61 protein-coding genes and 1 tRNA gene (2 of these 62 running past the window's edge) are annotated in these 54617 nt (G+C 55.4%); 23 read left to right on the top strand and 39 right to left on the bottom strand.

The genetic code is table 11. The features are described from left to right. Window positions 1-1014: the 3' portion of a M48 family metalloprotease gene (locus tag EAW52_RS07950; protein WP_122042034.1), read on the top strand. 420 nt of this gene lie to the left of the window's left edge; 1014 of the gene's 1434 nt are visible here — the last part of the coding sequence; its start codon lies beyond the left edge, outside the window; its stop codon occupies window positions 1012-1014. A 25-nt stretch (window positions 1015-1039) separates the two neighbouring features. On the opposite strand, the gene nadA is transcribed toward EAW52_RS07950, so the two are convergent. From nadA to aspS, 16 genes are all read right to left on the bottom strand, one after another. Further along, window positions 1040-2098: a quinolinate synthase NadA gene (gene nadA / locus EAW52_RS07945; protein ID WP_122042033.1), complete on the bottom strand. Its 1059-nt coding sequence runs from the start codon at window positions 2096-2098 to the stop codon at window positions 1040-1042. 84 nt (window positions 2099-2182) lie between these two features. Further along, window positions 2183-2258, bottom strand: a tRNA-Lys gene (locus EAW52_RS07940). A 61-nt stretch (window positions 2259-2319) separates the two neighbouring features. After that, window positions 2320-2994: a 7-cyano-7-deazaguanine synthase QueC gene (gene queC / locus EAW52_RS07935; protein WP_122042032.1), complete on the bottom strand. Its 675-nt coding sequence runs from the start codon at window positions 2992-2994 to the stop codon at window positions 2320-2322. A gap of 1 nt (window position 2995) precedes the next feature. Next, window positions 2996-3646 carry a 7-carboxy-7-deazaguanine synthase QueE gene (queE, locus tag EAW52_RS07930; RefSeq protein ID WP_122044748.1) on the bottom strand — a complete coding sequence of 217 codons (651 nt, stop codon included), beginning with the start codon at window positions 3644-3646 and terminating at the stop codon, window positions 2996-2998. Between the two features lie 84 nt (window positions 3647-3730). Beyond that, the gene (gene ybgF / locus EAW52_RS07925) at window positions 3731-4552 is read right to left on the bottom strand and encodes a tol-pal system protein YbgF (RefSeq protein WP_122042031.1); all 822 of its coding nucleotides are present in this window, start codon (window positions 4550-4552) and stop codon (window positions 3731-3733) included. A gap of 5 nt (window positions 4553-4557) precedes the next feature. Continuing rightward, the gene (gene pal, locus EAW52_RS07920) at window positions 4558-5073 is read right to left on the bottom strand and encodes a peptidoglycan-associated lipoprotein Pal (protein ID WP_010795178.1); all 516 of its coding nucleotides are present in this window, start codon (window positions 5071-5073) and stop codon (window positions 4558-4560) included. A 54-nt stretch (window positions 5074-5127) separates the two neighbouring features. Beyond that, the gene (tolB, locus tag EAW52_RS07915) at window positions 5128-6426 is read right to left on the bottom strand and encodes a Tol-Pal system beta propeller repeat protein TolB (protein WP_019366311.1); all 1299 of its coding nucleotides are present in this window, start codon (window positions 6424-6426) and stop codon (window positions 5128-5130) included. Then, complete coding sequence (gene tolA / locus EAW52_RS07910) at window positions 6423-7529, bottom strand: cell envelope integrity protein TolA (RefSeq protein WP_122042030.1); 1107 nt, start codon at window positions 7527-7529, stop codon at window positions 6423-6425. Before tolA ends, tolB begins: the two co-directional genes overlap by 4 nt. Further along, a complete protein-coding gene (tolR, locus tag EAW52_RS07905; RefSeq protein WP_010795181.1) occupies window positions 7526-7975 on the bottom strand; it encodes a protein TolR in 450 nt (149 codons plus the stop codon). Before tolR ends, tolA begins: the two co-directional genes overlap by 4 nt. 12 nt (window positions 7976-7987) lie before the next feature. Then, a complete protein-coding gene (gene tolQ / locus EAW52_RS07900; protein ID WP_162997605.1) occupies window positions 7988-8680 on the bottom strand; it encodes a protein TolQ in 693 nt (230 codons plus the stop codon). A gap of 14 nt (window positions 8681-8694) precedes the next feature. Beyond that, window positions 8695-9129, bottom strand: a complete 435-nt coding sequence (ybgC, locus tag EAW52_RS07895; RefSeq protein WP_010795183.1) for a tol-pal system-associated acyl-CoA thioesterase — start codon at window positions 9127-9129, stop codon at window positions 8695-8697. 51 nt (window positions 9130-9180) lie between these two features. Continuing rightward, window positions 9181-10233: a Holliday junction branch migration DNA helicase RuvB gene (ruvB, locus tag EAW52_RS07890; RefSeq protein ID WP_122042029.1), complete on the bottom strand. Its 1053-nt coding sequence runs from the start codon at window positions 10231-10233 to the stop codon at window positions 9181-9183. Window positions 10234-10235: 2 nt separating this feature from the next. Continuing rightward, window positions 10236-10841, bottom strand: coding sequence for a Holliday junction branch migration protein RuvA (ruvA, locus tag EAW52_RS07885; protein ID WP_122042028.1), 606 nt, complete (start codon window positions 10839-10841; stop codon window positions 10236-10238). Between the two features lie 11 nt (window positions 10842-10852). After that, window positions 10853-11377, bottom strand: a complete 525-nt coding sequence (ruvC, locus tag EAW52_RS07880) for a crossover junction endodeoxyribonuclease RuvC (RefSeq protein WP_010795186.1) — start codon at window positions 11375-11377, stop codon at window positions 10853-10855. 114 nt (window positions 11378-11491) lie between these two features. Next, a complete protein-coding gene (locus tag EAW52_RS07875; RefSeq protein WP_122042027.1) occupies window positions 11492-12238 on the bottom strand; it encodes a YebC/PmpR family DNA-binding transcriptional regulator in 747 nt (248 codons plus the stop codon). Between the two features lie 57 nt (window positions 12239-12295). Then, a complete protein-coding gene (gene aspS, locus EAW52_RS07870; RefSeq protein ID WP_122042026.1) occupies window positions 12296-14071 on the bottom strand; it encodes an aspartate--tRNA ligase in 1776 nt (591 codons plus the stop codon). A 328-nt stretch (window positions 14072-14399) separates the two neighbouring features. Between aspS and EAW52_RS07865 the strand changes: the two genes are divergently transcribed. After that, on the top strand, window positions 14400-14870 hold the full coding sequence (locus tag EAW52_RS07865; protein WP_010795189.1) for a Dps family protein: 471 nt from the start codon (window positions 14400-14402) through the stop codon (window positions 14868-14870). Between the two features lie 193 nt (window positions 14871-15063). Beyond that, window positions 15064-15690, top strand: coding sequence for a cold shock domain-containing protein (locus tag EAW52_RS26785; protein ID WP_122042025.1), 627 nt, complete (start codon window positions 15064-15066; stop codon window positions 15688-15690). A gap of 42 nt (window positions 15691-15732) precedes the next feature. On the opposite strand, the gene EAW52_RS07855 is transcribed toward EAW52_RS26785, so the two are convergent. Together EAW52_RS07855 and EAW52_RS07850 are read right to left on the bottom strand one after the other, a co-directional pair. Beyond that, a complete protein-coding gene (locus EAW52_RS07855) occupies window positions 15733-15939 on the bottom strand; it encodes a SlyX family protein (protein ID WP_122042024.1) in 207 nt (68 codons plus the stop codon). Beyond that, window positions 15929-16360 carry an HIT domain-containing protein gene (locus tag EAW52_RS07850; RefSeq protein WP_122042023.1) on the bottom strand — a complete coding sequence of 144 codons (432 nt, stop codon included), beginning with the start codon at window positions 16358-16360 and terminating at the stop codon, window positions 15929-15931. The genes EAW52_RS07855 and EAW52_RS07850 overlap by 11 nt, the downstream gene beginning before the upstream one ends. A 382-nt stretch (window positions 16361-16742) precedes the next feature. Between EAW52_RS07850 and EAW52_RS07845 the strand changes: the two genes are divergently transcribed. The 3 genes from EAW52_RS07845 to EAW52_RS07835 all read left to right on the top strand — a co-directional run bounded on the left by EAW52_RS07845 (window position 16743) and on the right by EAW52_RS07835 (window position 20874). Beyond that, complete coding sequence (locus tag EAW52_RS07845) at window positions 16743-18044, top strand: OprD family porin (RefSeq protein WP_122042022.1); 1302 nt, start codon at window positions 16743-16745, stop codon at window positions 18042-18044. Window positions 18045-18202: 158 nt separating this feature from the next. Beyond that, the gene (locus EAW52_RS07840; protein ID WP_122042021.1) at window positions 18203-19918 is read left to right on the top strand and encodes a proline--tRNA ligase; all 1716 of its coding nucleotides are present in this window, start codon (window positions 18203-18205) and stop codon (window positions 19916-19918) included. Between the two features lie 8 nt (window positions 19919-19926). Next, complete coding sequence (locus tag EAW52_RS07835) at window positions 19927-20874, top strand: hypothetical protein (protein ID WP_122042020.1); 948 nt, start codon at window positions 19927-19929, stop codon at window positions 20872-20874. 13 nt (window positions 20875-20887) lie between these two features. On the opposite strand, the gene EAW52_RS07830 is transcribed toward EAW52_RS07835, so the two are convergent. The 3 genes from EAW52_RS07830 to EAW52_RS07820 are packed head-to-tail and all read right to left on the bottom strand — an operon-like array spanning window position 20888 to window position 22871. Then, entirely contained in the window at window positions 20888-21163 is a 276-nt protein-coding gene (locus EAW52_RS07830; protein WP_019366325.1) for an acylphosphatase, read from the bottom strand. Next, on the bottom strand, window positions 21160-21624 hold the full coding sequence (locus tag EAW52_RS07825) for a TlpA disulfide reductase family protein (protein WP_122042019.1): 465 nt from the start codon (window positions 21622-21624) through the stop codon (window positions 21160-21162). The genes EAW52_RS07830 and EAW52_RS07825 overlap by 4 nt, the downstream gene beginning before the upstream one ends. Continuing rightward, complete coding sequence (locus EAW52_RS07820) at window positions 21621-22871, bottom strand: YihY family inner membrane protein (RefSeq protein ID WP_122042018.1); 1251 nt, start codon at window positions 22869-22871, stop codon at window positions 21621-21623. The genes EAW52_RS07825 and EAW52_RS07820 overlap by 4 nt, the downstream gene beginning before the upstream one ends. 118 nt (window positions 22872-22989) lie before the next feature. Between EAW52_RS07820 and arsC the strand changes: the two genes are divergently transcribed. Both arsC and wrbA read left to right on the top strand, forming a co-directional pair. Further along, window positions 22990-23343, top strand: a complete 354-nt coding sequence (gene arsC, locus EAW52_RS07815; RefSeq protein WP_122042017.1) for an arsenate reductase (glutaredoxin) — start codon at window positions 22990-22992, stop codon at window positions 23341-23343. Continuing rightward, complete coding sequence (wrbA, locus tag EAW52_RS07810; RefSeq protein ID WP_122042016.1) at window positions 23340-23942, top strand: NAD(P)H:quinone oxidoreductase; 603 nt, start codon at window positions 23340-23342, stop codon at window positions 23940-23942. Before arsC ends, wrbA begins: the two co-directional genes overlap by 4 nt. Window positions 23943-23977: 35 nt before the next feature. On the opposite strand, the gene hda is transcribed toward wrbA, so the two are convergent. The 3 genes from hda to EAW52_RS07795 all read right to left on the bottom strand — a co-directional run bounded on the left by hda (window position 23978) and on the right by EAW52_RS07795 (window position 26948). Further along, window positions 23978-24682 (bottom strand): DnaA regulatory inactivator Hda, encoded by a 705-nt coding sequence (gene hda / locus EAW52_RS07805; RefSeq protein ID WP_010795201.1) that lies wholly within the window; start codon window positions 24680-24682, stop codon window positions 23978-23980. Next, window positions 24679-25770: an AI-2E family transporter gene (locus EAW52_RS07800; RefSeq protein ID WP_122042015.1), complete on the bottom strand. Its 1092-nt coding sequence runs from the start codon at window positions 25768-25770 to the stop codon at window positions 24679-24681. The genes hda and EAW52_RS07800 overlap by 4 nt, the downstream gene beginning before the upstream one ends. 113 nt (window positions 25771-25883) lie before the next feature. Further along, complete coding sequence (locus EAW52_RS07795; protein ID WP_122042014.1) at window positions 25884-26948, bottom strand: DUF2066 domain-containing protein; 1065 nt, start codon at window positions 26946-26948, stop codon at window positions 25884-25886. 293 nt (window positions 26949-27241) lie between these two features. On the opposite strand from EAW52_RS07795, the gene purM reads away from it, so the two are divergent. From purM to EAW52_RS25880, 4 genes are all read left to right on the top strand, one after another. Next, window positions 27242-28300, top strand: coding sequence for a phosphoribosylformylglycinamidine cyclo-ligase (gene purM, locus EAW52_RS07790; protein WP_122042013.1), 1059 nt, complete (start codon window positions 27242-27244; stop codon window positions 28298-28300). After that, on the top strand, window positions 28300-28950 hold the full coding sequence (gene purN / locus EAW52_RS07785) for a phosphoribosylglycinamide formyltransferase (RefSeq protein WP_122042012.1): 651 nt from the start codon (window positions 28300-28302) through the stop codon (window positions 28948-28950). Before purM ends, purN begins: the two co-directional genes overlap by 1 nt. Window positions 28951-28962: 12 nt before the next feature. Then, window positions 28963-29679, top strand: a complete 717-nt coding sequence (locus tag EAW52_RS07780) for a DUF3108 domain-containing protein (RefSeq protein ID WP_122042011.1) — start codon at window positions 28963-28965, stop codon at window positions 29677-29679. A 219-nt stretch (window positions 29680-29898) separates the two neighbouring features. Beyond that, window positions 29899-30069, top strand: a complete 171-nt coding sequence (locus EAW52_RS25880; protein WP_162997604.1) for a hypothetical protein — start codon at window positions 29899-29901, stop codon at window positions 30067-30069. Window positions 30070-30130: 61 nt separating this feature from the next. Here EAW52_RS25880 and EAW52_RS07775 read toward each other — a convergent pair whose 3' ends face one another. The 3 genes from EAW52_RS07775 to EAW52_RS07765 are packed head-to-tail and all read right to left on the bottom strand — an operon-like array spanning window position 30131 to window position 33848. Then, complete coding sequence (locus tag EAW52_RS07775; RefSeq protein WP_122042010.1) at window positions 30131-32338, bottom strand: xanthine dehydrogenase family protein molybdopterin-binding subunit; 2208 nt, start codon at window positions 32336-32338, stop codon at window positions 30131-30133. After that, window positions 32335-33324, bottom strand: a complete 990-nt coding sequence (locus EAW52_RS07770; protein WP_122042009.1) for a xanthine dehydrogenase family protein subunit M — start codon at window positions 33322-33324, stop codon at window positions 32335-32337. Before EAW52_RS07770 ends, EAW52_RS07775 begins: the two co-directional genes overlap by 4 nt. Further along, on the bottom strand, window positions 33321-33848 hold the full coding sequence (locus EAW52_RS07765) for a (2Fe-2S)-binding protein (RefSeq protein WP_010795210.1): 528 nt from the start codon (window positions 33846-33848) through the stop codon (window positions 33321-33323). Before EAW52_RS07765 ends, EAW52_RS07770 begins: the two co-directional genes overlap by 4 nt. Before the next feature lie 270 nt (window positions 33849-34118). Between EAW52_RS07765 and EAW52_RS07760 the strand changes: the two genes are divergently transcribed. Continuing rightward, window positions 34119-34439 carry a DUF3509 domain-containing protein gene (locus EAW52_RS07760; RefSeq protein ID WP_010795211.1) on the top strand — a complete coding sequence of 107 codons (321 nt, stop codon included), beginning with the start codon at window positions 34119-34121 and terminating at the stop codon, window positions 34437-34439. Between the two features lie 38 nt (window positions 34440-34477). Here the strand turns inward: EAW52_RS07760 and EAW52_RS07755 are convergent, their stop codons facing one another. Continuing rightward, on the bottom strand, window positions 34478-35032 hold the full coding sequence (locus EAW52_RS07755) for a DJ-1 family glyoxalase III (protein WP_019366336.1): 555 nt from the start codon (window positions 35030-35032) through the stop codon (window positions 34478-34480). Between the two features lie 389 nt (window positions 35033-35421). Next, entirely contained in the window at window positions 35422-35655 is a 234-nt protein-coding gene (locus tag EAW52_RS07750; protein ID WP_010795213.1) for a hypothetical protein, read from the bottom strand. A 338-nt stretch (window positions 35656-35993) separates the two neighbouring features. Here EAW52_RS07750 and EAW52_RS07745 point away from each other — a divergent pair, with 338 nt between their 5' ends. From EAW52_RS07745 to trmA, 3 genes are all read left to right on the top strand, one after another. Continuing rightward, the gene (locus tag EAW52_RS07745; RefSeq protein ID WP_122042008.1) at window positions 35994-37400 is read left to right on the top strand and encodes a DHA2 family efflux MFS transporter permease subunit; all 1407 of its coding nucleotides are present in this window, start codon (window positions 35994-35996) and stop codon (window positions 37398-37400) included. Window positions 37401-37542: 142 nt separating this feature from the next. Beyond that, the gene (locus tag EAW52_RS07740) at window positions 37543-38838 is read left to right on the top strand and encodes an NCS2 family permease (RefSeq protein ID WP_122044747.1); all 1296 of its coding nucleotides are present in this window, start codon (window positions 37543-37545) and stop codon (window positions 38836-38838) included. Between the two features lie 217 nt (window positions 38839-39055). Further along, complete coding sequence (gene trmA / locus EAW52_RS07735) at window positions 39056-40144, top strand: tRNA (uridine(54)-C5)-methyltransferase TrmA (RefSeq protein ID WP_122042007.1); 1089 nt, start codon at window positions 39056-39058, stop codon at window positions 40142-40144. A 34-nt stretch (window positions 40145-40178) separates the two neighbouring features. On the opposite strand, the gene EAW52_RS07730 is transcribed toward trmA, so the two are convergent. Further along, window positions 40179-41108 (bottom strand): Gfo/Idh/MocA family protein, encoded by a 930-nt coding sequence (locus EAW52_RS07730; RefSeq protein ID WP_122042006.1) that lies wholly within the window; start codon window positions 41106-41108, stop codon window positions 40179-40181. A gap of 93 nt (window positions 41109-41201) precedes the next feature. Beyond that, complete coding sequence (locus tag EAW52_RS07725; RefSeq protein ID WP_122042005.1) at window positions 41202-42086, bottom strand: LysR family transcriptional regulator; 885 nt, start codon at window positions 42084-42086, stop codon at window positions 41202-41204. A 107-nt stretch (window positions 42087-42193) separates the two neighbouring features. Between EAW52_RS07725 and EAW52_RS07720 the strand changes: the two genes are divergently transcribed. Beyond that, window positions 42194-43339 (top strand): YbfB/YjiJ family MFS transporter, encoded by a 1146-nt coding sequence (locus tag EAW52_RS07720; RefSeq protein ID WP_122042004.1) that lies wholly within the window; start codon window positions 42194-42196, stop codon window positions 43337-43339. Window positions 43340-43342: 3 nt separating this feature from the next. On the opposite strand, the gene EAW52_RS07715 is transcribed toward EAW52_RS07720, so the two are convergent. Beyond that, window positions 43343-43780, bottom strand: coding sequence for a DUF4345 family protein (locus EAW52_RS07715; protein ID WP_010795223.1), 438 nt, complete (start codon window positions 43778-43780; stop codon window positions 43343-43345). Window positions 43781-43975: 195 nt separating this feature from the next. Between EAW52_RS07715 and EAW52_RS07710 the strand changes: the two genes are divergently transcribed. Both EAW52_RS07710 and pdxY read left to right on the top strand, forming a co-directional pair. Beyond that, window positions 43976-44401, top strand: coding sequence for a DUF411 domain-containing protein (locus tag EAW52_RS07710; protein ID WP_122042003.1), 426 nt, complete (start codon window positions 43976-43978; stop codon window positions 44399-44401). Window positions 44402-44464: 63 nt separating this feature from the next. After that, the gene (gene pdxY / locus EAW52_RS07705) at window positions 44465-45361 is read left to right on the top strand and encodes a pyridoxal kinase PdxY (RefSeq protein ID WP_122042002.1); all 897 of its coding nucleotides are present in this window, start codon (window positions 44465-44467) and stop codon (window positions 45359-45361) included. A 54-nt stretch (window positions 45362-45415) separates the two neighbouring features. Here pdxY and EAW52_RS07700 read toward each other — a convergent pair whose 3' ends face one another. Then, window positions 45416-45799 carry a hypothetical protein gene (locus EAW52_RS07700; protein WP_122042001.1) on the bottom strand — a complete coding sequence of 128 codons (384 nt, stop codon included), beginning with the start codon at window positions 45797-45799 and terminating at the stop codon, window positions 45416-45418. Window positions 45800-45881: 82 nt separating this feature from the next. Continuing rightward, window positions 45882-46940, bottom strand: a complete 1059-nt coding sequence (locus EAW52_RS07695) for an SDR family oxidoreductase (RefSeq protein WP_218567942.1) — start codon at window positions 46938-46940, stop codon at window positions 45882-45884. A 133-nt stretch (window positions 46941-47073) separates the two neighbouring features. Here EAW52_RS07695 and EAW52_RS07690 point away from each other — a divergent pair, with 133 nt between their 5' ends. Together EAW52_RS07690 and EAW52_RS07685 are read left to right on the top strand one after the other, a co-directional pair. Beyond that, complete coding sequence (locus tag EAW52_RS07690) at window positions 47074-47979, top strand: PhzF family phenazine biosynthesis protein (protein WP_122041999.1); 906 nt, start codon at window positions 47074-47076, stop codon at window positions 47977-47979. A gap of 65 nt (window positions 47980-48044) precedes the next feature. After that, entirely contained in the window at window positions 48045-48911 is an 867-nt protein-coding gene (locus EAW52_RS07685) for a neutral zinc metallopeptidase (protein WP_122041998.1), read from the top strand. Between the two features lie 45 nt (window positions 48912-48956). Here the strand turns inward: EAW52_RS07685 and EAW52_RS07680 are convergent, their stop codons facing one another. Then, window positions 48957-49553, bottom strand: a complete 597-nt coding sequence (locus EAW52_RS07680) for an HAD family hydrolase (protein ID WP_122041997.1) — start codon at window positions 49551-49553, stop codon at window positions 48957-48959. 88 nt (window positions 49554-49641) lie between these two features. Between EAW52_RS07680 and EAW52_RS07675 the strand changes: the two genes are divergently transcribed. Beyond that, a complete protein-coding gene (locus EAW52_RS07675) occupies window positions 49642-50379 on the top strand; it encodes a haloacid dehalogenase type II (RefSeq protein ID WP_122041996.1) in 738 nt (245 codons plus the stop codon). Next, entirely contained in the window at window positions 50376-51215 is an 840-nt protein-coding gene (locus tag EAW52_RS07670; protein WP_122041995.1) for an NAD(P)-dependent oxidoreductase, read from the top strand. Before EAW52_RS07675 ends, EAW52_RS07670 begins: the two co-directional genes overlap by 4 nt. 31 nt (window positions 51216-51246) lie before the next feature. On the opposite strand, the gene EAW52_RS07665 is transcribed toward EAW52_RS07670, so the two are convergent. The 4 genes from EAW52_RS07665 to EAW52_RS07650 all read right to left on the bottom strand — a co-directional run. Further along, window positions 51247-51684, bottom strand: a complete 438-nt coding sequence (locus EAW52_RS07665) for a S24 family peptidase (RefSeq protein WP_122041994.1) — start codon at window positions 51682-51684, stop codon at window positions 51247-51249. 68 nt (window positions 51685-51752) lie between these two features. Further along, window positions 51753-53483, bottom strand: coding sequence for an ABC transporter ATP-binding protein (locus tag EAW52_RS07660; RefSeq protein WP_122041993.1), 1731 nt, complete (start codon window positions 53481-53483; stop codon window positions 51753-51755). Between the two features lie 9 nt (window positions 53484-53492). Beyond that, entirely contained in the window at window positions 53493-54440 is a 948-nt protein-coding gene (locus EAW52_RS07655; protein WP_122041992.1) for an acetamidase/formamidase family protein, read from the bottom strand. Beyond that, window positions 54441-54617, bottom strand: the final stretch of a protein-coding gene (locus EAW52_RS07650; RefSeq protein WP_122041991.1) for an ABC transporter substrate-binding protein. It continues 1431 nt past the right edge of the window; the window shows 177 of its 1608 coding nt (coding positions 1432-1608); its start codon lies beyond the right edge, outside the window; the stop codon is at window positions 54441-54443. It lies immediately after the preceding gene.

Genomic DNA, 54617 nt, shown 5'->3' with positions numbered 1-54617 from the left:
GGCGTCGAAAATCAGAAGCGCATGCAACTACCGTTGATGGCAGCCATGCTGGCCGGCATTGTAGCCGCTGCTGCTGGCGGTGGTGATGCCGGTATCGCAGCGATTGCCTCTACACAGGCAGCCGCCATACAAAGTCAGCTCCGCTTCTCTCGTCAGAACGAGCAGGAAGCGGACCGGGTAGGCCTGATCAACTTGGCTAAGGCTGGCTATGACCCACGAGGCATGCCCAATATGTTTAGCCGATTGGCTAGGCAATACCGTTACGATCAGCGACCACCCGAATTTCTCCTTACCCACCCGGTAACAGAGGATCGCGTTGCAGATACTCGTAACCGTGCAGATCAGTATCCCGCAGGAGGACGAGAAGACAGCCTGCAGTATCAACTGATGCGCGCAAGGGTTCAGCTGCTTTTCGAGGAAACTCCAGGCATAGCCGTCAAGCGCTTTCGTGCCATGTTGGATGAAAACCCAAAGTTGGAAGCAGCACGTTACGGCCTTGCTGTTGGCTTGACTCGCCTCGGCCAGCTCAATGAAGCACGCGAAACGCTTAAGCCTTTGCTGGATGCTTCTCCAAACGATGTCACGTACAACCTGGCCCAGATCGAGCTTGACATTACCAATAACCGGCTGCCCGACGCACAAAAGCGCGTAGCGAGAATGATGGAAATGTACCCCGATAACTTCGCGGTCAACATGCTACAAGCCGATCTACTGGTTAAGCTCGATAAGCCCAAGGATGCCAGCGCTTTACTGGACAAGGTAATCAAAGCGCGCCCACTGGACCCTGATGTATGGTACCGGGCTGCAGAGGTGCGCGGCCAAGCGGGACAGCTGATAGAGGTCCATCAGGCCCGTGCCGAATACTTTGCCCTGACAGGTGATTATGATCAGGCCATACAGCAGCTGGGATTTGCAAAACAGCGTGCTTCAAATAATTTTCAGTTAGCGGCGCGGATAGATGCACGTCAGCAGGAAATGATTACGCAAAAGCGAACTGCTGAAGAAATCATGTGATAGGAAACAGGACAGGAAACGCCCATCAGGCGTTTCCTGTCTGCCTTAATCTTGCTGCCTGGGTAAAGTCCAGCATGCGCTTGAGTGGTTTTACTGCCCTAGGTATCAGGGAAGGATCAACCAGAACTTCACCGCTACCCTCCTGCAAACAGGCCAGCGTACGCTCCAAGGTATTCATGGCCATCCAAGGGCAATGCGCACAACTACGACAAGCAGCACCATTACCCGCCGTAGGCGCCTCAATGAATACTTTGTCAGGACACAACTGCTGCATTTTGTAAAAGATGCCTTTATCCGTTGCGACAATAAACGTCGAGTTGGGCATCGTCTGTGCAGCCTTGATCATTTGACTGGTTGAACCAACCATGTCTGCCAGCTCGATCACAGCCTCAGGAGATTCGGGATGCACCAGAACCGCAGCATCAGGATAGAGCGATTTGATATCAGTCAGCTGAGAAGACTTGAACTCCTCATGAACGATGCAGGCGCCATCCCAAAGCAGCATATCGGCACCTGTTTCCCGCTGAATGTAGCGGCCTAGATGACGGTCCGGTGCCCAAAGAATAGGCTCGCCGTTATCCATCAGGTGCTCAACGATATCCAGGGCACAGCCAGAGGTTACAACCCAATCTGCCCTGGCTTTTACGGCAGCTGAAGTATTGGCATAAACTACTACCGTCCGCTCGGGATGCTTATCGCAGAACGCAGCGAACTCCTGAGCTCCGCACCCGATATCCAGCGAACAAGTAGCCTCCAGCGTAGGCATGAGCACTCGCTTCTCGGGATTGAGAATCTTGGCAGTTTCTCCCATGAAACGCACCCCAGCCACCACGACTGTAGAGGCCTTATGCAGGTTACCAAAGCGTGCCATTTCGAGCGAGTCTGCCACGCACCCGCCCGTTTCCTCGGCAAGCGCTTGCAGAATGGGATCGGTATAGTAATGCGCAAGTAGAACAGCGTTATGCGCTTTGAGCTCAGCCGCAATGGCATGGCTAAAATGCTCTCTTTCAGCTGTACTTAAAATTTTAGGCTGCTTAGCCGCGAGATGGGCTTGAACCAGAAGTCGTTCCGAGATTTGCGACATGCTCGCTACACCCAAACGCTAAAGGGACAGAAGGAGTGTATCGCCAGGAAGCGGCGATCTAACGAAACAACAAGGTGAGGAAAATGGTGGGTCGTGTAGGATTCGAACCTACGACCAATTGGTTAAAAGCCAACTGCTCTACCGACTGAGCTAACGACCCCGAAAGCGAGTGCTATAATAATGATTTCTTCTGGATAATCAATACCCTAGCGCAACTTTTTTTAAAAATATCGCGTTGGATCTTTAAGGTGTGCCGCACGGAATCCTTCTGCACGCAAGCGGCAACTGTCACATCGCCCACAGGCACGCCCTTCGTCGTCAGCCTTGTAGCAGGAGACGGTTAGGGAGTAGTCCACCCCATTCGCGACGCCCCACTGGATAATCTCAGCCTTCGACATGAACTGGAGCGGTGCAATGATTTTAAAGCCATTGCCCTCAACGCCCGCCTTGGTGGCAAGATTAGCCATACGCTCAAAGGACTCGACAAATTCAGGGCGGCAATCTGGATAGCCTGAGTAATCCACCGCATTAACACCAATAAAGATATGCTGAGCCTCGAGCACCTCAGCCCAACCCAAGGCAAGCGAAAGAAAAACGGTATTACGGGCAGGTACATAGGTGACAGGAATACCCTCGGTAGGTGCTTCCGGCACATCGATAGCGCTATCGGTCAACGCCGAGCCGCCAATACCATTCAGGTTCAAACCAATCACTTTGTGTTCGACCACACCCAATTGAGTTGCCACACGTTCAGCGGCCTTGAGCTCGGCTCTATGACGTTGCCCATAATCAAAGCTCATGGTGTAGCAGGCAAAGCCCTCAGCCCGAGCCATGGCGACAACCGTGGCAGAATCCAGGCCACCAGACAGCAAGATAACGGCTTTTTTCTGGTTCATATCAATGTCCTGGCTCGTCATTCCAAAGAATTTTATGCAGCTGCAGCTGAAAGCGTACCGGCAGGTTGTCTTCTACAATCCACTCAGCCAACTGACGCGGGGTAACCTGCTGATGGCTAGGGGAAAACAACACCTCATCCACCCGCTCATCAAGGCGATACTGAATCAGCTTAGACACAGCCCACTCGTAATCTTCACGTGAGCAAATTACGAACTTCACCTGATCGTTTGGCGTAAGATGATCAATGTTGTCGTACAGATTGCGAGAGACTTCAGCAGAGCCGGGCGTCTTCAGATCGACGACCTTGACGACTCGCCGATCTACAGGCGCGACGTCGAGCGCACCACTGGTTTCAAGTGACACCTCATAGCCAGCGTCACATAGGCGCTCTAGCAAGGGTAAGCAGTTTGGCTGGGCAAGCGGCTCGCCTCCTGTTACACACACATAGCGAGGCTTATACTGAGCGACACGCTTAACGATTTCGTCCAGCGACATGATCTGACCGCCGCTGAAGGCATAAGCCGTGTCGCAATATTGGCAACGCAAGGGACAGCCTGTAAGGCGCACGAAAACAGTTGGCAAGCCAGCTGTCCGTGTTTCCCCCTGCAGCGAGTAGAAAATCTCGGTAATACGCAGAGTATTTTGTTGCATGTAGGCCACGGGCGTGACAGCGATACAGGCCGTCCGCCTCCGTTGCGAAAAAAGGGAGGCGGATTCTAACGAAAAAACCTGCCGTTAGGGCAGGTTTTTGAGATCACGCTGGGCTAATTGTGCGGCAGACGATCCAGGATACTGCGCAATGACCTGTTGGTACATTGCTTTAGCCTTGTCTCGATTTCCAAGCCGCTGCTCAACACCAGCCAGCTTGTAAAGAGAGTCTGGAACCTTGGGATGATTTGGGTAAGCCTGACTTACGCGTGCAAACGCCTGTCCTGCGGCTTGTAAATCCCCGGAAGCCATATTGACTTCGCCTAACCAATATTGGGCATTTCCCGCATACTGGCTATTGGGATACTTACGCAGAAACGCTGTAAAGGCTTGGCTCGCCTTGGCAAAATCCTTTGCCTTGATCAGATCAAAGGCCGCATCGTAATACAGCTTTTCCTTTGCGGGATCACCAGGCTCGCTGTTGGCCTGAGAAGCTGGCGGAACAGGTGCGGCGTTCGCATTGATGGCCCCTGCAGACGAACCAGCATCATTACCACCAGTGGCATTCGCTGGCGCTCCAGAAGAAGCACTTGCAGAAATTCGGCGATCAAGGTCCTGGTAACGTTCCAGTCCTTGCTGTTTTAGCTGATTGATTTCATTTTGCTGCTCCTCAACCTGACCACGCAGGCGCGCAATATCATCTTGCATCTGCTGCAATTGCATGAAGAGCTGCCCCTGTGCAGAGACAGGGGCGCTAGCGCCCCCATCCCCTGCATAGGGAGCGCCTTGGGTGCTATAGCCGGGAGTAGAACCGCTCCCACCATATCCCCCCTCCTGAACCGGTACCTGTGCCCATACAAAGGAAGTGCACAGAGCCAACGATGTCAGTACAAACAGGCGCTTCGGCATAGATCTTACTTCTTCAGCTCAACGCGACGGTTCTGAGCCCAGGACTGCTCGTCATGACCGATAGCAGCAGGACGCTCTTTACCATAGGAAACGAGTTCCAGCTGAGCCGGAGAAACGCCCTGCAGTACGAGGTAACGCTGAACAGCCTTGGCACGACGCTCGCCCAGAGCCAGGTTGTACTCACGAGTACCGCGCTCGTCAGTATGGCCTTCCAGTACAACGCGCTGACCGCTAGTTTTCAGGTCACGAGCATGAACGTCCAGAGCGCGCATGGCTTCCGGCTTCAGATCGGAGCTGTCGTATTCGAAATAGAATGTAGTGATAGCACGCAGAGCGGCTTCGTCGCTCATGCTGCCATCAACGGCACCGGCGTTAGCGCCATAGCCTGCGTTTGGATCGACAGCACCGGCGCCAGCGCCAGCACCTTCACCAGAAGCATCACCACCCTTGGAAGAACAACCTACTGCAACGGCCATGGCCAAAGCCAGAGCAGCGAACTTGCCGAATTTCAGCATTTCCATCGTTAACTCCTAAAGAACCGCAAAGTGTTTTGTATAGAACAGATTATATTGCCGTCAGTTCAGGTAAGGGGACCAAGAAGGCTCGCGAACATCGCCTTGGGTGGTGGGTAGCGTAATACGCACACGTCCGTTGATGGATACAAGCATCAGTACGCCTCGGTCCTGCTGGCGGGACGCGTAGATTACCATGGTGCCATTTGGCGCAACAGTAGGCGAATCGTTAAGACTGGTGTTGGAGAGCACCCGGACGCTGCCACGCTGAAGATCCTGGGCACCAATCTGGAAGTTGGTGAAACCTTCCTGACGATGCACCATTACCAGCGTTTTTTCATCGGCAGATAGTTTAGGGTTCGCATTGTAGTTGCCTACGAATGTAACGCGCTCTGCCCCACCGCCGCTAACATTGGTTTTATAGATCTGTGGTTTTCCGGAACGATCTGAAGTGAAATAGATAGTCTGCCCATCACGTCCCCAGAACGGCTCGGTATCAATCGCAGAGTCGTTAGTAACGCGACGAATCTGACGCGAATTCAGGTCCATCACATAAATCTCAGGGTTTCCATCGCGCGACAGCACGAACGCCAGGCGGTTACCGTCCGGAGAAAAAGCCGGAGCGCCATTCAGTCCTTCGAAATTGGTGAGCTGCTCACGACGACCTGTATCTACGTACTGCAGAAAGATACGTGGGCGCTGCTGTTCAAAGGAAACATAGGCGATACGCTTGCCATCAGGAGCAAAACGAGGCGACAGGATTGGTTCACGAGACTGTAGGAGTGTCACGGAACGAGCACCGTCATAGTCTGCACGCTGCAGGGTATAACGAGTGTTGTTCTGGGAAAAACGCTCGGCAGTGACGTACAGGAGCTTCGTAGAGAACGCGCCCTTGATACCGGTCAGCTTTTCGAATGACTGATCGGAAATATAGTGAGCCATGTCGCGCAGCTGATCGGTACCCCCGCCTACGCTACCCGTCATGACCTGCTGCTGTGTAGCGATGTTAAACAGTGCATATTGGATTTGCAGACGACCACCGCTGGGCACGATATTGCCGATCAGCACATAACTGACCCCTAGTGCTTGCCAATCCTTGTAGGACACTTCGCTTGCCTGAGTCGGCAGGCTAAGCATGTTCTGCCGGTCGATGGGAGCAAAAGAGCCGGAATTGCGCAGATCGTTACCAATGATATTGGCCATATCATCGGGCAGTGGTTGACCACCCTGCCAGCCAAAAGGCACGACTGCAATCGGGATGGCTTTGTCGTTGCCACTGGATACCACAAGGGGATCGGCAGCATGGGCAGCGCCTACCAGGAACATGAATCCCAGCAGAACGATACGAATCAGGTTATTCACAGACTCAAATCCTCCGGTTTGAAGATAATGCGACGCTTGCGATAAAGCTGGTCGAACGTCGCGCGATCAAGCTGTTGCATTTCAGGTATGCGTCCTACGTTGCGCACGGCAGCCACTGCCGAGCTATCGAAAGCAGAATCACCGCTAGACCGGGTCACACTGGCATTGGTTACCGTTCCGTCAGGTAGCATTTCAATTTGCACTTCCACACTCATACCGTTGCGGGCAGATGGCGGGCGGCGCCATTGCTCACTGACCAGACGCACGATAAGGTCATCAAAGTTCGACGCTACCTCATCGCCTACCTCATCAGCCATTGCCTGCTGTCGCTGCGTATCATCGGAAAGAAGCTCAGCCAATGCCTGTGCTTTCTTATCCTCTGCTGCCTTGCGTGCGGCAGCCTGAGCTGCCTTTTTCTTGGCGTCCTCAGCAGCTTTGGCTTTCGCCTGCTCGGCCGCTTTTTTCTTGGCCTCTTCAGCTGCTTTCTTTTTAGCTTCTTCAGCGGCCGCTTTTTTCTCTGCCGCTTCAGCCGCTTTCTTTTGTGCGTCTTCCGCTGCTTTCTTCTTAGCTTCTTCAGCTGCTGCCTTTTTCTGAGCAGCCTCCTCAGCCTGTTTTTTTGCCAATTCAGATTTGCGCTGCTGCTCTGCGGCGGCTTTTTCCTGCGCTGCCTTTTCAGCCTTTGCTGCGGCCTCAGCTTTTGCCGCTTCGGCCTTGGCTTCAGCGGCTTTCTGGGCAGCTTCTACCTGCTGCGCCTTTCGAGCGTCCTCAGCTTTCTTTTGTTCCGCAGCTTTGGCGGCTGCCGCCGCAGCAGCGGCCTGGGCCTGCTGCTCTGCTTTCTTCTGCTCCATCTGCTCGACTTCATACTGGCGAGAAGACGTTTTTTTGGCCTCTCCAGCCAGCTTCTGCTCTGTCTGCACCTGAGCAGGGCTTTTGGATTTCAACTGGACCAGAGTCGCCTGAACAATTGGCTTGGACTGTGGCAGCTCCGGTGCCATTGCCCAGCTCACAAACAGAGCGGCAAAAATGACAACATGGAGAGCCACAGCCCAAACGATAGGCCAGAAATAGCTCTCTGAAGGAGAACGCTCACGGTCTTGCATCAAGGCGCCTCGGTGATCAACCCGACATTGGGTACACCTGCCTGCTGCAGGCCGCCCATGGCTGCTGCCACTATCCCATAGTTAACAGCCTTGTCACCCCGGATGAAAACCTGGGTATCAGGTCTTGCACGCATGATCTTGGTAACCTGCTCCGTCAACTGAGGCAGGGCAACAGCGCTGGCACTGTCACGCTGCTGGTCCGTCTCGACTTCCTTACCTGTATTCCAGTAGTAAGTACCGTCCGCCTTGATAGAAATAGTCAGGATCTGCTTGTTGTTATCCTGCGGCATGGGCTGGCTGTCCGCATTAGGCAAGTCGACCTTGACCCCTTGATTGATCATTGGCGCAGTTACCATGAAAATGACCAGCAGTACCAGCATCACATCGATGTAAGGTACGACGTTCATTTCGGCAACCGGCTTACGCTTATGTCTACCCCTGGAGGACATGGTTGATACCTATTACTCGTCGCTGGTGTGGACTTTGCGATGCAGGATGGACTGGAACTCATCAGCAAAGGTGTAATAACGTCCGATCAGTGTCTCTGAGCGCGCAGCAAACCGGTTGTACGCCACTACGGCCGGAATCGCTGCAAACAAACCGATCGCGGTTGCAATCAGTGCTTCTGCGATACCAGGCGCAACGGTAGCCAGCGTAGCCTGCTGTACCGTAGCCAGACCGCGGAATGAGTTCATGATGCCCCATACGGTACCGAACAGACCTACATACGGACTGGTGGAGCCGACGGTAGCCAGGAACGGCAGGCTTTGCTCAAGCTTCTCTTCTTCGCGAGAAATGGCGACCCGCATGGCACGCTGAACGCCTTCCATCACCGCGTCAGGGTCTACCCCCGCCTGCTGACGCAGCCTGGAAAACTCTTTGAAGCCAGCACGGAAGATCTGCTCGACACCTGAATCGGGGTCAGGATTGCTGCCTGCCTGACGGTAAAGCTTGGACAGGTCGATACCCGACCAGAAACGCTCCTCGAAAGTCTCCAGTGCACGTTTGGCTGCACGGATGGCATTGGCACGCTGGATAATCATGACCCATGACGTTACCGAAGCCGCTACCAGCGTCAGCATGACCAGCTGAACTACCAGGCTGGCATTGCTCACAAGGCTCCACATGGAGGTATGGTCGACAGTTGGTTCCACGCTAAATCTCCTGCTTAAATTGAGTCCGAATCGCTCGCGAATACTGTTCGCATGGCCTCAGGAATGGCCCTGGGCCTGAAGTTGTCTGAACGTACACACGCAACCGTCACGTATCCTTCGCATAACAGAACACCATCGTCTCGCCGTGTCACTTGCTGATGAAAACGCAAGCTGGCCCGGTTCAGTTCAATAACCCGGGCACTGACCTCCAACTCGTCATCCAACCGAGCCGGTGCATGGTAACGTGCCTCACATGAATGCACGACAAATAGGATGTTTTCTTCCGCCAGGCGAGATTGAACAAAGCCTAACGCCCGCAACCGTTCGGTACGAGCACGTTCCATGAATTTGAGATAGTTGACGTAGTAGACGATGCCTCCTGCGTCGGTGTCTTCGTAATACACTCGACACCGCAGCGAATACGGCTGAGTCACATGTTGCGCGCGCATACTCTAGAACCAAGCCTTCAATTTGCCAATCAGAAATACTTGCAGTTGCAATTAATTATTATCTTCCTCAAAAAGATCAGGCACAGTTCCTGGCCCCATACGCTTGGGCACGTTCAAACCAAAGTGAAGATAAGCATGGCGGGTTACCATCCGACCCCTTGGCGTACGCATGATATAGCCCTGCTGAATCAAATACGGTTCCAAGACATCTTCAATGGTGTGACGCTCCTCACTGATTGCAGCAGCCAGACTATCTACCCCTACCGGCCCGCCGTCGAACTTGTCGATGAGCGTTAGCAGAAGTCTTCGGTCCTGATGATCAAAGCCGCGTGCATCCACATCCAGCAGATCCAGAGCCTGGCTTGCAATCGTATGACTGATTTGCCCCTGCCCTTTCACCTCTGCAAAATCGCGTACACGTCTTAACAACCGGTTCGCAATACGGGGAGTACCGCGGGCACGGCGAGCGATTTCCACAGCGCCTTCGGCCTCAATTGTCAGATTCAGGATTTTGGCAGAACGCGTAACGATGCTGGCAAGGTCCTCTACGTTATAAAACTCAAGCCGCTGAATAATTCCGAATCGGTCCCTTAATGGGTTCGTCAGCATTCCGGCACGCGTAGTGGCTCCCACCAATGTAAACGGTGGCAAATCCAGCTTGATTGATCGCGCGGCAGGGCCTTCGCCGATCATAATATCGAGCTGATAGTCCTCCATCGCTGGATAAAGAACCTCCTCTACAACCGGCGAAAGGCGATGGATTTCGTCTACGAAAAGAACGTCCCCAGCCTCGAGACTGGTCAGCAGAGCAGCAAGATCTCCTGGCCGCTCAATTACCGGTCCAGATGTGCTTTTGATGGCGACACCCATTTCCTCGGCAATGATATTGGCGAGCGTGGTTTTGCCTAGCCCTGGCGGCCCGAAAATAAGCGTATGGTCTAGTGCCTCGCCCCGCCCCTTTGCCGCCTGGATGAAAAGACTCATCTGTTCCCGCACGACCGGCTGGCCAATGTACTCGGCCAGTCTCAGTGGACGAATAGCACGATCCTGCTGCTCTTCACGATCTCGGCCCGCGGCAGAAATCAAACGATCCGGTTCAATCATGATTACACCATGCCTTTAAGGGCACGACGAATAAGGTCTTCACTGCTGAGGCCTTCTTCAGCGATGGCAGATACTGCACGACTAGCTTCCTGTGGCTTGAATCCGAGCGACACCAACGCACTGACCGCATCAGTTTCAGCTGTTACGACAGGCCTGCCGGCAGCCGTTTCCATCATGAGCGGTGCGATAGACGGAAGGCTTTCCCATGCTTTGAAGCGATCCTTGAGTTCGACCAGCAGACGTTCAGCCGTCTTTTTGCCGACGCCGGGAATCTTAACCAGCGCAGACGCATCCTGGGCCTGTACGCAGCGCACCAGCTCGTCCACCTCAAAGCCAGACATCAGCGCCAGCGCCAGCTTTGGCCCTACTCCATTCAAGCGAATCAATTCACGGAAGAGTTCTCGCTCGCGCTTTTCAGAAAAGCCGTAAAGCAGATGAGCATCCTCACGCACGACCAGATGCGTATGCAAGGTAACTGGCTCACCCAACGACGGAAGGCGATACAACGTTGTCATGGGGACTTCCAGCTCGTAGCCCACGCCATTGACATCGATGATTACATGCGGCGGCTGTTTTTCAGCCAGAGAACCGCGGAGACGTCCAATCACAGAAATACCTATTAAAGACGCAGGCGACCACCGCGCCGGCGAGCCCCTAGAAGCCCATGAGGGGTCAGACTTTGCCGCGTATGCGCATGACAAATAGCAATCCCGAGGGCATCGGAAGCATCTATCTGGGGCTTCTCCTTTAGTTTCAACAAGTGCATGACCATCATCATGACCTGTTGTTTATCGGCAGCACCTGAGCCCACGATGGCTTGTTTGACCTGGGTAGCTGTGTATTCAGCTATTTCAAGCCCCGCTTCGGCACAGGCCACAATGGCTGCACCTCGAGCTTGTCCCAGCTTTAAAGCAGAATCGGCATTGCGCGCCATGAATACCTGTTCAATGCCCATGGTGACTGGCTCATAAAGCCCAATGACTTCCCGCACCCCTCTGTAGACGATTTGCAAACGCTCATACAAAGGGCCGTTACCTGTACGAATACAGCCAGAGGCTACGTATTCGCACCCTTTACCCGTGTCCCGGATTACGCCGAATCCAGTGATTCGCGAACCAGGGTCAATGCCTAGTACCAGGGTCATCTCTATATCCTTCCCAGACCAGGCGGGAGAAAGGTGACTGCTTTAAGGAGGCTTGTACCTTTCCAGTAGCAGCCACCCCTGTTGCGCGCAGACACTATAGGGGTATCAGGCCCTTTAGCCTAGCTGCGTCATGACATCATCTGGAATTTCCGCATTGGAGTACACATTCTGGACATCATCCAGATCCTCCAGCATATCGATAAGCTTGAGCACTTTCTGAGCCGTTTCAAGATCCAGCGGCGTTGTCGTAGATGGAATCATGGAAATCTCGGCAGCTTCGGATTTGAAGCCAGCTTCCGTCAATGCCTCGTTTACGGCAATAAAGTCACTAAATGAGGTAAAGACGTCAACAGACCCATCATCATTGGCGACTACATCATCAGCACCTGCTTCAAGCGCCGCTTCCATGAGTGCATCTTCGTCGACGCCCGGTGCAAAGCTGATCTGTCCCTTGCGCTCGAACATGTACGCTACCGAGCCATCAGTACCCAGGTTACCGCCGCACTTGCTAAAGGCATGACGCACCTCAGCGGCCGTACGGTTACGGTTATCCGTCATGGCCTCTACGATCAAGGCGACGCCACTCGGGGCATAGCCCTCATAGGTCAGCTCTTCAACGTTATCCCCTTCGTTGGCGCCTGCCCCTCGTGCAATGGCGCGATCGATGGTGTCACGTGTCATATTGGCAGTAAGCGCCTTGTCCACTGCCAGGCGAAGACGCGGGTTATCCGCCGGAACGCCACCACCCTGACGAGCGGCTACGGTCAGCTCACGGATGATCTTGGTAAAGATCTTGCCCTTCTTGGCGTCCTGTCGCTCTTTGCGGTGCTTAATGTTGGCCCATTTGGAATGACCCGCCATAACGAACTCCAAATCACTTTTGACAAAGGGCAGCCTTGCGGCTGCCCGGTTGATCAATTACTCAGCTTTTGGCTGCTCACGCAAACGAATGTGCAGCTCGCGCAACGCCTTGGCATCCACTGCGCCAGGTGCCTGAGTCATGACATCGGCAGCGCTCTGGGTTTTCGGGAAGGCAATAACTTCACGAATAGACTGCGCGCCGGTCATCAGCATTACCAGACGATCCAGGCCGAAGGCCAAACCACCATGCGGTGGCGCGCCAAACTTGAGTGCGTCGAGCAGGAAGCCGAACTTCTCTTCCTGTTCCGCCGCGTCAATGCCCAGCAAGCGGAACACAGCCTGCTGCATTTCCTTGCGGTGGATACGGATGGAGCCACCACCCAGCTCGGTGCCGTTGAGAACCATGTCATAGGCGCGAGACAATGCATTCGCAGGGTTCGCCTCGAGCTCTTCCGGTGTGCACTTGGGCGATGTGAAGGGGTGATGCAGTGCAGAGAAACTGCCATCATCGTTTTCTTCGAACATCGGGAAGTCAACAACCCAGAGCGGCGCCCACTCACAGGTCAGCAGGTTCAGATCGTGCCCCAGCTTGATACGCAGACCGCCCAACGCGTCACTGACGATCTTGGCCTTGTCTGCGCCAAAGAAGACGATATCGCCGTCTTCCGCACCCACGCGATCAAGGATGGCGTTGAGGTTCGGCTCAGCAATGTTTTTGACGATAGGTGACTGTAAGCCCTCAACACCCTGGGCGCGGTTGTTGACCTTGATATAGGCCAGGCCCTTAGCGCCAAAGATGCCCACATACTTGGTGTAATCATCGATCTGCTTACGGGGCATGCTGGCACCACCCGGTACGCGCAGTGCAGTTACACGGCATTTGGGATCGTTAGCCGGGCCGGCAAACACCTTGAAATCGACATCCTTGAGCAGATCAGCTACATCCACCAGCTCCAGCGGAATGCGCAGGTCCGGCTTGTCTGAACCATAACGGCGCATGGCCTCCTCGAAGGTCATGTGCGGGAACTCGCCGAACTCCAGATCCAGCACTTCCTTGAACAAGGAACGGATCATGCCCTCGGTGATACCCATGATGTCTTTCTCATCGAGGAAGCTGGTCTCGATGTCAATCTGGGTAAATTCGGGCTGACGGTCTGCACGCAGGTCTTCGTCGCGGAAGCATTTGGCAATTTGGTAATAGCGATCAAAGCCCGCCACCATCAACAGCTGCTTGAACAGCTGGGGTGACTGCGGCAAAGCAAAAAAACTACCAGGATGGGTACGGCTGGGCACCAGATAGTCACGAGCGCCCTCGGGTGTCGCACGGGTCAGGATAGGCGTTTCCACATCCATGAAGCCCTGCTCGTCCAGATAACGGCGAATGCTGGAGGTTATGCGCGAACGCAGCTTGAGCTTGGCAGCCATCTCGGGGCGGCGCAGATCAATGAAACGGTAGCGCAGGCGTGTTTCTTCGCCCACATCGGAATATTCGTCCAGCGGGAACGGCGGCGTCTCGGCCTGGCTCAGCACTTCAAGGTCATAACCCAGCACCTCGATAGCCCCTGAGGCCATATTCGGGTTGACCGCACCCGCAGGACGCAAACGGACCTTACCCGTTACCTTGACGACATATTCACTGCGTACACGGTCGGCCTTGGCAAACGTCTCTGCTCGATCCGGGTCGAACACGACCTGAGCGAGGCCTTCACGGTCGCGTATATCCAGGAAGATAACGCCTCCATGGTCGCGACGGCGGTGAACCCAGCCGCAAAGGGTGATTTCCTGGCCGTCCAGGCTCTCGTTCAATTGGCCGCAATAATGGCTGCGCATCATGGTTGTGTTTCGCTTCTCTTGAGTCCGGAATTAAGAGATGGGGAGCAAGCATCATTCACAGGCACGTCTCGCAGAACTGCTGCAACGTAAAGCCAGCCAAAGACTGTATTCCCATCTGGTTTCTCTTGGTCAGTGGGCGATTCTATAACAATTACCAAGCCTGACGCAGCCGACCTATGACAAGCCGGCTGCCTTTTAAGAGCCTAGACTGACTTTTATAGAACCCAAGCGATCAGGCCCTCCTTGGCCAGTGCTTGCGAGCATTCCATTTCCAAGGGCCTGTGTTAGGCTCCGTTTCAAATAAACATCACTGCCAAAGGAGAGCGGTATGGAAATCAATATCGGAATTGCTGAGCAAGATCGTGCGGCTATTGCAGATGGGCTTTCTCGTCTGCTCGCAGATACCTACACGCTGTATCTGAAGACCCATAACTTTCATTGGAACGTGACAGGGCCGATGTTCAACACCTTGCATACCATGTTCGAAACCCAGTACACCGAACTGGCCACTGCTGTTGATGATATTGCCGAGCGCATCCGCGCATTGGGATTCGCTGCACCAGGCACCTACTCGGCTTATGCCAAGCTATCCAGTATCAAGGAAGAGGAAGGCATTCCAGAAGCACAGGAGATGATTCGCCTGCTCGTACAAGGTCAGGAAGCAGTCGTTCGTACCGCTCGTGGAATTTTCCCGATTGTAGATAAGGTCAGCGACGAGCCAACAGCCGACCTGCTGACTCAACGCATGCAAACGCATGAGAAGACAGCCTGGATGCTACGCAGCCTCCTGGCCAACTGATAGAAGCCCGGCAAACGCCGGGCTTTTTCATTTTTTCCTCTCATTCTGATGGCATCATCGGGCCATTGATTGAGTAGCCTTCACCTTTACGGTTAAATAACGCTGTGCGTATCTGCGCATAGGTCGATCATTCATAGCCACGCGTTTCAGGCAACAACAGCGATCGACTTGCTATTTCTCCAAGGTGACATCATTGAATACGCTTACACTTGTTCACATCGCGTCTGGTGCGATTGCACTTTCGATAGCCGTGGTTTCCTCTCTACAAGCAGATAAACCCAGCTTTTTTCATCATCATGAAGCCTTGCACATGGCTTTTCTTGGTCTTCTCTTGCTGATTACGACCCCTTCCGTCAGCAGCAAAAATAAGGGAGCTACGCAAACCATCACCTCAACGCTGCTGATAGCAGCTGCATGCCTTCAAGCATTGGAACTCTTGGCTCCTGATGCCTTTCCTGGCCTACCGCCCCTGGTCAGCATCAGCCTGCCGATTGCAATGATTGCAACGCTGGTCAAGCTGTTTGCAGCCTTTAAATCGTCCAAGACAGGCAGTTACAACAAGCACAGGAAGACACGACACAACGTACAGGATGCACTTCCTGCAGAGGGCCGTGAAATAGGCACTGTAAAGTGGTTCAACACCTCGAAGGGATTCGGATTCATTTCACGCGATCAAGGTGACGATATTTTCGTTCACTTTCGAGCTATTCGGGGCGAAGGTCATCGCGTCCTGGTAGAGGGCCAGCGTGTCGAGTTTTCTGTTATTCAGCGTGACAAGGGACTTCAGGCAGAAGACGTGACAGTATCGTTTGCACGTTGACCCGTTCAAAGGCGGCTCCTTTGGGAGCCGCCTCTATCAACATCAATAATGAGGTGGCGGAGCATCGTCCTCGATCGCCCCTTGCGAAACCGCGATCTCAGCTTGCCTTCTCGCAAGCTCTTCGATCTGCAGCTTCATTCGATCCAGCGCTCTCTGTTGCTCGACAATAATATCGTTCAAGGTCTGGATCAGATCGTCCTGAAACGCTTGTCGCATTTCCAACTCGTTGATTCGCTCTTCAACCGTCATGCTTGTCACCCTCCCACTTTTCGGCAAAAAGGGACTTGAGGTCGTTCAGGCATTTTTCAAGCTCGCTTTCACTATAGGCTTTTGCAGGTCCTTTACCCCATACAGGGCCCGGCCACGCTAAGTCTTCTTCAAAACGAGCCACTATATGAATATGAAGTTGCTTAACTATGTTTCCCAATGTGGCGACATTTATCTTTGCCGCCTGGGTGTAGTCTTTTAAACGCTGTGCAACGTATGACGACTCCTTCATCAGTTGCATCTGATCCTCTAACGACAACTCAAATACTTCGCTGATATTAGATCGCCGGGGTACAAGGATCAGCCATGGATAGTTGGCATCCTTCATTAAAAGCAACTTGCACAACGGTAAATCGCTTACCTCTACAGTATCCGCCCCAAGGCGCTCATCAAGATCAAACATAGTTACCTTCCTAACTAAAAACGGGACGGACATTGACGTCCTTGCACCAAAGCAGTTCAGCCACGCCTTTCATCTGAAAGAGTGCGCCTCAAAAGTGTGCATGCACCGAGTGCAAGTCATTGATTATCTACCTGATAACGTGCTGATGGCACTTTGTGCACACTCTTTGCTTAGCGTTCGAGCATCTTATCAGGAGGAACTCTTATCAATCCGGATGAGGTTGATAAGGCATCTTTCTGATTCTAAAAAATTATAGAAAGCGCCCATAAAAATTCGATGGGAACTTTCAAGCCTGACACTAGAGTGCTATAAGTTGGCACCAACAAGAACAACCAGTCACGTTTAACGATGACTGATATTTCAATCCAAAGGAGCAATCATAATGCAAGTGATGAAGTGGAGCGTCATCGCCCTCGCCGTAGCGGCAGGGACGACCCAGATGGCATTCGCCAGTCAGCAGTCTGAGTCCAAAGGCTTTATTGAAGACAGCAGCCTGACGCTGACCAACCGCAACTACTACTTCAATCATGACGGCAAGAACGGCGCAGGTGATGGTCGTGACTGGTCACATGCACTTTTGACTAACTTCCAATCCGGCTTTACACAGGGCACAGTCGGCTTTGGTGTCGATCTCTTCGCCAATATTGGTTTGAAACTCGACAAGCGCTTTGGTGGTGCAGGTAACGTTCCGGTTCACGACGACGGTAAATCGCCTGACGATTGGGAGCACGTAGGCGGGGCGGTTAAGCTGCGTGTATCCAACACCGTCTTGAAATATGGCCAGATGGCACCGACCGCTCCGGTATTTGCTATCGGCGGCTCCCGGATTTTCCCGCAAACAGCCACAGGCTTTAACCTGCTGAGCAGTGAAATCGAAGGTCTTAAGTTTGAAGCGGGACACTTTACTTCAGGTACAGGTCCTCGCGGGCAAAGTAACCGTGAGCCTCTATACGCAGCATATGCCAGCGTTGAAGCCAAGAACGTGGACTACCTAGGCGGCAGCTATGATCTGGCTGATGGCCTAAGCGTTAGCCTTTACGGTTCTGAATTCGAAGATATCTGGCGCCAGTATTATGGCAACGTGAACTACGCCATTCCCCTAAGTGATCAGCAGGCGCTGACATTCGATTTCAACCTCTACCGCACATTGGATGAAGGTCGCGCAGATGCAGGCTCCATTAACAACACCACATGGTCGTTGGCTGCCGCTTACTCGCTAGGTGCTCATACATTCACTCTAGCCTATCAAAAAGTCCATGGTGACACTCCATTTGACTATGTAGGTGTTGGCGAAGAAAACAGCGGCGGTGACTCGATTTTCCTAGCAAACTCGATTCATGTTTCCGACTTTAACGGTCCTGGCGAAAAATCCTGGCAAGCCCGCTATGATATCAACATGGCATCCTATGGCGTTCCTGGCCTGAGCTTTATGACTCGTTATGTCAAAGGTTATGATGCTGACGGCACCAACACTGGCAACGGCTCTGCCTATGCAGGACAGTACGGAGAAGATGGTAAGCACCACGAGTGGAACCTGGAGGCCAAATACGTTGTTCAAAGCGGTCCTGCCAAGGATCTCTCGATTCGCGCACGTCAAGCTTTCCACCGAGCCAACAGCGACTATGCTGATGCTGATACCAACCAGTTCCGTCTGATGGTGGAGTACCCACTAAGCATTCTGTAATACAGAACTCCTCAGCAATACCAAAATGCCCGGCCATGCCGGGCATTTTACTTTTCCTATCACACCCACTTATCTCTAGTGCTTGCCCCTCTCGCCTGTACGGCTAAGAAAGCCCACCGTACAATGCAGTTTTCGCTGATCAGAAAAGACCTGCCCTCATGCGTACTAGTCAGTATCTTCTCTCTACCCTGAAAGAAACGCCTTCTGATGCCACTGTCATCAGTCATCAACTCCTGCTACGCGCCGGCATGATCCGCAAGCTGGCGTCCGGCCTCTATACTTGGCTGCCGCTGGGCCTGCGTGTATTACGCAAGGTCGAGACTGTTGTACGCGAAGAGATGAATGCGGCCGGCGCTCTGGAAGTACTCATGCCAGCCATTCAGCCCGCCGAGCTGTGGCAGGAATCAGGCCGTTGGGAACAATATGGCCCTGAACTGCTCCGCCTCAAGGATCGTCATGAGCGCGACTTTTGCGTAGGCCCAACCCATGAGGAAGTGATTACAGATCTGGCGCGCAACGAGCTCAACAGCTATAAGCAGCTTCCGATCAACATGTACCAAATCCAGACCAAGTTTCGCGATGAAATTCGCCCTCGCTTTGGCCTGATGCGTGGACGTGAGTTCGTCATGAAGGATGCCTACTCCTTCCATATGACCCAGGAGTCGCTGCAGGAAACCTATGATCGGATGTATCAGGCCTACTGCAACGTATTCACCCGACTCGGGTTGAACTTCCGTCCTGTTCAAGCTGATAACGGCTCCATTGGCGGCAGCGGCTCCCATGAATTCCATGTACTGGCCAGCTCCGGCGAAGACGATATCGTTTTCAGTGACAGCTCCGATTACGCAGCCAACATTGAAAAGGCTGAAGCGCTACCCCGTGAAACTTCACGCGGCGCGGCTATTGAAGAGCTTCGCCTGGTTGATACACCAGACACTAAAACTATCGCGGCACTGGTAGAGAACTTCAATCTGCCGATTGAGAAGACGATCAAGACATTGATCGTACATGGCGTGGAAGAAGACACGCTCGTTGCGCTCATCATTCGTGGCGATCATGAGCTGAACGAAATCAAGGCCTCCAATCTCGAACTTGTTGCCTCCCCTCTCGAATTTGCTACTGAGGCGGAAGTTCGTGCAGCCATTGGCGCAGGCCCTGGCTCTCTAGGTCCTTTGAATCTTCCAATGCCTTGCGTCATCGATCGCTCGGTTGCCATGATGAGCGACTTCGCAGCAGGTGCAAATATTGATGACAAACACTATTTTGGAGTGAACTGGGAGCGTGACCTGCCGCTGCCTGAGGTCGCTGATCTGCGCAATGTGGTGGCAGGCGATCCCAGCCCCGACGGCAAGGGCACCCTGGTCATCAAACGCGGCATTGAGGTCGGTCATATTTTCCAGCTTGGCACCAAGTACAGCGAAGCAATGAACCTGACCGTCCTGAGCGAACAAGGAAAGCCCGTCAAGCTCACCATGGGCTGCTATGGTATCGGCGTGTCTCGTGTTGTCGCGGCAGCCATCGAGCAAAATCATGATGAGCGCGGCATCCTGTGGCCCGATGCGCTTACCCCCTTCCACATTGCGCTGGTTCCTCTGAAGTATGAAAACGAGCGCGTACGGGAAGCAACGGATCAACTTTATCAGGCGCTAACTGCTGCCGGCTATGAAGTCCTGCTGGATGATCGTGACAAAAAGACGAGTCCTGGCGTCAAATTTGCAGATATGGAGTTGATCGGTATTCCTCACCGGATCGTAGTAGGTGATCGCGGCCTTGCTGAAGGTACTTACGAGTACAAAGGACGCCGCGAGCAGGACAACCAGAATGTGCCGATCAATGAATTGCTGCCATTTTTGAAAGCACGCATTAATCGTTGAGCCAAGCCATGCCTGTAAGAAGCCCTTCTTTTCTCCTTTCCGTCACGCTTGTCAGCGTGACGGTGCTTTCTGGTTGCGCCAATCATTTACCGCAGCGCAGCGAGCATGAGGAGCGCGTCGATCGCAAGCTGATTGAACACAGCCTACAAATCAATGCCGGTGAAAAAGAAGTGCTCGAACTGCCACAGCGACGAATCAAGGTGCTTGATCAACATCGTTATGAAGTGACTGACTTTGAAGTAACACGTCATTACGATCGTTATACGCCTTACCAGCCCTGGCGGGAGCTTTATGAGGTTCCGCTAGGGGCTGTAACACTCGTGGCGGGCATAGGCGCCAATATTCTTAATGTGCCCCTTCTCGGCAGCCTTCCTGAAAGCGCAACCCACGGACTGGTCGTCTATGGGCTGGACGGCCTTAACCCGTTCATGAATGTGGCGTCCAATGGGCGCTCCGAGCAGAACCTGGCCAGCATTGATGAAAAGCAGCTCGATAAACGCGTCGAATACACCAGCCTTCCCTGGGCTGAGCGCCCCGTTGAAGTCAAGGCGGGCAAGGCTCGATATGAGCTGCTGACCGATCAAAACGGCTTTTTGCGTCTGAACCTGCTGGAAGACCCTTTTGCAGGTCATGACATCAGCGGTGTTGGCAAGCTGGATATTACGGTTATCGACCCTGAAGACCAGACCAAAGCCGAGCGCACGTTGACGGTAAGCCGCAGCCTGCGTAGCAAACTTCTGGAGGCCCATGAGCTTATTTATGATGACCTTGAAGAGGACGATGTGACTCGCTGGGTTCATCGTGTAAAGCGCTTGTCTGAACTAGGCCTGGAGGAAGAATCCAGCGAACTGGAACAGAACCTGATCGAGCTGACCCACAATGATCCGGAGCTGCAAAATGAGTTTGTCACTGCATTAGCCAAAGCAACCGGAACACCCAAGACCATCAGCCAGTAAGCATCTATGGCTGTTAGCGCCATACTGTAAAGTTACCAAGCCCCAATGGCGCATGATCCTGAACCAGGACTTGATTGACATTCGCCTGTGCGGGGCCATGACGAAGCCATGCCAGAAACTGCTCCAGCGCTTCTGGCTCGCCTTCACATTTTATCTCGACACGCCCATCGTCCAGGTTTCTTACCCACCCTGTGATACCTAGGCGCTCTGCCTCTTCCCGGGCACTTTCTCGATAACGGACGCCCTGTACCCGTCCGTCGACGTGGATATGCCTTGCCTGACTGCTCATGGTGACTGCTTCTCCAGCTCAGCGATACGTGCCTGTATGACCGCAGCCGTTTGCTCCCCTACAAGCTTTTCCCTGAAACGGCCTTGAGGGTCAACAAGATAGGTGGCTGGCAGGACATTGCTGACCGGCAGATCGAAATGCTTGGCAGGATCCTTTTGGAAGACGGCGTATTGAATACCCATCGTTTCTGCACTCTCACGCAGTGCATCGTCCTGCTGGTGATCGTAGTTAACGCCTAGCACCCTTATCTCAGCATTGGTTTTGGCCAAGGCATTGAGCTGGGGGATTTCCTTGTGACAGGGTCCGCACCACTCTGCCCAATAATTAATGACCAACCACCGCCCGTCCAGCTGAGCGTTGTCGATTTTATGGCCATACTGGTCATTTCCGTAATCCGGCGTACAGGCTGCCAACAAGAAACTGACGGCAAGCAGGCCGCCACGTAACGCTTTAGTAATCATGCTGACTCCATGGAAGATACTGGTTTGGCTTCAGGTTTCAGCCACTTGGCGAGACTGCCGCCCAGAAGTTGCTCACGTTGCTCATGAAGCTGTTTAAGCGCTTCAATCAGAGGAGGATACCAGTCACCTGTACAGCGCTCGACCTCAGGAAGACGATCGATCTCTGGTAGATGCCATGGGCTCTTTTCCATCAATTGCGTCAGGGTGAATGTGTTGAGATCCCGGCAGAGCACCCATCTTCCATTACTGGTGTGGCACACCAGTTTCTCTTTCTTGAGAAAATCCAGAATGGGTTGCCATTGATCCTCAGGCAATTTCCAGCCGCTTTTCTGGAGCTCGACAAGATCGAGCGAGGCGCCTGTCTGTTGCCGATCCAGAAAGACACGAAGTACGCCCAGCAAGACAAGAAACGTAGGGATTGGCTGTCGGCGCCACTGCTTAGAGGAAGAAAGGTTGCACACCAACTCAGCGCCAAAAAGAACGATCAGCCAGGATACGTAAACCCAGACCAGAAAAAGCGGAATGGTCGCAAAAGCGCCGTAGATTAGCTTGTAGCCCGGGAAAAACATGACATACAAGCCAAATAGTGACTTAGCCGCTTCGAATAGCACTGACGTAAAGATGCCTCCAACCAATGCATGCTTGAGCGGAACACGCGTGTTTGGTACTGCGGCATAGAGCAAGGTGAAGGCAGCCATACTGAAAAATAATGGCATGAACTTGAGCAGCACGGCTGTTCCCATGACTGCGTATCGACCGGACATCATGGACAGCGACGCGATATACGTACTGATTGCAAAGCCTGCGCCTAACAAAAGAGGCCCCAGACTGAGAATCGCCCAGTACAGGAGAAAACTGGACATGCCTCGACGAGGTTGGGAAACCCGCCAGATGTCATTGAAGGTTTTTTCAATGGTCACCAGCATGGTGAGGGACGTTACTGCCAGCAGCGCGACGCCTAGCCATGTCAAGTGGCGGGCCTGCTCGATAAATCCACGCAGATGCTCCTCCAGGGTCTCGCCGGTCGAAGGGACGAAGTTATGGAAGATGAATATTTGAATCTGCTCTTCTGTTCCCTGAAAGGCGGGAATGGCAGAGAGCATGGCAAAGGTCACCGTCATGATGGGAACGACGGCAAACAGGGTGGTGTAGGTCAAGGCCGCCGCGTTGTTGGGCGCTCGATCGCCAAGAAAGCGTTTGACCAGGAAACGGCCCCATTCAAATGTGTCGCTCAGGCGCTGACGCATTCTATTTCCTCAACCATGCGTGAATCGTCTTGAATCCAATTACCCGGCACAACGCTCGTTCAGACCACCGGAGGCCCGTTAGAATAGCCGTCACCTCCACAACGATGCGACCTTTTCAATGAGCGAATCGATACTCTTCCACAATCCTCGTTGCTCCAAGTCCCGTAGCGCTCTCGAATTGCTGCAGGAAACAAAGCTGGACCTGCATGTGGTTCGCTACCTTGAAACGCCCCCTACTGCCGCAGACCTCAAGGGTATTCTGCTTAAACTGGGCATTCCGGCTCGTCAACTTCTGCGTACCGGCGAAGAGGAATACAAAGCGCTTGGTCTGGCAGATGAAACCCTCTCGGAAGACAGACTGATTGAGGCCATGGCGAATCATCCGAAACTGATTGAACGCCCCATTTTCATCGTAGGCGACAAGGCGGTCATTGGCCGTCCGCCAGAAAAGGTTCTGGAGATACTGCCATGAGTGCTTCCTATATCCTGGTGCTTTATTACAGCCGACATGGTGCTACAGCCCAGATGGCTCAGCAGATTGCCCGCGGTGTGGAAATGGGCGGCCTGGAGGCACGTATCAGGACCGTTCCGGGTGTGTCGACAGTATGTGAAGCAACCGCACCGGAAATCCCAGAGGAAGGCGCGCTATATGCCAGCCTTGATGATCTGCGGCATTGTAGCGGCCTGGCTTTGGGCAGCCCTACGCGGTACGGCAACATGGCAGCGGCGCTGAAGTACTTTTTGGATGGCACGAACAGCTTGTGGCTGACAGGCGAATTGGTAGGAAAGCCGGCCGCGGTCTTTACTTCCACTGCAAGTCTGCACGGTGGTCAGGAAAGCACGCTGCTCTCCATGCTGCTGCCTCTGCTCCATCACGGCATGCTGGTAACCGGATTGCCGTACAGCGAAAGCGCCCTGCTTGAAACCAAAGGCGGCGGCACACCTTATGGTGCCAGCCACTTTGCCGGAACCGATGGCAAGCGGGCCTTAGATGAACATGAGATCACGCTGTGCCGTGCGCTAGGCAAGCGCCTTGCAACCACAGCCCTGCAACTGGAGTCACGCCGCTGAAGTGCTTAGCTACAGCGCCGTAAACAGGTAGCGGCTCACCAATCCATGATTTCCTTGACGAACGGAATGGTGAGCTTGCGCCGGGCCTGCAGAGAGGCATGATCCAGGCGCTCCAGCACATCGAACAAGGAGTTCATGCTCCGAGAACCACGCGTCAGGATATAGCGTCCCACTTCTTCGTTCAGGTGCAGACCCCGTCGAGAGGCGCGCAGCTGCAGCGCGCGCAGCTTGTCTTCATCAGACAGCGGCTGAAGCTGGAAGACCAATGCCATGGTAAGCCGTGATTTGAGATCCGGAAGCTTGATAGGCAATGACCGTGGAGGCTTGGAGCCAGACAGCAAGAGCCGCTTTCCGGCATCCCGCACACGATTGAAGAGATGAAACATCGCCTCTTCCCATTCTCGCTTGCCTGCCAGGGCATCCAGATCGTCCAGGCAAACCAGCTCGCACTGTTCGAGATTTTCAAACAGCGCGGTTCCATACCCGGAAAGCTCGGCCATTGGCAGATAAACGGCTTGCTCACCCATCTGATAAAACCGCAGGCAGGCAGCCTGCATCAAATGGCTACGCCCGGCGCCTTCCGTTCCCCAGAGGTAGATAAGGCTTTCAGCCCAACCTGCGTCCAGCTCGCATAGGCGCTCGACATAACCCAGCGCCGCCGCATTTGCACCGGGATAATAATTGGCAAAGGTAGCGTCATCGCGTAAACGCACACCCAAGGGTAACTGTATCGGTTTCATGCCGTGTCTGGCGGCTCGCTGGATTCAGGTCGACCGGGTTTGGAGTAAAGGTCGGAAAGTTTATACAAATCATGGATATGACGCAGCAGAACCATCAAGACGGCGGCTACGGGTAATGCGAGAAGAATACCGCTGAAACCAAACAGTTGACCACCCGCCAGAACGGCAAAGATGACCGCAACGGGATGTAGGCCAATACGATCACCCACCAGCAGCGGTGTCAGCACCATACCTTCGATCATTTGTCCGAAGACAAATACCGCGAGAATGCCCAGCAGCGGATACCAATCAAGGCCAAACTGGAAGAATCCAGCAGCCATGGCTGCCGTGATGCCAACCGCAAATCCCATATACGGGACAATGCTGGCCACTCCCGCCAGCAGACCAATCAGCAGGCCCAGCTCAAGCCCTACTAACATCAGCCCACCGGCATAGATGATTCCAAGGCCAAGCATGACCATCAACTGTCCGCGCAGGAAGGCGCCCAGTACCTCATGACAGTCACCCAGCAGCCGAGTCACCAAACCTTCGTGTCGACGCGGGAGCAGGCCCCTGAGCTTGCCAACCATGACATCCCAGTCGCGTAACAGATAAAAGCTTACGACCGGGATCAACAACGTGTTTCCGATCCAGGCCAGTAAAGCAAGACTGGAAGACGTTGCCTGGGCGAGAACGATACCGACGATATCACCGGTACGATCCAGATGGCTGGTCAGCACCGCCTTGATACGATCGAAGCGCCAGAAGCTGTCTGCAAGACCGAATTTGATCTGAATCCATGGCAATGCGGTGAACTGAAGCCAGTCGAGTATGGCAGGCATCAACTCGTAGAGACGGATGAACTGCCTGACCAGCATGGGCACGATGACAAGCAGCATGCCCAGCAGAACCAGCAGGAAGGCCAGATATACCGTAAGCACAGCCAATGTGCGGGAGAGCCCCAGCCGCTCCAGCCGATCTACCAATGGATCACCCAGGTAGGCTAGTAACATGCTGATCAGAAAGGGAGACAGAATAGGCTGCACCGAGTGCAGCAGCCACAGCAAAACGGCCAGCCCGCCAATGACATACCAGCGGCGTGTCGTCATGTTCGTTTCTCGCTAAATAATTTGTGCATAAAGAAAGCCGCCAGGCGAAGGCCAGGCGGCTTGGGAGTGTCTGATGATCGGCCTGCGGTAAGGTCTCTCTTTAGCGGACCCGATCAATGCCAGCGATAATAGAGCACCTGTTGTGCTGGCGCAGGTGCGGGCGGCTGTGAAGCGCCTGGTGCAGCTTGGGTGTCCGGTGCCGCAACGGGCGCGTTGGCATCGACCGGTGCAGAAGATTGCTCCAGATCGGCCAGGCCTAACTGTGCATGAAGTTGATCCGGGTTAGCGGTCAGCTGATAGCGAAGCTGTCCATTCTTTGCCTTGAGCAACCGAGCACCCATGGGCTCCAGCAGCTTTTGCAGCTGAGAGTAGCGCTCGAAATTGGCCCCATCTACTACCAGTGTCAGTGCTTGTGTAGAACCTGGCTTGGTAATGAACTGCTTGGCCAGACGTGTACTTAGCTCATGCATGATAGTATTGGCCAGGGCATCCAGATCGGCTCCCTGCGCATTGCCCTGTGCCGAGTTGGTCCCCTGCCACATCCGCCATTGAGCCTGCCAGGAACTACCCGATTGCCTGGCATGAACCGCCAGCAATACATCACTGCTATAACGCTTGGAAGCCTCACGCAGGGCATCTGGCTTGCCGGAATCAATATTTTCGGCAGTACCGACCAGCTGTTCACTGAGGTCTGCCAAGGGCAGGACGAGCGGCAGGCCACTGTCCTGAGCGGCCCTTTGCAAAGGGGCTGCCGCAGGCTGGCTGTCACCCACCAGGGCACTACCACCATCAGAATCGTTCAACCACCACGTCATCACAGAGGGGCGATTGGCTCCCCAGATAGGCAACCCCGCCTGCGTCAGGGTGCGGTTGACGGATGCCGGATCGAAATTGACGACCAGCACGGCTGGCGGACCGGCATCGTAACTGTACTGGGTAATCAGTTGCTGTGGGCTTTTTACCGACTCGGATAAGGCAGAGCTCTGAGCGGCATTCGCATCGCCAGTTAAGCGAACCACCAGATCCTGCAGGGCACGCCCCAGCGCAGCGTCGCGCTCTGAGGGCTGCTGGGAGGCAACGGGCTCGCGAACCTGATAAAGGCCTTCCACCAAGGCTGCTGAAGCAGACTGGCTCAGCAAGGGTAGGCAGAGCGTAAGCAGAAAGGCAAAACGACGCATGTAGAGTCTCGGCAAGCAGGAACGAAGAGGCATACCTTAAAAGGCGCCCTGCCCGTCGGCAAGCCTGAGGGCAGGTTATGTGCAGCATCACGGTGAAATCAGACCGCGCTTTATGCCAAAAGGCTCCTTTATGACTGAATAAAAGCTGAATAAGCCTGACAAGGTCATTCGATGACCAACAGTGCCTCGTCAGGAAGCGCCGTTTCTCGATTGCTTCTGGTAAAATCGCCGCCTCTCAAAAGCTGTGCCCGCGGCATAGCCTGTTTCGCAGCATTTTTAAAAGGCCTGGATTCATGAGCAAGCAACCCTCGTTGAGCTACAAGGACGCCGGAGTGGATATCGACGCAGGCGAAGCCCTGGTTGAACGTATCAAAGGCGTCGCCAAGCGTACTGCCCGCCCGGAAGTCATGGGCGGCCTCGGTGGTTTTGGCGCCCTCTGTGAAATCCCGGCCGGTTACAAGCAGCCGGTTCTGGTTTCAGGTACGGACGGTGTCGGCACCAAGCTTCGTCTGGCAATGAATCTGAAAAAGCATGACAGCATTGGTATCGACCTTGTTGCCATGTGTGTAAATGACCTGGTTGTCTGTGGCGCCGAGCCACTCTTCTTCCTGGACTACTATGCCACCGGCAAACTGAACGTTGATGTCGCGGCTCAGGTAGTGACCGGTATCGGCGAAGGCTGTGAGCAGGCAGGATGCTCGCTGGTAGGGGGTGAGACTGCCGAAATGCCCGGCATGTACGAGGGCGAAGACTATGATCTGGCTGGTTTCTGCGTAGGCGTGGTGGAAAAGGCCGAGATTATCGACGGCTCCAAGGTAGCGACCGGCGATGCGCTGATCGCGCTGCCCTCCTCCGGCCCGCACTCCAATGGTTACTCCCTGATCCGCAAGATCATCGAGGTTGCAGGGGCGGATATCGAAAGCATCCAGCTCGACGGCAAACCTTTGACCGACCTTCTGATGGCGCCGACGCGTATCTATGTCAAACCCCTGCTCAAGCTGATCAAGGACACCGGCACCGTGAAAGCGATGGCCCACATCACTGGTGGCGGCCTGCTCGAAAACATTCCGCGCGTTCTGCCTGAAAACGCGCAGGCAGTCATCGACGTGGAGAGCTGGACACGTCCGGTCGTATTCGACTGGCTGCAACAGCAGGGGAACGTTGACGAGACAGAAATGCATCGCGTGCTGAATTGCGGTGTTGGCATGGTCATCTGCGTCGCGCAGGAGCACGTTGAGAAGGCGCTGAACACGTTGCGCGATGCGGGCGAGCAGCCTTGGGTAATCGGTCAGATCGCCGCCTGCGATGAAAGCGCTCCTCGCGTTGTACTGAACAACCTGAAGACGCATTGATGCCTGCACGTTGTAATGTCGTGGTATTGATCTCAGGTGCCGGTAGCAACCTGCAGGCACTGATCGATACCTCGACCAGCACGGAGGCGCCCATCCAGATCCGCGCGGTGGTTTCCAACCGTGCGGATGCCTACGGATTGGAGCGTGCTCGCCAAGCGGGCATCGAGGCGCAGGTTCTTGACCATACACAGTTCGCTGATCGGGAGGCGTTCGACGCTGCCCTCGTCGAGCTGGTTGATCGCTTTGAACCAGACCTCTTGGTCCTGGCCGGCTTCATGCGTATCCTGACGGAGCGCTTCGTGACCCATTACCGAGGCCGGCTGCTCAATATTCACCCTTCCCTGTTGCCACGCTATACCGGTCTGCGTACGCATCAACGTGCGCTGGATGCAGGCGATCTGGAGCATGGCTGCAGTGTTCACTTTGTTACGGAAGAGCTTGATGGCGGCCCGGTTGTTGTACAGGCCGTCGTTCCCATTCATCCTGGTGACACAGCGGAAACCCTGGCCCAGCGCGTTCACGGACAGGAACACGTAATTTATCCTCTGGCTGTCAGCTGGTTCGCCCAAGGGCGCTTACGGCTGACTGAGCGAGGCGCTGAACTGGATGCCCAGCCGCTGCCGGCTACCGGACATGTCATTCGATCCTAGGAGAAATATCCCATGCGACGATTGTTGTGCCTGATCGCATTTGCGCTGGCCCTGCCCGCCCATGCGTTCGACCTTAAACCCTTTGATGCCAGCTATACCGCCGACTGGAAGCAGATGCCCATGAGTGGCTCAGCTGAGCGGCACCTGACAAAACAGCAGGATGGCAGTTGGAAACTTGAATTCAGTGCCTCCATGCTGGTGGCGGGCCTGACCGAAGCCAGTACGTTCCGCTATGAAGGCGACACGTTCCTGCCCACGAGCTATAGCTATTCACGCCATGGCCTGGGTAAAAGCCGTGAAAGCAAGCTGACCTTTGACTGGACCGCGAAGAAAGTCACCGGCACTGAAAAAGGCGACTCGGTCAACCTGCCGCTGGACCGTGGTCTGGTGGACAAGTCCACTTACCAGCTGCTTTTGCAGCATGATGTGGCAGACGGCAAGAAAAGCATGAGCTACCAAGTGGTCGACGGTGATGAGATCGATACTTACGACTTTCGCGTAATTGGCGAGGAGCGCGTGCGCACCAAGGTGGGTCTGGTTGATGCCATCAAGGTCGAGCGCGTTCGAGACCCCACCAAGAGCAACCGTAAGACTGAACTGTGGTTTGCGAAGAACTGGGATTACCTGCTGGTCCGCCTGTATCAGATGGAAACCGATGGCAAGGAATACCAGATCATGCTGGAAGACGGCTCTGTTGATGGCAAGCCGGTAAAAGGTCAGCAAGGCTAAATCGCCTGGTATCTCTAAAAACGCGTCTTATCGAAAGGTAGACGCGTTTTTTATTGCCTGTGTTTTTGCAAAAGGACGTGCCGCCTGTTGAACCTGCGACATATTGTCGCTATAAATGTAACAGATTATTGCAAACAATCAGCTTGGTCTCTTTTCCTGATTGATCAATGATCGAGTTGTTAGCTGCCTTGCGTGCCCTTTTAACCAAGGAGAAAGACAATGACCATTACAGTGACTGAACGCGACGAAAACCATATGTCTCAGGAAGCCCGCTCACTGGGTTTGTCTGTCTGGGACGTTCACCAGGAAGGCCATTTAGTCGGCATTTATCATTCCGAGGCCGATGCGGTCGCGTATAAAGCGCAGATCGAAGAAGAAAGTCAGCGTTGATTTAAAGCAGTATCCATAAAAAAGCCCGCCTGTCAGAGGCGGGCTTTTTTGATCAGTCGTTTTATTCGAAAACCTTATCCAGGGTAATTGGCAGATCGCGAATACGCTTGCCTGTTGCATGATAGACCGCGTTGGCGATAGCCGCCGCAACCCCTACGATACCGATCTCGCCTATCCCCTTTGCACCGAGCGGATTGATAATCTCGTCGTGCTCTTCGACAAAGATGACATCCAGATCATGCACATCGGCGTTTACCGGAAAATGGTATTCGGCAATGTTGTGGTTCATCCAGCGGGCCAGATCCTTATCAAGCATTCCCTCTTCCTGCATGGCCATGCCAATCCCCCAGACCATTCCGCCCAGGATCTGGTTTCGTCCTGGCTTGAGACTCAAGACGCGCCCCGCTGCAATGGCACTGACCATCCGGCTAACCTGAATCGTACCGAAGTCTTCGTCGACCTTGACCTCCACAAACACTGCAGAGTGGGTAGCCGTTGTGTAATCGTCCCGCTCCTTCTTAGGCGAGGCACTGGCGGAAGCCTCCATGCTTGGCGTCCCCCCCTTTTTCAAGAGATCAGCGATCTTGATTCGCTCGGCAGGTGCGGCCTTGATGCAAATTTCACCATTTTCGAAAACGACGTCGGTCAACTCAAGGTTGCTGAAGGGCGATTGATCCTCTTCCTTGGCTTGATCGAGCAGTTGCTGTTGAAGGGTTTCGCATGCCTGCTTAACGGCGGAGCCAACAGAAGAAACGGTAAACGATCCCCCTTCCAGGGGCGCCTTGGGCAAAGTCGAGTCGCCCAATCTGAATGTAACCTTTTCCAGAGGCAGGCCGAAGATTTCCGCTGCGATCTGGGTCATGACAGTATAGGTACCCGTACCGATATCAGCTGTAGCGCTGGAGACGACCAGGCTACCGTCGATGTTGATCACTGCCTTGGCACTGGCGGGATTCTGCATGGCTTCCCAGACACCGGTTGCCATTCCCCACCCTACCAGCTGCTTGCCATCGCGCATTGAGCGTGGTTCGTGACTACGCTTGGACCAGCCAAACCGTTCGGCACCCTGGCGGTAGCATTCGAGCAACTCCTTGCTTGAGTAAGGCTTGTTGGAGGCAGGATCGACATCCGTGAAGTTGCGGATACGAAACTCCAATGGATCAATGTTGGCCGCGTAGGCCAGCTCGTCCATCGCGGATTCAAGGCCATAGACACCTAGCACAGCGCCCGGTGCACGCATGTCCAGCGGTGTATAGAGGTCAAGGGGAGCCAGCTTGTAATCCAGCCGCACGTTAGGGCATCCATAGAGCGAAGCGGACCAGACCACGACCATCTCAGTGAAGTCCTCAAAGCTTGAAGTCTCGCCTACTACTTCATGGATAGTCGAAACCAGCTTGCCTTCCTGGTCACACGCCAGCCGGAAATGCTGGATGGTTTCCGGGCGATGACCGAACGAGAACATTTGCTCGCGGGACAGCACTACACGAACGGAACGCTTGAGCTTAAGCGCCGCCATGGTCGCCAGTACCAGTTGATACTGTGGACGCAGACCAGAACCAAAGGCGCCACCCACAAAGGGGGTTACGACACGTACATCTCCATCAGGCAGGCCAAAGATGTTGGAAATAAACTGAGCGCTGTTCTGTACGCCCTGCGTCTTGTCATGGACGGTCAACTTGCCATCCGTGTTGTAAATGACCGTAGAGGCATGCATCTCCATCGGATTGTGAAACTCGGCGGCCGAATGGTATTCCGCCTCGATCTTGACTGGTGCACTCGCCCAGGCGCTATCGGCATCGCCGCGATCTGGCGGCATGGGCGTAGGCGCCTTATGGGCATTGCCACGCTGAGCGTAGATGTCAGCCTGATGCGGCTCGGCTTCGTAATCCACTCGAATCAGCGAAGCCGCATAGCGAGCAGCTTCGAAGCTTTCTGCCACCACCAGCGCAACCGGCTGCATGTTGAACAGGACTCGGTCGTTATAGAGAGGACGAAAGTGCTTGCCATCTGCGGCGTCCATATCGGTGTAGCTTTCGTTATACGATGCCACCTCGGGACGGTTTTCATGGGTAATTACATCCAGAACACCCGGAACATTGAGCGCTGCCTGGGTATCGATGCTCAGGATGCGGCCCTTGGCTACCGAGCTGTTGACGACATAGCCGGTGCAAAGATCGGCTGTACCGAACTCACCGGCATAAAGGGCTTTGCCAGTTACCTTGAGTGGCCCATCGACCCGAGAAACGGCCTTTCCTAGATAAGCTGTCATTTAGCATTTACTCCTGAAGCAGCCTCGCTCAAGGCACGCACAATGGCGCGCTTGGCCAATTCAATTTTGAAGCTGTTGTGCTCGAACCCCTGAGCTCCCTGCATGAGCAATTCTGCAGCTGCCCGAAAGTTCTCTTCAGTAGCCGGCTTGCCTGCCAGCAATGCTTCAGCCTCAGGTTTACGCCAGGGTTTATGGGCCACACCTCCCAAGGCAATACGGGCTGTGCCTATGTTGTCGCCATTGAGCTCCAGCGCCGCGGCAACCGAGACAAGCGCAAAAGCATAGGACGCTCGGTCACGGATCTTGACGTAGGCATAGTTCTCAGCAAATCCTCTGGGAGGCAGCTCAACAGCAGTAATGAGTTCATGCTGCCCCAGATTGGTGTCCAGATGCGGTGTATCACCAGGCAAACGGTGAAACTCGCTCATCGGAATCACGCGGTCACCCTCAGGCCCTGACACATGAACCAAGGCCTCCAACGCAGCCAACGCAACGGCCATGTCGGATGGATGGACGGCGATACACTGATCGCTGTGCCCCAGAACGGCATGGATGCGGTTCTGGCCATTGAGCGCCCCGCAGCCTGAGCCCGGCTCGCGCTTATTGCAGGGCGTGCCGATATCGTAGAAGTAATAACAACGCGTGCGCTGGAGCAGATTGCCCCCGGTGGACGCCATGTTGCGCAGCTGGGCCGAGGCACCCGCCAGAATGGCTTGAGAGAGCAAGGGATACACCCGCTCGACATCAGGATGGTAGGCAACCGTCGAGTTCTTGACCAACGCCCCGATATGCAAGCCCCCGGCCTGCGTCGTTTCGATCTCACGCAAGGGCAACGCATTGATATCGACCAGCTGGTCGGGGCGTGCCACGTTTTCCTTCATCAGGTCGAGCAGGTTGGTCCCACCGGCGATGAACCGCCCCGTGTCACTTAACTGCTGGATGGCATCGGTGACTTGCTGGGGTTTTGAATAACTGAAGCGATTCATTCCCGTGGCCCTCCCTTGCAGGCAGGCATGGCCTGCTCGATAGCCGCCAGAATGTTGTTGTAAGCACCGCAACGGCACAGGTTTCCGCTCATTTGCTCACGAATCTCATCACGCGTCTGCGCCTTGCCTTCCTTGATCATGCCAATGGCAGAACAGATCTGCCCCGGTGTGCAATAACCGCACTGGAAGGCATCTTGCTCAACGAAGGCTGCCTGCATGGGATGTAACTCATCGCCGTTGGCCAGGCCTTCGATAGTTGTGATTTCAGCGCCGTCCTGCATGACGGCCAGACTCAGGCAGGAGTTGATGCGGGTTCCGTTGACCAATACGGTACAGGCACCACACTGTCCATGGTCGCATCCTTTCTTCGTACCGGTCATGTCCAGGTGTTCGCGTAGCAGATCAAGCAATGTCGTCCACGGCTCGACGGCCAGCTCATGCTGTTTACCGTTGATGATCAGGGAAATCGTATGGGTATCAGCACCGGCGTCGGGCCGAAGCTGGCGAGCAGGGGTCGCATTCATAAAGGCCTCACGGTCGTAAAGGGGAGTGATCTGAGGTCACTCTTTTTTTCATGAAAGGCATCGATTGGATGTCTATTTCAGGAATACGACTGAAAGCTTCCGTCAAGGGTTCAGCACAAACCCATGGCAAGATGTGATGGAGGACTCAGTGCGATGCTCGACCAGAAACCGTTATTCACTACAGATATAAAAGGCTTCGCCTGAAGGCTCGGTTTTTGCACAGCCTTCATGGTGTTTGAGCGGTACGTGAAGGCAGTGAGGAAAAGCACTATGGCAATGAGTCCCTTGCAATCCATTGCACAAGCGTTCGAGGCGGATTTCAGTATCAATTTTCTGATCGAAAATCTGGAAGGCAGCGTCACGCTGGTACTGACCGACCAGAAAGGCTCGAAAATCCGCCGAATCATCACAGCGGAACAACTGGCAGACCCGGCAAGGGTTCAGCGCGTAATCGACACCATACGGTTTGGGCTGGCCATTGACGCAGGCCAAGGGATTTCGGTGATGAAAGCGCTTTCGGAGCCGGCCAATGATCAGGCACTTACGCCATCAATTGGCCGGCAAGGTGCGGCTTCCGATGGCACTGCCTAGGTGCGCCGTTGACCCACGACGGCGCACGGAACGTGCTATCAAAAGGGTGTCAGCAACGCCTCTGCAACGGTGTCGCGCTGTTCCTTACCCACAAGCTGATTGACCAGCTCAAGAGCAAACAGCTGGGCTGTACCGGGGCCTTGGCTAGTGACACAACGGCCATCCACTACGACGGGCTCGTTGACATATTGCCCTTGCTCGAGTTGCTCGATAAAGCTTGGGTAGCAGGTTATACGCTTACCCTCGACCAACCCCCAGGGTTCGAGAATGACAGCAGGCGCAGCGCAAATCGCTCCGTAGAGTCTGCCCTGTTCTACATGCCGTCGCATGAAATGGCGCAGCGCCGTGCAATCGGCTAACCGTTGAGCGCCTGGCATGCCGCCAGGCAAGACAATAAGATCAAAGCTCATGGCCTGCACTTCCAGTAAGGTCACATCGCTCATCAAGCGGGTACCTCTGGCCAGCGTAATCTGGCGACGCGCCTCGATACTGGTTACCAGTACCTCGATGCCAGCACGACGCAGTACATCAATCAGCGTAACGGTTTCGATATCCTCATTACCGTCCGCAACGGCAAGCAAAGCGCGAATCATGGAACCTCCTGCTGTCAGACACGCATACCTTAGTGCAAAGCATAGGTTCTAAAAACAACAAACGGTTCAGTTTGTTACCTTCGTTGAGGAGATCGGCAGGAATAAAATCAATCGCTGCCATTCATACTGCAGCTAAACTCGCCATTCCAGAGCGTCCGGCAAAAGTCGAGCCTTGTTTGTACTACTCGCAAGATAAGTCGGCCCACTGCAACTACATACTCCTTCCTGCTCGCCTGTCATAAGCAAAGTTTGTGAATATCATTGTGCCTTAATATTATGGGCTGGTATTACTTTACTTTAAGAGAAAAGGCGTCGCAGGCTCTGCCGTGACGCCCCAGCTCAACAGGTAGGTTGGTTATTTATGGTGACCCTGTAGGTTACAAGGTCACTTAAACGCCGGCTTGATGCAGCGTTCTGGATGTTTTACGACCACGCAAGCTGGGCGACCATAGCCCCAGACGCGCCTGAAGTTGCTCGATACGTGCCAGCGCCTCAGCGTATGACTCGTTCAGTCCTTCGATAGTGTGCTTCTGCTGCTCAAGCTCTTTACGCAGCAGTTCATTTTCCTGGCGCAGGTTCAGTTCAAGCAGGATTTCATCAGAGTGGAAAAGATCATTCTGCATTACGAACACCCTTGATACTGTACACGCATACAGTAACTCAAAACTCCTCCTTGACAAATCAAAACCCGACCAAATGCACCTGTTTTTGAAGGGCAAAACCTCAGCAATGGCGCGGCCTCCAGCCCTCCTGGCAACCTCAATTGACTGAACGAGCAGACAAATCGAAAAGAGGCATTTGAAATCAAACAGATAGCTATATTTTCTCGGAATTTCATTAGCATTTATCAGCCGCTTCGCTGAAATTAATCATTTTCTCTTCTTTTCCAACCTTATTGGCTATACCCCACCCTTAACGATATCTGTAGGATGCTGTTGATCCATTTCCTGATGTTTCTCTCATGTCTTATTCCAAACGCCAGTCGACTTCTGTAGCCCTACTGGTAGCTGCCACCTTTTTCATGGAAAACCTGGACGCTACCGTGATCGCAACGGCACTTCCACAAATGGGAGAGTCCTTTCGGCGTTCGGCTGTCGATCTTAACGTTGGGATCAGTGCCTACATTCTGGCGCTTGCTGTGTTCATTCCTATCAGCGGATGGATTGCAGACCGCTTTGGTGCCCGCCGTGTCTTTGCGAGCGCTATAGGCTTCTTCACACTGGCCTCGCTGCTATGCGGCATTGCTCAGACACTTGAGCAATTCATTGCCGCCCGGGTGTTGCAAGGCATTGGCGGTGCCATGATGGTGCCCGTAGGCCGTCTGGTAGTGTTGCGCATCACTGAAAAGAAGGATCTGGTCAGAGCTATTGCCTTTATTACCTGGCCTGGCTTGATCGCACCTGTACTAGGTCCTCCGCTAGGTGGACTGATTACCACCTATACGTCTTGGCGCTGGATTTTCTACCTTAACCTGCCTCTGGGGCTGATCGCCCTTATTCTGGCCCTACGAATGATTCCGACCGGCACCGAAACGCGCCGGGCACCACTTGATTGGTTTGGCTTTCTATTAGTAAGCGGCGCCTGCCTTACGCTTATGTTCGGCATGGAGCAGATCGGTCAAGGTCACGATACGCTGGGCAGTAATCTGGTATGGATACTGGCAGGCCTCATGCTGGGTGGATTGGCCGTCTGGCATATGCGCCAGCAGGAACATCCACTGATCGACCTTTCGAACCTCGGCATTCAGACCTACCGCGTGTCGCTGTATGGCGGCACTCTGTTTCGTATCAGCATCAACACCGCACCCTTTCTGCTGCCATTGATGTTCCAGCTGTGCTTTGGCTTCAATGCGTTTCATGCTGGTCTGATTCTACTAGCGCTGTTTGCCGGAAACCTGTTCATGAAGGTATTTACCACACCGGTCATGCGTCTGTTCGGTCTGCGGCGAACCCTGATCGTCAACGGTCTGGTTTGCGCCGTGACGCTTCTGCTCTGCGCTCTGCTGTCCGAGCGCTGGCCCCTGCCCGCTATTCTGCTCCTGCTATTCGTAAGCGGCATGGCGCGCTCACTGCAATTTACCGCCAATAATACACTTGCCTTTGCCGACGTTCCCAAGCCCAGGATGAGCGACGCCTCCACCCTGTTCAGTACGGTATTTCAACTCTCGACCGGTATTGGCGTGGCCATTGGCGCATTGGCGCTCAGGGCCTCCATGGAGTGGAACGATCATGCCACAGCGCAGCTTACCGATTTCCACACGGCCTTCATCGTCATTGGCGTAATAGGCTTGTTAAGCGTGATAGACAGCCTTGGACTGGCCCGCAATGCAGGGGATGCCGTTACGGGACATCAACCACGCCACGGATAAATAGGAGCGAGATGTCAGCCCTCTGCCAATGCGGCTTCGTCTGCTTATCGCTTTCAGAAAGATTATGAACGGAAACATCGGCTTGGGGACCTGCTATCATGCGCGCCCTTCGCTGACTTCAACTTATTCGGAGCCTTTTCCCATGCTGGAAAAACTCTTCCAACTCAAGGCCCATGGCACGAATGTGCGTACGGAACTGCTGGCAGGGGTTACGACCTTTCTAGCCATGGCCTATATCCTGTTCGTCAACCCGAGCATCCTCGGCGAGACCGGCATGGATAAAGGCGCGGTATTTGTTGCGACTTGCCTGGCAGCCGCTATTGGCTCAGCCATCATGGGCATGATTGCTAACTACCCCATTGCGCTGGCGCCAGGGATGGGCCTTAACGCCTTCTTTACCTATACCGTCGTGCTTCACATGGGGCATACCTGGCAGGCAGCACTGGGGGCGGTATTCCTGTCTGCACTGATGTTTTTCATCCTGTCGGTCTTTCGCATCCGAGAATGGATCATCAACAGCATCCCACTGGCGCTACGCTCAGGAATTGCAGCCGGTATTGGCCTGTTCCTGGCACTGATTGCCCTTCAAGGTGCGGGTATCGTTGTAGATAACCCTGCCACCCTGGTAGGCCTGGGTGATCTGACGAAACCCGGTCCGATACTGGCGATCCTGGGCTTCTTCCTGATCGTGGCGCTGGAGGCCCGTGGGGTCACAGGTGCCGTCCTGATCGGTATTCTGGCCGTCACGCTCGTGGCTATCGGTATTGGTGCGACGCCGTTTGGCGGCGTGCTGTCCATGCCGCCCTCGCTGGCGCCAACCTTCCTACAGCTGGATATCAAGGGCGCGCTGGATATCGGTCTGGTGAGCGTGATATTCGCCTTCCTGTTCGTAGACTTGTTTGACAACTCCGGCACCTTGATCGGAGTGGCCAAGCGCGCCGGTCTAATGGGCCCGGACGGTCATCTGCCCAAGATGGGTCGCGCTCTGATCGCGGACAGCAGCGCGGCCATGTTTGGCTCGTTGCTGGGCACCTCTACGACAACCAGCTACATCGAATCGGCTGCAGGCGTCAGCGCTGGCGGTCGTACAGGTCTGACGGCGGTCGTGGTAGCCGGTCTGTTCCTGCTCGCCCTGTTCTTTGCACCGCTGGCAGGCAGCGTTCCGGCCTTTGCGACTGCACCAGCGCTGTTCTTCATCGCCGTGCTGATGGCCTCGGGGTTGGCCGAGATTGAATGGGATGATCTGACCACTGCTGCGCCCGTTCTGATCACGGCGCTGGCCATGCCGTTGACGTATTCCATTGCCAACGGCATCGCGTTCGGCTTCATCTCCTGGACAGTTATCAAGCTATTGTCGGGTCGCACACGTGACCTGAACATTGCCTTGGTCATCCTATCCATTCTCTTCGTCATCAAATTAGGCTGGTTCAACGCCTGATGTTGAGCACCGAGGGTGGGCCTAGCCCACCCTTTTTTACGCTGTGAGGCAGTGGTACTGCCTGATCAGTCTGGACGATGCGTAGCGACAAGCCGTTGCCCTAGGATTTTTCCCTATGGTTTCGGCCCGAGAAAATTCTCAGACTAATGGCATTGGCTGAATAGCAGCCTTTGCCTCCACCCTAGCTGAAAAGCCCACTACGTTCACTGAGCTGACCATGAATGTTCCCTCCTTCGAGCCTGCGGATTACGCAACGCAGTTAATGGCGAAAAAGAATCGCCTCATCGAACTGCTGGCTCCATTCGATGCACCTGAACCTGAAGTATTCGACTCGCCTCTTGCTAATTACCGACTGCGCGCCGAGTTTCGTCTATGGCGTGAAGAAGGCGAACGGCATTACGCCATGTTCGAACAGGGCGACAAACATACCCCTATTCTGATCGAACGCTTTCCCATCGCAAGCCCGCTCATCAATGAGCTTATGCCCCGCCTCAAGGCTGCCTGGCAGGTGAGCGAGACGTTGTCGTTTAAGCTGTTTCAGGTGGAGTTCCTGACCACCTTGTCCGGGGAAGCGCTGATCACTCTGGCCTATCATCGGCCATTAGACGATGCCTGGGAAACTGCTGCGGAATGCCTGGCCGCCGAGCTGAATGTCAATATCGTCGGGCGTTCCCGTGGCAAACGGATCGTAGTCGGGCGGGATTACGTCAGCGAAACGCTGACTATTGCAGGTCGCGAATATCATTATCGCCAGCCAGAGGGTGCCTTCACTCAACCCAATGGGACGGTGAATCAGAAGATGCTGGGCTGGGCCTACGATGTACTTGGCGAGCGGGACGATGATCTGCTTGAACTGTACTGTGGGAACGGTAACTTCACCCTGCCGCTGTCTACCCGCGTTCGCAAGGTACTGGCCACCGAGATCAGCAAGTCATCGGTGAATGCTGCACTGGCAAACCTGGCAGATAATGGCATCGACAACGTGACCCTGGTGCGCCTGTCTGCCGAAGAGCTGACCCAGGCCCTCAATGAGGTGCGTCCGTTCCGTCGCTTGGCGGGTGTTGATCTTAAAAGCTACACCTTTGGAAGCGTGTTTGTAGATCCGCCTCGTGCGGGGATGGACCCGGACACCTGCGAGCTAACACGTCGCTTCGACCGTATCCTCTATATCTCCTGCAATCCGGAAACGCTGGCTCAGAACATCGCCCAGCTACAGGATACTCACCGTATTGTGCGTTGCGCCCTGTTCGATCAATTTCCCTGGACGCACCACATGGAAAGCGGCGTCCTGCTTGAGCGCCGCTAAGGTTTGACCGGGCGGCTATTCCGCCCGATCACTATCACTGCTTATCTTCGTGGAACGGCTCGATGGTCTCACGTCGGCCGTACATGAACGCATCCGCCACATGCCGCAACGGCGCGACGTCCACATCGGACTGACCGTTTTTGACCAGCTCGGCAAAGCGGGCATACAGGCCGGGATACTCTTCATCCGGACCTTCTTTTTCAAGCTGATCATCGATGTAGAGTTGGCTGCCGCCCTTGGACAGGGTCAGTTTGCCTTGATCGGTCTCGACATGAATGTCCCATGTCTGCGGTCCCGTTTGCAGGAAGTCCAGGTCGGCCTGAATGGCTGCACCGCGCTCATAACTGAATTCCAGCTGCGCACGAATCGGCGTCTGGCAATTCTCCGGAACCTGCAACGCTGCCTGCTTGAGAAAAAACGGCTTGGGCAGGATTTCGGTCACGATGGAAAAGGCGTTGATGGCCGGGTCAAAAATGCCCATACCACCCGGCTCCCAGATCCAGGTTTGCCCCGGGTGCCAGACGCGTACATCTTCTTTCCAGTTGACCTGCACGGCTTTGATGGTTTTATCGGCCAGCCAGGCTTTGGCCGGAGCCACTCCTTGAGCATAACGGGAGTGCCAGCTGGCAAACAGGGTCTTGCCCGCGGCCTTGGCCTGCTCCGACAGTGCCTCGACCTCACTGAGGGTTGCCCCAGGCGGCTTTTCAAGAAATACATGCTTGCCATGGGCAAGGGCCAGTTGAGCCTGTGCATAGCGTACGGCTGGCGGTGCGCAGAGGGAGACGGCGTCCAAATCCGGCACGGCGTCGAGCAGCTCTTCAAGGGTCTTGTAGTGAGCTACGCCATCAAGAGAAGCATTACGGCTGGCGACAGCAACGAGCTGATAGTCAGGATTTTTTTGCAAGGCTGGCAGGTGTTGATCCTGGGCAATCTTGCCGAATCCGACGATGGCGATTTTGATCATATGATTTTCTCAATCCTTTTTTCAAAGCGCATGAGAAAGCGCGCCTTTATTCTTGTTCACGGCCTGTGCAGTTTCGCATTCGTCATACGAATTTCAAGCACCAAAAGACTTAACCGCCACATTTGACACGTTACTCTGCAAGGCAATCCACGCTTTGAGATTTGCACCCTGGCGCCCCTTGCGCCACATGAGCCATGTGGTGGCCGTGGCGAAACGGGCCTCGAGCGGATGGCACGCAACGCGGTCGCGCCCGGGCAAGCTATCCAGCATGGCCTTTGGCATCATGGCAACGCCACCGGCAATCACGCAGGCCAGCATGCTGTGATAGGACTCGATTTCCATGATAGGCCCCATGGCACCGCCTGTCGCCGCAAACCAGGCCTCCAGCCTCAACCGGTAAGAGCAACCGGTTCGGAACGTAAATACAGGACGCCCTGCCACATCGGCTGCTGAATGTACCGGAGGATGATCAGCTCCGGTCACGAGCACCATGGGCTCCTCGAACAGCGGAACGCCTTCCAGGCCGTCATGCCGGGCAGGCCCATCAACCAACGCAGCATCCAGCCGTCCTTGCAGCAATCCATCGATGAGCTCGCCGCTGGGACCCGTCTGCAGTTGCAGCTCTACACTGAGATACTGCTGATGGTAGGCCGCAATCATGGCCGGAAGATGAATAGCGGCAGTACTGTACATCGACCCCAACACAAAGGCGCCCGCCGGTGCACCATCCTGCACGGCCGCTCGGGCCTCGTCCGCCAAGGCGAATAATCGCTGGCTGTACCCCAACAGTACCGTACCTGCCGGAGACAAATGCAGCCGCTGACGCTCGCGCTCAAACAAATCCACGCCCAGCTTGTCTTCAAGCTGACGCAGGCGCGTCGATAGATTGGAAGGCACCCGATTCAACAGCTCCGCTGCACGGGCAATGGATCCTGTTTCAGCCACCGCCTGAAAAATGCGCAGTTCAGCCAGCTCCATAACCATTCTCTTTAAGTGAACAACCCATTCTTATTTATTCAGTTTTAGAGAACCTTAACAAGCCCTACCCTATATACATCAATCAAGAATCTACATAGGGACTACTCATGACCGCCCTGCACCGCCTGCTTGCCTGCCTGGTCGCCCTGTCCGTTGCGATGGGCATTGGCCGCTTCGCATTGACGCCTCAGCTTCCGCATTTGATTGCGGAAGGCCAGATAGACCTGACAGCCGCAGGCCTGCTGGCTGCTGCCAATTACCTGGGTTATCTGGTAGGTGCATTGGACGCCTTCTTTGCTCGCCAGACCCGCTTCCGGCTCGTTGCCGGCCTGTGGTTATGTGTAGGGCTGACCCTTCTCTCGGTGTGGGCCGAAGGGTTCTGGCACCACGCCCTGCTTCGCTTTGGCGCGGGCCTGGCCAGTGCCTGGGTGCTGGTGATGGTTACCGGGCTCAGCCAGGGCGTAGCGGCACAGGCAAACATGCCGAAACTGGGCGCACTGGTTTTTGCTGGTCCTGGCGTAGGGATCGTACTGAGCGGCCTGCTGGCCCTGGTCACCAATCTGAACGGCCAGGGTTCGGCAACCCTGTGGCTGATCTATGCAGCGGTGGCGCTGGTGATGACTATCGCTGTACTGCCAGCCCTGCCGCGGGCGATTACTGCTCATGCAGTTACATCAACCAAGCCGATCTCGCCACGCATGGTCCGCCTGACAGCCGCCTATGCTCTGGTTGGCATGGGCTATATCGTTCCGGCTACATTTCTTTCCCAGATGGCTACGGCGCGCTTCCACGGCGAATGGGTAGCTGATCTGTTCTGGCCTGCCTTTGGTTTGGCGGCCGCACTGGGTGTGGTGCTGGCCAGCTTTCGTCGCCAGCGGCCCGGCGCCACAAGACGTTGGCTCATCGCGACTCTGTGGCTGCAAGCCGCTGGCGTCTTGCTATGCCTGCTACCCGGCATGAGTGCGCTGTTTATGGGTGTGCTGCTGTGTGGGGGGCCGTTCCTGGCCTCCATGCAACTGGTGATGCAGCATAGCCGTGAGTTGGCTCCAGAAACGCCTCACCGCAATGCCGGCCTGCTGACCGCTGCATTCGCAGGCGGCCAACTATTGGGTCCTCTGCTGGCGGCTGTCAGCAGCCATTTCAGTGGTGGGCTTGGCCCGGCACTCTGGATGGCGGGTGCCGGACTGATCGTGGCCGGAGGGCTGATGCTGCAACCAGCCCCTCAGGCCGCAACGCAGCCCTCCGCCAGCTGAGTTTCAATCGTCTTCGTAATCTCCGTAGCGCTCGTCCAGCATGCGATTCCAGCGATCCAAAAGGCGCAGCGCTACAATCGCCAGGATGGCAATGACAATCTTGTAAAGCTGGCTGTACCAGTCGAAGTTGGCCTCGCCTGCATCTGCCAACAGAGCGCCAATAAGCCGAACGCTGGCAGTCGACAACTGCAAAAAGACGATTAACAGCAAGGCAGCCCGTACCAGTTGAGGGCGGAACACTGCAAAGCCGGTGAACAATGCCAGACCGAATTGCAGGCCACCATAGAAGACCTGGGTTTCGGTAACCGAGGCGGAGTCCATGAGCAGCACTCCGCTGGCATTGGTCATTTCATAGGGCCTGAACCAATAGGCCAGCGCCAGACCCGCCCAGACCAGTGTCTGAACGATCAGAACCGCACGAGCAAAACGCGTGTAAAACATCCCCTGTTCTCCCTTGGGGTGTAGCCGCATGGGCCAAACCAGACAGATCCATTCAAAAAGCCAGAGAGCAACGAGCCTTCCGAACAGTCCTTAACAAGTAGAAGCACTTTGCACAGCGAAAGACCCAATGCCTCCTGCTCTTCGAGCGGCCGTGAGTTTATGCTGCCTGTATGCCAACCCGAAAGAGACCTTTACATGCGCCGCCTAGTTCTACTCGCCGCTTTGCTCGGCAGCACAGTTCACGCAGCCGAACCCTTGACGATTGACGTATACCGCGATCCCAACTGTGGCTGCTGTAGCCAGTGGATCAAGCATCTGGAGGCAAACGGCTTTGCCGTTCACGATCACATGGAACCCAACATGAGCGAACTCAAGGCCCGGCTGGGTGTACCGCCACGATTTTCGTCCTGCCATACTGGTGTGATCGACGGAACGTTTGTTGAAGGACACGTACCTGCCCACGACATTCTGACTCTTCGCCAGCGCCCTGACCTGCTTGGCGTAGCTGTACCCGGCATGCCCCTGGGTTCTCCTGGTATGGAGATGAGTAATCGGAAGGACGCCTATGAAGTGCTGGGGCTCAAAACGGATGGCAAGGATGAAGTGGTGTCACGGCACTAACGGCCCATGTCCCTTTCATAAACAGTACAACGCCTCCTTTATTGGATAAGGATCTGCAACCCTATGGCTTCCGAGACGCTCGGCTCTCCTCCTCTGGTACTTTCCATCCAGTCCCATGTTGCCTATGGCCATGTGGGCAATGCGGCGGCAACCCTGCCGCTACAATTGCTCGGCATTCAACCGGTCGTCGTCAACACCGTGCAGTTTTCCAACCATACGGGGTATGGCGAGTTCAAGGGACAGGTCTTTCCCCCTGAGCATATCCATGATGTGCTTGACGGGCTGAGAGCACGCGGCATTCTCGCGCGCTGTGATGCGGTCCTGTCAGGCTATCTGGGCGACGCCGCCATTGGTGAGGTCATCCTGTCCGTGGTACAGGAGATCCGAAAGAACAAGCCGGGCGTGCACTACCTTTGCGATCCGGTGATGGGCGACGTAGGCCGCGGCGTCTTCGTACGACCGGGGATTCCTGAGTTTTTGCGTCGACGGGCCATTGAGCAGGCCAGCCTGATTACACCCAACCATTACGAGTTCGAGCTGCTGTATGGAGCATCGCTGGCGTCGACAGAACATGCTATCCAAGCCGCTCGCGAGTTACTCGGCACGTCTGAATGCCCCGGCCCGGACACTATTGTCATAACCAGCCTGCGGACTCCAGATCTTCCACTTGACAAGCTCAGCACATTGGCGGTGACCGCTCGAAGTGCATGGATGGTACAGACCCCCTACGTTGAGCTGCAGCCGCTGCCTAATGGCATGGGCGATGTGTTTTCGTCCGTACTGCTGGGGCATCTGCTGGGGGGTCTCAGTACGCCTGAAGCCGTAGCCAGTGCCGTTAGTACACTCTATGCCCTGGTGGCCCGCACTACACCGGGTAGCCGCGACCTGCCCTTGATCGCAGCACGCGATCAGATCATGTCCCCAAGCGAGCACTTTGAGGCGATACGCCTGACCACCTGAGCCCTCTCATGATAAAGCCCGCATCAGGCGGGCTTTATCGGCGCTACGCTATCATCAGGGATTTTTGCCCGTGTTGGCAGCCGGCCCCATGCCCGGTGTTGAGCCTGCACCTGTGCCGTTAGTGTTGCTGTCCATTCCCATACCCGCCCCAGTGCCGGTATGGCTACCCTGGCTACGGTGCGTGCCATGATCCATGGTGTCAGGTCCTGTCTTCGAACCGGTGCTGTTATTCATGCCATCCGGGGTTGTGGTCCTCGCGCCTTTGCCATTGTTGGGTGAACTGCCAGAGTCGGCGCCTGGCGTCACATCATTGCTGTTCACGCTAGGGCTGGGTGTTACCGGCTCGGTCGGGGATGTCGGATCGGTCGGGCCGGTTTGAGCAAAGGCAGACGTGGAAAGCAGACCTGCCAACGCCGCTATAGCGAGTTTCTTGTTCATCGGGCACCTCCTGGCTCTTGTATGTGTGTGCCTAGGGTTTGGCATCAAGAGACTCAGGAGGTGCAGGTGCAGTGACCAGCGGTCAGGGAATGATCCGCTCGGCCCGCAGGCGATTGAACAGGTCGATGAAGGATGCCCGGCTGTCGTGATATCCCAGAAAGCCCAAGTCGCGGCTCTTGGTCATGTCGTTCAGGCATTCGATTTCACGTCCCAGGTCTGCATCGCTGTGCCACCAGGAGGCCAGCTTGCCTATGTCGGATTCGACGAGTTCATAGCGACGCGCCATCTCCTCCCATACCGGTCCGATGTCCTTCATCTGCTCTTCCAGCGGTTGACGCTCGTCTGGGCAGGGCGCAGCCTCCAGCTCGAAAAAGTCCGCGATCTGTGTCCACATCCAGCGCCAGCGAAATACATCGCCATTGACGGTATTGAGCGCCTGGTTCTGCCCGCTGGGCGACAACGCTGCCCACTCCATCTGGCGCGCCAAAAGACCGGCATCGGTGATATCCGTCAGGCCATTCCATTGCACCTTCGAGCCTGGGAATACAAAGGGACGTCCGGTCTCTTTGCAGATGCTTGCATAGATAGCCAGGGTCACGCCCATGTTCATGGCATTACTGCCACGCGCCATGCCGATCATGCTGTGAGAACGGTGCACGCTCCAGCTGAAGCCGCGGCGCTCAGCATGTTCAAAAAGGATGTCTTCCAGCGTGTAATAAAAGTTCTCGCCCGGCAGACGCGGGTGCTCCTCGCGGAATGGCGTCTCGGCGGCATTCTGACCATAGCTTTCGAATGGGCCCAGGTAGTGCTTGGTTCCTGTTACCAGCGCCATATGCTGAAGAGGCGCGTTTTCCAACGCCTTGCAGAGGTTGCGCATCATGGCACCGTTGGCCTCGACATTCTCTTTCTCGGTGTCGCGGCGGGTCCATGTACAGAAGAAGGCATGGGTAATGGGGAGATCCTTCAACGCGGCGGTCAGCGACTGCTCATCCAGCAGATCACCGGTCACAGGAATGACACCTTCCTGGTTTGAGGGCTTGCGAGCCAGGCCATACACCGTCCAGCCACTGGATATCAACACATTGGCCAGGTTGTAGCCGGAAATTCCCGTCACACCAACAATGAGCGCTGTACCTTTCAACATGAATATTCTCCACGATGGGGATGCCGGGCATCCGCATGAAACAAAGATGAGCCCTACCGACTACTGGCTTGGCATAAGCCGTCGCGTACACGTAGCCTTGTGGACTCACCTACCCTTGTTAGGAGCCCCTATGTCGCCATTGGTTTACTGGCATGTGGATGTTTTTGCGAATCGTCCGCTCGCGGGTAATGGGCTAGCCATCTTCCCGGATGCCTCGGGCCTGCCTGTCAGTACGCAGCAGAAACTGACCCAGGAGCTGCGCCAGTATGAATCCATCTTTCTTGAGCCACGGGCGCAGGCAAATACCTTTGGTGCACGTATCTTCACGATGGAGGAAGAGCTGCCTTTTGCCGGCCATCCGCTAATTGGAGCTGCCGCCCTGCTCCACCATCAGCATGGGCAGGCCGAGCAGGAAAGCTGGCGGATCGAGCTTTCGGAAAAAACGGTCACCCTGATGACCCACCGCGCCGCAACAGGCTATTACGCCGAGATGGACCAAGGCCTTGCCCAGTGGGGATGCCAGTTGGATCAGGCGCAGAGCCAGTGGTTTGCCCACGCCTTTTCACTACGACTGCGAGACCTTGATGCTGATTACCCGCCCATGGTTGTCAGTACCGGGCTTCCCTATCTGATCCTGCCGGTCAAAGGTAGCCAACTGGGCCGTGCGCGGATCGCAGCGCAGGATCTGGAGGCGCGTTTGCACGGTATTGGCGCGGCGTTTGTATATGTGCTGGATGTAGAACGTGGCGAAGGTCGCAGCTGGGATAATGCCGGCCTGGTAGAAGACATTGCTACAGGTAGCGCAGCGGGTGCAGCAGCGGCCTATCTGGTCCGCCACGGCTGCCAAGGCACTGGAAAGCCCTTCGTTATTCATCAAGGCGGTTTTACCGGGCGCCCCAGCCAGATGGATGTTTCTGTAGATGAACAAGGTGCCGTACGGGTAGGTGGACATGTTCACCTGCTGTCTCGCTCCGAGTGTGTGGTCGAACTGCGAGCTCGCCAAACGGCTGAGGGCTCGAGTCACCACGTTTCGTAACATTTTGGCGCACTCTGCCAAACGCCCGTGGTCTCACCCACAAAGCGTTCAAGCGAGGCGATGAGATGGATTGGGGTAAAGGGCGGCGTAGCGACAACGTTGAACAGGCCACCGGTGGCGGTGGCCGTGGGCTGCAAATCGGTGGTGGCCTCGGAGTTGGCGGGGTTCTACTGGTCGTGGTGTTCAGCCTGGTGACAGGCCAGGACCCGCTCCAGGTACTGAGCATGGTGACAGGTTCGGGCGGCGGAGCGCAGGTAGCCCAGCAAACCCAGGCGCCGGACGCCAACTCTAAACAGGTGGATTTTGTCCGCGCCATCCTGGGCGACACCGAAGACACATGGAGCGAAATCTTTGCGGCCCATGGAGAACACTATCAACAGCCCAAGCTGATTCTTTTCAACGGTCATGTGCAATCGGCCTGCGGCTCCGCCAGTGCCGCAACCGGCCCGTTCTATTGTCCGGCTGACCAGCAGGTTTATCTGGATCTTTCCTTCTTCGACGAGATGGAGCGCCGCTTCTCGGCAGCCGGGGATTTCGCCCGTGCCTATGTCATTGCCCATGAAATCGGTCACCACGTGCAGGACCTGGTCGGCACTACGGAAAAAATGCAGGCTGCTGAGCGCCGTGGCATGCCTGTCCAAGGTGCGCAGGGGTTATCCGTTCGCCTGGAACTGCAAGCCGACTGTTACGCCGGCGTTTGGGCAAATCATGCCCAGAAACGCCTACACTGGCTGGAGCCCGGTGATCTTGAAGAAGCCATCAACGCAGCCCATGCCATTGGTGACGACCGTCTCCAGGAGCAGGCTCAAGGGCGCGCCGTTCCCGACTCGTTTACCCACGGCACCTCCGAACAACGGGCCCGCTGGTTCAGGACCGGATTCGACAATGGTGCGGTAGAGCGCTGCGATACGTTTACAGCGTCTCGTTTATAACCTTGCAAAGGCGGGTACCCGATCGATCGGATCGGTACCCCTCTCTCAAGCCCGCGCGATGCGCTGCGCCAGTGCGAAACAGTCCACGGCATGATCATCAGCCAGCTCTGGCCAGGTATTCTCCGGTGCGTTGACCAATACCGTACGCGTACCGGCTGCGCGGCCACACTCCAGATCAATTCGATGATCGCCGACCATGACCACGTCGCTCGGCTGCACCTGCCAGCGCTCGATAAAATGCTGCAGCCCACCTGGATGCGGCTTGGGTGGCGCCTCGTCTCGCCCAAGCACTTCCGCCCGATTGAAACACTCGGCAATACCAATAGCTTCCAGCGTTACATAGGCCAACTCCTGAGCATTACGGGTCAGGATACCGATCCGGCAGTTGCGCGCACATAACGCCTTGATCAGCTCAACCGCCCCTGGGGCAGGCTTGGAACCCATAGCCAGCTCCCGCTCATGCTCAAGCAGCCAGGCATGCTTGGCCTTGCTGTCCGCCTCGGGCAAGGCGGCCAGGTAATGGAGGATATCAGCCTCAGGTGGTATCTCCAGGGCACGCCGAATGGCTGCGAAATCATGCACGGCAACCGTCAAGGTACCGTCCATATCAAATACCCAATGGGTGTAGTCACAAAGGTTCATGGTCTTCCTAAGTCAGAGATTGGGGAACTGCGCCGCACCTCTTTCCGTCAAGACAGTAGGTACTTCTTACGCAGGCGATGAATTCGCAATGAAGACGACAGTACACGCACTTTTGTTCGATGTGTTCGGCACCGTAGTTGACTGGCGGGGCAGTTTAATCGCCTCACTTGAGTCCTTTGGGGAGAAAAACGGCCTTAAAGCCGACTGGCCTGCCCTTGTCGATGCCTGGCGAGCTGAGGCCTACGGCCCGCTGATGGATGAGATTCGCGAGCGAACGCTACCCTGGACGCCGCTTGACGATCTGCACCGTGTGGCGCTTGAGGAACTGCTGCCCCAATACGGACTGGTTGGCCTGACCAAGGCTGAAGTGGACTGGATTCATCGCCTCTGGCATCGCCTCAATCCCTGGCCGGATGCCGTCCCCGGTCTGACTCGACTCAAGCAGGGCTATAGCATCAGCGCCTTGTCCAATGGCAACGTTGCCATGTTGGTCAATATGGCACGCCACGGCGGCCTTCCCTGGGACATGGTATTCGGCGCGGATCTGTTCAATCACTACAAGCCTGATGCCGAATGTTACCTCGGCGCCTGCACCCTGCTGGGCCTTGAACCTGAGCGAGTCATGCTGTGTGCGGCTCATAACAATGACCTTCAGGCAGCCAGTGAGCTGGGTCTGCGGACGGCCTTTATTCAGCGCCCTCTGGAAAAAGGACCAAAAGGTTCGATCGAACAGCCAGCCGACGGCTGGGATCTGGTTGCCAGTGACTTGCAGGATCTGGCCGATCAGCTAGGAATGAAAACAACAACCCACGAGGATGAACCATGACGCTGACCGTTGCCCTGATCGCCCCAGGCTCCATGGGCGCTGCTGTGGGCCGCTATTTGCGCGATCACGGCCTGGATGTCTGCACCACCCTGGCTGGCCGCAGCGTGGCTACCCGCGAGCGCGCCGCAGCGGCAGGGTTGCGTGAGGTCGAACAGGAACAGCTGGGTGAAGCCGATATTCTGCTCTCCATTGTGCCGCCGTCCGAAGCCTTACCGTTGGCGCAAGAGCTGGCCCCTATATTGGGCCGCATGAAAAAGACCGTTTATGTGGACTGTAACGCTATTGCTCCAGCCACCGTCGAGCAGGTCGGTCAGACCCTTACCGATGCAGGATGCGCCTTCGTCGATGCGGCCATCTTTGGCACGCCTCCTTCGCCTGAACGAACGTGCCCCTCCTTCTATGCTTCAGGCGAGCATGCCGCTCGATTTGCCCAGCTCAACGACTATGGCCTTCCGGTGAAGGTATTGGAAGCGCCCATCGGTGCCGCGTCAGGACTCAAGATGAGTTATGCCGGTATCACCAAGGGGTTGACCGGCCTTATCGCTGCCATGGTGCAGGCTGCCGAGCGCAGTGGTTCCGGCCAGGCATTGCGCGATGAACTCAAATGCAGCCAGCCGATGCTCTACGAGTGGGCTAACGAGAAACTGCCCGACATGTACCCCAAAGCCTACCGTTGGGTAGCAGAAATGGAAGAAATCGCTGCCTTTGCGCAAAAAGACCGTCCCAGCGAGGCACTGTACCTTGCCATGGCACAGCTCTATTGGCGCCTGGCCGAAAACCGGGCAGCCGGCGCCGGAAACGATGTGGCAGAACTGGAAAAGTGGCTGGCGCGTTGAAGCAGTGGATTAACGGCAGCGCCGATGCTGATTACGTTGCCGGTTGTGCCACATAGCTAAGCACAAAGGTTACGACGCCACACGCATCCAGAGGCTCATCGCGACCGTAATTGATTGGGCGCGCCTGACGCCCACCCAACAGCAGGCGACCGCCTTGGTTGTCGTGCGTGAGTCGGCGTATTTCATACTGGCCGTTCACATCCATGATCACCAGATGCCCCGGTCGGCATTCTACTGCCCGATCGATAATTAGCCGATCTCCCGGATAGATCCCGAACTCCAGCAGGCTTTCATCATCCACCATCACCACCCAGATTGGTGACTCGTCCAACCCCACCAGCCTATCCAGCGAGATGGCGTTTTCTTCCCATTGACCCGCCGCAGACTGAAAGCCGCTGATCCGCAGAGAGTCCGCCTCGGGCAATAAATGGCGAAGCCGCTCGCTTCGCCCTAGTACGGTAATCGACATACCTTATGACCCAGATAACTGTATATGCGTACAGATACCAGAGCAGCAACCTCAGGTCAATCAAAGACTTAAACCGCAACCCAATGATCCAGATCTACCGCGCGATAACGCTGCAAGGGAGCCTGATAACCACGTGGCTTGATAGGGTCAGGCGTTTCGACGTCCTTGAGCAGGCTTTTAAAGTCCTTGCGGTGATCTACATCCGGCATGGGCACAGCAGCCAATAGCCGCCGCGTATAAACATGTTGCGGATTTCCAAGCACTTGATCACGCTGACCGATTTCAACGATCTGACCGCAAAACATGACCGCCACACGATGACAGATACGCTCGACCACTGCCATGTCGTGGGAAATAAAGACGTAGCTCAGCTGATATTCCCTCTGCAAGCGCTCCAGCAGATCGAGCACCTGTGCTTGTACGGACACATCGAGCGCCGATACGGACTCATCCGCAATGATGACCTTGGGGTTGAGCGCCAGCGCACGGGCAATACAGATACGCTGCCGCTGTCCGCCCGAAAACATATGCGGGTAGCGCTCCATTGCCTCAGCCGGTAAGCCAACCTGATCCAGCAATTGGGCGACACGCCTCTTACGGGCCGCAAGATCGCCTTGTCCATGAATAAGCAAAGGCTCGCCTACGAGATCCAGGATTGTCTTGCGCGGATTGAGGGAGGCGTACGGATCCTGAAAGATCATCTGGATATCTTGCCGCACCGGCTTGAGCGCATTGCCGACAAGCCCATTCAACTCCCGCCCCATGAGCTTCACGCTGCCCTCGTAACTCAACATGTTCATAAGCGCTCTGCCGGTCGTGGACTTGCCGCAGCCGCTCTCCCCTACGATTCCCAAGGTTTCGCCCTGGTGCAGATTGAAGCTTACGTTTTCCACCGCGTGAACGTTGCGAGCTTCCTCGAACCAGCCGCCCCGCAGCGGAAAGCGCACGGTGAGGTCTTGAACCTCCAGCACTACTGGCTGCGTTGCTCGCGATTCAGGTTTGGCGGCTGTGCCCAGTACCGGCACGGCCGCCAGAAGCTTTTGCGTATACGCTGCCTTGGGCGTCTTAAAAAGCTCGCGTACCGGTGCCCGCTCCTCCATCACGCCCTGATTCATCACCACGACCTCATCGGCCATTTCCGCCACCACGCCCATGTCATGGGTGATCATCAACAGCGTGGTGCCAAACTCGCCCTGTAACTCGCGCATGAGTTCAAGGATCTGGGCCTGAATGGTGACGTCCAGGGCTGTGGTAGGCTCATCGGCAATCAGCACCCGCGGACGGCAGAGCATCGCCATGGCGATCATTACCCGTTGCCGCATTCCGCCGGACAACTCGTGGGGATATTGCGTAAGGCGCTTTTCCACCTGGGGTACACGCACCGCGTCGAGCATTTCACGGGCACGCTGCCGCGCCTGACCACGACTCACCGCCTCATGTCGATGTACCGTCTCCTCCAGTTGCTGGCCGACGGTCATCAATGGGTTGAGCGACGTCATGGGCTCCTGAAAGATCATGCCGATGTCCTTACCCCGGAGCGCCTGCATCTGCCGCTCGGGCAGATCCAGCAGATTCTGTCCCTCGAAAAGGATAACGCCGCTGGGCAATCGCGCCATCTTGGGCAGCAACCCCATGATGGCCAGCGAGGTGAGGGATTTACCACTGCCGGACTCTCCGGCGATACACAGGGTCTTGCCACTGTGCAGGGCAAAGCTGAGGTCATTCACGACGCGCCTGCTACCAAACTCGATGGACAGGTGCTCGACCGACAGCAAAGGCCGGGGTGTCTCGGCAGTCATGGCATTACCTCAGTTGAAGACTACTTTGGGGAAGTAGAACGAGACCACCCAGTTCGGCATGTCCACCACTTCACTGATTCGCAGATCACCGCAGACCGAGCACAGCATGTAGGCTTGCTCGGCCGGCATGCCGTGTTCACGGCAGAGCCAGTCGATTGTGCTACTCACCGCCTGGCGAGCCGCATCCATCAGGTCAGACGCGACGCCGGTAAAGGCCTCGTACCCCATGGCATCCAGGTGACGGGTTACCGGCCCTGGCGTACTGAAGCGCGGTGCGGCCAAGGGAGTGGACTTGATAAGGTCCAGCTTTACCACCACATCCATGGCACTCTCGATGGCCGTCCCACAGACCTCGCCATCCCCTTGGGCCGCATGGGTATCCCCTATTGAAAACAGCGCCCCCTCCACCTCCACGGGCAGATACAGCGTAGTGCCGGCGGCCAGATCGCGGATGTCCAGGTTGCCTCCCACGCGACGGGGCGGGACGATGGAGTGCAGCCCTGGCGCAGCCGGAGCAACGCCAAGGGTGCCTGCAAACGGCTTGAGCGGGACTTTGCCGAACTGGCCGAACGCAGCGGGTGCCAGGCTCTCCTTATCGTAATGCCACAAGGCCAACGCCGGTTCCTTGAACTGATCGGCCAACAGGCCAAAGCCTGGAATATTCGCGGTCCAGCCAAAGCCGCAAGGCTTGAAGCTGTCGATCGTCACCTTGAGTACATCACCCGGCTGGGCACCTTCGACAAAAATCGGCCCGGTAACCGGATTGATCTTGTCGAACGGCATCGTGGACACATCGGCGGCGACCGACTGCGCGTTGAAGTAGCCGTTGGAGGAGTCATGGCACTGAAACTCCAGTTCGGTTCCGGGCGCTACTCGAGCCGTTGGCTCGAAGCTGTTGTCCCAGCCGAAATGGCTGTTGATGCTATGGATCGTTTTAACCAAGCAGTTCTGGCACATTCACTTCACCCAGATATAGTCGTAGTTGACGGGGACGTGGACAGGGTCGACATACAGCGCATCGTCACCTCCCATGCGAGCAGATCGCACGGTAAAGCGCTGCTCGTTGAAGATCGGCACCCACGGCGCATCGGCCATGACATCGGTAAAGATCTTTTTCCATAAGGCAATCCGCTC

The sequence above is a fragment of the Pseudomonas sp. LTJR-52 genome (genome assembly GCF_003691465.1).
In the GTDB taxonomy this organism is placed as follows: domain Bacteria; phylum Pseudomonadota; class Gammaproteobacteria; order Pseudomonadales; family Pseudomonadaceae; genus Chryseomonas; species Chryseomonas luteola.
The sequence above is the reverse complement of the archived record's forward strand: the minus strand, read 5'-3'. Positions and strand labels throughout refer to the sequence as shown.

What these genes read in the sequence shown, in the direction of transcription:
- EAW52_RS07740 (WP_122044747.1), top strand. Translation starts at nt 37,543, where the DNA reads ATGCTGGAAAAACTCTTCCAACTCAAGGCCCATGGCACGAATGTGCGT.
- EAW52_RS07665 (WP_122041994.1), bottom strand. Translation starts at nt 51,684, where the DNA reads ATGTCGATTACCGTACTAGGGCGAAGCGAGCGGCTTCGCCATTTATTG.
- ybgC (WP_010795183.1), bottom strand. Translation starts at nt 9,129, where the DNA reads ATGCGCGCGCAACATGTGACTCAGCCGTATTCGCTGCGGTGTCGAGTG.
- EAW52_RS07685 (WP_122041998.1), top strand. Translation starts at nt 48,045, where the DNA reads ATGGATTGGGGTAAAGGGCGGCGTAGCGACAACGTTGAACAGGCCACC.
- EAW52_RS07850 (WP_122042023.1), bottom strand. Translation starts at nt 16,360, where the DNA reads ATGTTTGATCTTGATGAGCGCCTTGGGGCGGATACTGTAGAGGTAAGC.
- EAW52_RS07760 (WP_010795211.1), top strand. Translation starts at nt 34,119, where the DNA reads ATGGCAATGAGTCCCTTGCAATCCATTGCACAAGCGTTCGAGGCGGAT.
- nadA (WP_122042033.1), bottom strand. Translation starts at nt 2,098, where the DNA reads ATGTCGCAAATCTCGGAACGACTTCTGGTTCAAGCCCATCTCGCGGCT.
- aspS (WP_122042026.1), bottom strand. Translation starts at nt 14,071, where the DNA reads ATGATGCGCAGCCATTATTGCGGCCAATTGAACGAGAGCCTGGACGGC.
- EAW52_RS07755 (WP_019366336.1), bottom strand. Translation starts at nt 35,032, where the DNA reads ATGATTCGCGCTTTGCTTGCCGTTGCGGACGGTAATGAGGATATCGAA.
- EAW52_RS07825 (WP_122042019.1), bottom strand. Translation starts at nt 21,624, where the DNA reads ATGATTACTAAAGCGTTACGTGGCGGCCTGCTTGCCGTCAGTTTCTTG.
- EAW52_RS07725 (WP_122042005.1), bottom strand. Translation starts at nt 42,086, where the DNA reads ATGGAGCTGGCTGAACTGCGCATTTTTCAGGCGGTGGCTGAAACAGGA.
- EAW52_RS07690 (WP_122041999.1), top strand. Translation starts at nt 47,074, where the DNA reads ATGTCGCCATTGGTTTACTGGCATGTGGATGTTTTTGCGAATCGTCCG.
- EAW52_RS07840 (WP_122042021.1), top strand. Translation starts at nt 18,203, where the DNA reads ATGCGTACTAGTCAGTATCTTCTCTCTACCCTGAAAGAAACGCCTTCT.
- purN (WP_122042012.1), top strand. Translation starts at nt 28,300, where the DNA reads ATGCCTGCACGTTGTAATGTCGTGGTATTGATCTCAGGTGCCGGTAGC.
- EAW52_RS07845 (WP_122042022.1), top strand. Translation starts at nt 16,743, where the DNA reads ATGCAAGTGATGAAGTGGAGCGTCATCGCCCTCGCCGTAGCGGCAGGG.
- EAW52_RS07715 (WP_010795223.1), bottom strand. Translation starts at nt 43,780, where the DNA reads ATGTTTTACACGCGTTTTGCTCGTGCGGTTCTGATCGTTCAGACACTG.
- EAW52_RS07875 (WP_122042027.1), bottom strand. Translation starts at nt 12,238, where the DNA reads ATGGCGGGTCATTCCAAATGGGCCAACATTAAGCACCGCAAAGAGCGA.
- hda (WP_010795201.1), bottom strand. Translation starts at nt 24,682, where the DNA reads ATGAAACCGATACAGTTACCCTTGGGTGTGCGTTTACGCGATGACGCT.
- wrbA (WP_122042016.1), top strand. Translation starts at nt 23,340, where the DNA reads ATGAGTGCTTCCTATATCCTGGTGCTTTATTACAGCCGACATGGTGCT.
- EAW52_RS07675 (WP_122041996.1), top strand. Translation starts at nt 49,642, where the DNA reads ATGAAGACGACAGTACACGCACTTTTGTTCGATGTGTTCGGCACCGTA.
- tolR (WP_010795181.1), bottom strand. Translation starts at nt 7,975, where the DNA reads ATGTCCTCCAGGGGTAGACATAAGCGTAAGCCGGTTGCCGAAATGAAC.
- pal (WP_010795178.1), bottom strand. Translation starts at nt 5,073, where the DNA reads ATGGAAATGCTGAAATTCGGCAAGTTCGCTGCTCTGGCTTTGGCCATG.
- EAW52_RS07775 (WP_122042010.1), bottom strand. Translation starts at nt 32,338, where the DNA reads ATGACAGCTTATCTAGGAAAGGCCGTTTCTCGGGTCGATGGGCCACTC.
- EAW52_RS07680 (WP_122041997.1), bottom strand. Translation starts at nt 49,553, where the DNA reads ATGAACCTTTGTGACTACACCCATTGGGTATTTGATATGGACGGTACC.
- EAW52_RS07730 (WP_122042006.1), bottom strand. Translation starts at nt 41,108, where the DNA reads ATGATCAAAATCGCCATCGTCGGATTCGGCAAGATTGCCCAGGATCAA.
- EAW52_RS25880 (WP_162997604.1), top strand. Translation starts at nt 29,899, where the DNA reads ATGACCATTACAGTGACTGAACGCGACGAAAACCATATGTCTCAGGAA.
- EAW52_RS07830 (WP_019366325.1), bottom strand. Translation starts at nt 21,163, where the DNA reads ATGAGCAGTCAGGCAAGGCATATCCACGTCGACGGACGGGTACAGGGC.
- EAW52_RS07670 (WP_122041995.1), top strand. Translation starts at nt 50,376, where the DNA reads ATGACGCTGACCGTTGCCCTGATCGCCCCAGGCTCCATGGGCGCTGCT.
- EAW52_RS07780 (WP_122042011.1), top strand. Translation starts at nt 28,963, where the DNA reads ATGCGACGATTGTTGTGCCTGATCGCATTTGCGCTGGCCCTGCCCGCC.
- ruvC (WP_010795186.1), bottom strand. Translation starts at nt 11,377, where the DNA reads ATGACCCTGGTACTAGGCATTGACCCTGGTTCGCGAATCACTGGATTC.
- EAW52_RS07745 (WP_122042008.1), top strand. Translation starts at nt 35,994, where the DNA reads ATGTCTTATTCCAAACGCCAGTCGACTTCTGTAGCCCTACTGGTAGCT.
- queC (WP_122042032.1), bottom strand. Translation starts at nt 2,994, where the DNA reads ATGAACCAGAAAAAAGCCGTTATCTTGCTGTCTGGTGGCCTGGATTCT.
- EAW52_RS07865 (WP_010795189.1), top strand. Translation starts at nt 14,400, where the DNA reads ATGGAAATCAATATCGGAATTGCTGAGCAAGATCGTGCGGCTATTGCA.
- arsC (WP_122042017.1), top strand. Translation starts at nt 22,990, where the DNA reads ATGAGCGAATCGATACTCTTCCACAATCCTCGTTGCTCCAAGTCCCGT.
- EAW52_RS07720 (WP_122042004.1), top strand. Translation starts at nt 42,194, where the DNA reads ATGACCGCCCTGCACCGCCTGCTTGCCTGCCTGGTCGCCCTGTCCGTT.
- EAW52_RS07795 (WP_122042014.1), bottom strand. Translation starts at nt 26,948, where the DNA reads ATGCGTCGTTTTGCCTTTCTGCTTACGCTCTGCCTACCCTTGCTGAGC.
- EAW52_RS07655 (WP_122041992.1), bottom strand. Translation starts at nt 54,440, where the DNA reads ATGTGCCAGAACTGCTTGGTTAAAACGATCCATAGCATCAACAGCCAT.
- pdxY (WP_122042002.1), top strand. Translation starts at nt 44,465, where the DNA reads ATGGCTTCCGAGACGCTCGGCTCTCCTCCTCTGGTACTTTCCATCCAG.
- EAW52_RS07820 (WP_122042018.1), bottom strand. Translation starts at nt 22,871, where the DNA reads ATGCGTCAGCGCCTGAGCGACACATTTGAATGGGGCCGTTTCCTGGTC.
- purM (WP_122042013.1), top strand. Translation starts at nt 27,242, where the DNA reads ATGAGCAAGCAACCCTCGTTGAGCTACAAGGACGCCGGAGTGGATATC.
- EAW52_RS07770 (WP_122042009.1), bottom strand. Translation starts at nt 33,324, where the DNA reads ATGAATCGCTTCAGTTATTCAAAACCCCAGCAAGTCACCGATGCCATC.
- EAW52_RS07710 (WP_122042003.1), top strand. Translation starts at nt 43,976, where the DNA reads ATGCGCCGCCTAGTTCTACTCGCCGCTTTGCTCGGCAGCACAGTTCAC.
- EAW52_RS07700 (WP_122042001.1), bottom strand. Translation starts at nt 45,799, where the DNA reads ATGAACAAGAAACTCGCTATAGCGGCGTTGGCAGGTCTGCTTTCCACG.
- EAW52_RS07800 (WP_122042015.1), bottom strand. Translation starts at nt 25,770, where the DNA reads ATGACGACACGCCGCTGGTATGTCATTGGCGGGCTGGCCGTTTTGCTG.
- EAW52_RS07855 (WP_122042024.1), bottom strand. Translation starts at nt 15,939, where the DNA reads ATGACGGTTGAAGAGCGAATCAACGAGTTGGAAATGCGACAAGCGTTT.
- EAW52_RS07765 (WP_010795210.1), bottom strand. Translation starts at nt 33,848, where the DNA reads ATGAATGCGACCCCTGCTCGCCAGCTTCGGCCCGACGCCGGTGCTGAT.
- queE (WP_122044748.1), bottom strand. Translation starts at nt 3,646, where the DNA reads ATGCAACAAAATACTCTGCGTATTACCGAGATTTTCTACTCGCTGCAG.
- trmA (WP_122042007.1), top strand. Translation starts at nt 39,056, where the DNA reads ATGAATGTTCCCTCCTTCGAGCCTGCGGATTACGCAACGCAGTTAATG.
- EAW52_RS07835 (WP_122042020.1), top strand. Translation starts at nt 19,927, where the DNA reads ATGCCTGTAAGAAGCCCTTCTTTTCTCCTTTCCGTCACGCTTGTCAGC.
- EAW52_RS07660 (WP_122041993.1), bottom strand. Translation starts at nt 53,483, where the DNA reads ATGACTGCCGAGACACCCCGGCCTTTGCTGTCGGTCGAGCACCTGTCC.
- EAW52_RS07750 (WP_010795213.1), bottom strand. Translation starts at nt 35,655, where the DNA reads ATGCAGAATGATCTTTTCCACTCTGATGAAATCCTGCTTGAACTGAAC.
- ybgF (WP_122042031.1), bottom strand. Translation starts at nt 4,552, where the DNA reads ATGCCGAAGCGCCTGTTTGTACTGACATCGTTGGCTCTGTGCACTTCC.
- ruvB (WP_122042029.1), bottom strand. Translation starts at nt 10,233, where the DNA reads ATGATTGAACCGGATCGTTTGATTTCTGCCGCGGGCCGAGATCGTGAA.